Source organism: Lacibacter sp. H407 (assembly GCF_037892605.1).
Lineage (GTDB): Bacteria > Bacteroidota > Bacteroidia > Chitinophagales > Chitinophagaceae > Lacibacter.
Genome location: NZ_JBBKTU010000001.1, coordinates 3,921,265 through 3,978,935, shown reverse-complemented (window position 1 = coordinate 3,978,935; position 57,671 = coordinate 3,921,265). Strand labels below are relative to the sequence as shown.

The 57,671-nt window shown below is 40.5% G+C and carries 51 protein-coding genes (2 of these 51 only partly in view); 28 read left to right on the top strand and 23 right to left on the bottom strand.

Going from position 1 to position 57,671, the window contains the following annotated elements; translation table 11 throughout:
* Window positions 1–338, top strand: partial view of an alpha-amylase family glycosyl hydrolase gene (locus WG989_RS17145; RefSeq protein ID WP_340431272.1) — the 3' portion only. It extends 1,021 nt beyond the left edge of the window; only the last 338 of its 1,359 coding nucleotides appear in the window; the start codon falls outside the window, past its left edge; the stop codon is at window positions 336–338.
* 202 nt (window positions 339–540) lie between these two features.
* On the opposite strand, the gene WG989_RS17140 is transcribed toward WG989_RS17145, so the two are convergent.
* Both WG989_RS17140 and WG989_RS17135 read right to left on the bottom strand, forming a co-directional pair.
* Window positions 541–2,004 carry a cryptochrome/deoxyribodipyrimidine photo-lyase family protein gene (locus WG989_RS17140; RefSeq protein WP_340431271.1) on the bottom strand — a complete coding sequence of 488 codons (1,464 nt, stop codon included), beginning with the start codon at window positions 2,002–2,004 and terminating at the stop codon, window positions 541–543.
* Window positions 2,005–2,114: 110 nt separating this feature from the next.
* The gene (locus WG989_RS17135) at window positions 2,115–3,170 is read right to left on the bottom strand and encodes a tryptophan 2,3-dioxygenase family protein (protein WP_340431270.1); all 1,056 of its coding nucleotides are present in this window, start codon (window positions 3,168–3,170) and stop codon (window positions 2,115–2,117) included.
* 171 nt (window positions 3,171–3,341) lie between these two features.
* On the opposite strand from WG989_RS17135, the gene WG989_RS17130 reads away from it, so the two are divergent.
* The 4 genes from WG989_RS17130 to WG989_RS17115 all read left to right on the top strand — a co-directional run bounded on the left by WG989_RS17130 (window position 3,342) and on the right by WG989_RS17115 (window position 8,970).
* The gene (locus WG989_RS17130) at window positions 3,342–4,229 is read left to right on the top strand and encodes a DUF6089 family protein (RefSeq protein WP_340431269.1); all 888 of its coding nucleotides are present in this window, start codon (window positions 3,342–3,344) and stop codon (window positions 4,227–4,229) included.
* Between the two features lie 152 nt (window positions 4,230–4,381).
* A complete protein-coding gene (gene gyrA, locus WG989_RS17125; RefSeq protein ID WP_340431268.1) occupies window positions 4,382–6,919 on the top strand; it encodes a DNA gyrase subunit A in 2,538 nt (845 codons plus the stop codon).
* Window positions 6,920–7,019: 100 nt separating this feature from the next.
* A complete protein-coding gene (locus WG989_RS17120; RefSeq protein ID WP_340431267.1) occupies window positions 7,020–8,285 on the top strand; it encodes a hypothetical protein in 1,266 nt (421 codons plus the stop codon).
* A gap of 85 nt (window positions 8,286–8,370) precedes the next feature.
* On the top strand, window positions 8,371–8,970 hold the full coding sequence (locus WG989_RS17115; protein WP_340431266.1) for an HD domain-containing protein: 600 nt from the start codon (window positions 8,371–8,373) through the stop codon (window positions 8,968–8,970).
* A gap of 421 nt (window positions 8,971–9,391) precedes the next feature.
* Here WG989_RS17115 and WG989_RS17110 read toward each other — a convergent pair whose 3' ends face one another.
* From WG989_RS17110 to WG989_RS17095, 4 genes are all read right to left on the bottom strand, one after another.
* Entirely contained in the window at window positions 9,392–9,949 is a 558-nt protein-coding gene (locus tag WG989_RS17110) for a hypothetical protein (protein WP_340431265.1), read from the bottom strand.
* Between the two features lie 103 nt (window positions 9,950–10,052).
* Entirely contained in the window at window positions 10,053–11,045 is a 993-nt protein-coding gene (locus WG989_RS17105; protein ID WP_340431264.1) for a GSCFA domain-containing protein, read from the bottom strand.
* Window positions 11,042–11,908 (bottom strand): hydroxymethylglutaryl-CoA lyase, encoded by an 867-nt coding sequence (locus tag WG989_RS17100; protein WP_340431263.1) that lies wholly within the window; start codon window positions 11,906–11,908, stop codon window positions 11,042–11,044. Before WG989_RS17100 ends, WG989_RS17105 begins: the two co-directional genes overlap by 4 nt.
* Window positions 11,909–11,938: 30 nt before the next feature.
* A complete protein-coding gene (locus WG989_RS17095) occupies window positions 11,939–12,976 on the bottom strand; it encodes a helix-turn-helix domain-containing protein (RefSeq protein ID WP_340431262.1) in 1,038 nt (345 codons plus the stop codon).
* A gap of 200 nt (window positions 12,977–13,176) precedes the next feature.
* On the opposite strand from WG989_RS17095, the gene WG989_RS17090 reads away from it, so the two are divergent.
* The 3 genes from WG989_RS17090 (at window position 13,177) to WG989_RS17080 (ending at window position 17,732) form a co-directional block, all read left to right on the top strand.
* Entirely contained in the window at window positions 13,177–13,827 is a 651-nt protein-coding gene (locus tag WG989_RS17090; RefSeq protein ID WP_340431261.1) for a porin family protein, read from the top strand.
* A 485-nt stretch (window positions 13,828–14,312) separates the two neighbouring features.
* Entirely contained in the window at window positions 14,313–16,661 is a 2,349-nt protein-coding gene (locus WG989_RS17085; RefSeq protein WP_340431260.1) for a TonB-dependent receptor, read from the top strand.
* 69 nt (window positions 16,662–16,730) lie between these two features.
* Entirely contained in the window at window positions 16,731–17,732 is a 1,002-nt protein-coding gene (locus WG989_RS17080) for an NAD-dependent epimerase/dehydratase family protein (protein ID WP_340431259.1), read from the top strand.
* Between the two features lie 36 nt (window positions 17,733–17,768).
* Here WG989_RS17080 and rlmB read toward each other — a convergent pair whose 3' ends face one another.
* The 7 genes from rlmB to WG989_RS17045 all read right to left on the bottom strand — a co-directional run bounded on the left by rlmB (window position 17,769) and on the right by WG989_RS17045 (window position 24,958).
* A complete protein-coding gene (gene rlmB / locus WG989_RS17075) occupies window positions 17,769–18,533 on the bottom strand; it encodes a 23S rRNA (guanosine(2251)-2'-O)-methyltransferase RlmB (protein WP_340431258.1) in 765 nt (254 codons plus the stop codon).
* A 43-nt stretch (window positions 18,534–18,576) separates the two neighbouring features.
* Complete coding sequence (locus WG989_RS17070; protein WP_340431257.1) at window positions 18,577–19,392, bottom strand: SDR family NAD(P)-dependent oxidoreductase; 816 nt, start codon at window positions 19,390–19,392, stop codon at window positions 18,577–18,579.
* Window positions 19,389–20,108, bottom strand: a complete 720-nt coding sequence (locus tag WG989_RS17065) for a CPBP family intramembrane glutamic endopeptidase (RefSeq protein WP_340431256.1) — start codon at window positions 20,106–20,108, stop codon at window positions 19,389–19,391. Before WG989_RS17065 ends, WG989_RS17070 begins: the two co-directional genes overlap by 4 nt.
* A 39-nt stretch (window positions 20,109–20,147) precedes the next feature.
* On the bottom strand, window positions 20,148–21,044 hold the full coding sequence (locus tag WG989_RS17060) for a cupin-like domain-containing protein (protein ID WP_340431255.1): 897 nt from the start codon (window positions 21,042–21,044) through the stop codon (window positions 20,148–20,150).
* Window positions 21,045–21,309: 265 nt separating this feature from the next.
* Entirely contained in the window at window positions 21,310–22,566 is a 1,257-nt protein-coding gene (metK, locus tag WG989_RS17055; RefSeq protein WP_340431254.1) for a methionine adenosyltransferase, read from the bottom strand.
* Between the two features lie 73 nt (window positions 22,567–22,639).
* Entirely contained in the window at window positions 22,640–24,124 is a 1,485-nt protein-coding gene (locus WG989_RS17050) for a DUF4270 family protein (protein WP_340431253.1), read from the bottom strand.
* Between the two features lie 15 nt (window positions 24,125–24,139).
* A complete protein-coding gene (locus WG989_RS17045; RefSeq protein WP_340431252.1) occupies window positions 24,140–24,958 on the bottom strand; it encodes a glycogen/starch synthase in 819 nt (272 codons plus the stop codon).
* Window positions 24,959–25,066: 108 nt separating this feature from the next.
* Here WG989_RS17045 and panC point away from each other — a divergent pair, with 108 nt between their 5' ends.
* From panC to panB, 7 genes are all read left to right on the top strand, one after another.
* Window positions 25,067–25,921, top strand: coding sequence for a pantoate--beta-alanine ligase (gene panC, locus WG989_RS17040; protein WP_340431251.1), 855 nt, complete (start codon window positions 25,067–25,069; stop codon window positions 25,919–25,921).
* A gap of 125 nt (window positions 25,922–26,046) precedes the next feature.
* The gene (gene panD, locus WG989_RS17035) at window positions 26,047–26,391 is read left to right on the top strand and encodes an aspartate 1-decarboxylase (protein ID WP_340431250.1); all 345 of its coding nucleotides are present in this window, start codon (window positions 26,047–26,049) and stop codon (window positions 26,389–26,391) included.
* A 15-nt stretch (window positions 26,392–26,406) separates the two neighbouring features.
* The gene (locus WG989_RS17030) at window positions 26,407–27,444 is read left to right on the top strand and encodes a lysylphosphatidylglycerol synthase transmembrane domain-containing protein (RefSeq protein WP_340431249.1); all 1,038 of its coding nucleotides are present in this window, start codon (window positions 26,407–26,409) and stop codon (window positions 27,442–27,444) included.
* Window positions 27,407–27,898, top strand: coding sequence for a D-glycero-beta-D-manno-heptose 1-phosphate adenylyltransferase (gene rfaE2 / locus WG989_RS17025; protein WP_340431248.1), 492 nt, complete (start codon window positions 27,407–27,409; stop codon window positions 27,896–27,898). Before WG989_RS17030 ends, rfaE2 begins: the two co-directional genes overlap by 38 nt.
* 70 nt (window positions 27,899–27,968) lie before the next feature.
* A complete protein-coding gene (gene ppk1 / locus WG989_RS17020; RefSeq protein ID WP_340431247.1) occupies window positions 27,969–30,068 on the top strand; it encodes a polyphosphate kinase 1 in 2,100 nt (699 codons plus the stop codon).
* Window positions 30,049–30,960 carry a Ppx/GppA phosphatase family protein gene (locus WG989_RS17015; RefSeq protein WP_340431246.1) on the top strand — a complete coding sequence of 304 codons (912 nt, stop codon included), beginning with the start codon at window positions 30,049–30,051 and terminating at the stop codon, window positions 30,958–30,960. The genes ppk1 and WG989_RS17015 overlap by 20 nt, the downstream gene beginning before the upstream one ends.
* Window positions 30,961–30,996: 36 nt before the next feature.
* Window positions 30,997–31,812: a 3-methyl-2-oxobutanoate hydroxymethyltransferase gene (panB, locus tag WG989_RS17010; protein WP_340431245.1), complete on the top strand. Its 816-nt coding sequence runs from the start codon at window positions 30,997–30,999 to the stop codon at window positions 31,810–31,812.
* Between the two features lie 59 nt (window positions 31,813–31,871).
* On the opposite strand, the gene WG989_RS17005 is transcribed toward panB, so the two are convergent.
* The 3 genes from WG989_RS17005 to WG989_RS16995 form a co-directional block, all read right to left on the bottom strand.
* The gene (locus tag WG989_RS17005; protein WP_340431244.1) at window positions 31,872–33,062 is read right to left on the bottom strand and encodes a pyridoxal phosphate-dependent aminotransferase; all 1,191 of its coding nucleotides are present in this window, start codon (window positions 33,060–33,062) and stop codon (window positions 31,872–31,874) included.
* 62 nt (window positions 33,063–33,124) lie between these two features.
* The gene (locus WG989_RS17000; RefSeq protein WP_340431243.1) at window positions 33,125–33,838 is read right to left on the bottom strand and encodes a DUF4397 domain-containing protein; all 714 of its coding nucleotides are present in this window, start codon (window positions 33,836–33,838) and stop codon (window positions 33,125–33,127) included.
* Between the two features lie 2 nt (window positions 33,839–33,840).
* Window positions 33,841–35,025: a serine hydrolase gene (locus WG989_RS16995; protein WP_340431242.1), complete on the bottom strand. Its 1,185-nt coding sequence runs from the start codon at window positions 35,023–35,025 to the stop codon at window positions 33,841–33,843.
* A 216-nt stretch (window positions 35,026–35,241) separates the two neighbouring features.
* Here WG989_RS16995 and secDF point away from each other — a divergent pair, with 216 nt between their 5' ends.
* The 9 genes from secDF to WG989_RS16950 all read left to right on the top strand — a co-directional run bounded on the left by secDF (window position 35,242) and on the right by WG989_RS16950 (window position 47,412).
* Window positions 35,242–38,241 carry a protein translocase subunit SecDF gene (gene secDF, locus WG989_RS16990; protein ID WP_340431241.1) on the top strand — a complete coding sequence of 1,000 codons (3,000 nt, stop codon included), beginning with the start codon at window positions 35,242–35,244 and terminating at the stop codon, window positions 38,239–38,241.
* Between the two features lie 259 nt (window positions 38,242–38,500).
* Window positions 38,501–40,744, top strand: a complete 2,244-nt coding sequence (locus WG989_RS16985; RefSeq protein WP_340431240.1) for a monovalent cation:proton antiporter family protein — start codon at window positions 38,501–38,503, stop codon at window positions 40,742–40,744.
* A gap of 849 nt (window positions 40,745–41,593) precedes the next feature.
* Entirely contained in the window at window positions 41,594–42,415 is an 822-nt protein-coding gene (locus WG989_RS16980) for an ABC transporter substrate-binding protein (protein ID WP_340431239.1), read from the top strand.
* Window positions 42,399–43,937 carry a hypothetical protein gene (locus tag WG989_RS16975; RefSeq protein ID WP_340431238.1) on the top strand — a complete coding sequence of 513 codons (1,539 nt, stop codon included), beginning with the start codon at window positions 42,399–42,401 and terminating at the stop codon, window positions 43,935–43,937. Before WG989_RS16980 ends, WG989_RS16975 begins: the two co-directional genes overlap by 17 nt.
* A 97-nt stretch (window positions 43,938–44,034) precedes the next feature.
* Window positions 44,035–45,102, top strand: a complete 1,068-nt coding sequence (fbaA, locus tag WG989_RS16970) for a class II fructose-bisphosphate aldolase (RefSeq protein WP_340431237.1) — start codon at window positions 44,035–44,037, stop codon at window positions 45,100–45,102.
* A 40-nt stretch (window positions 45,103–45,142) separates the two neighbouring features.
* Window positions 45,143–46,060 carry an acetyl-CoA carboxylase, carboxyltransferase subunit beta gene (gene accD, locus WG989_RS16965; protein ID WP_340431236.1) on the top strand — a complete coding sequence of 306 codons (918 nt, stop codon included), beginning with the start codon at window positions 45,143–45,145 and terminating at the stop codon, window positions 46,058–46,060.
* Window positions 46,061–46,092: 32 nt separating this feature from the next.
* On the top strand, window positions 46,093–46,569 hold the full coding sequence (gene smpB, locus WG989_RS16960; protein ID WP_340431235.1) for an SsrA-binding protein SmpB: 477 nt from the start codon (window positions 46,093–46,095) through the stop codon (window positions 46,567–46,569).
* A 32-nt stretch (window positions 46,570–46,601) separates the two neighbouring features.
* On the top strand, window positions 46,602–46,973 hold the full coding sequence (locus tag WG989_RS16955; RefSeq protein WP_340431234.1) for a VOC family protein: 372 nt from the start codon (window positions 46,602–46,604) through the stop codon (window positions 46,971–46,973).
* Between the two features lie 28 nt (window positions 46,974–47,001).
* Entirely contained in the window at window positions 47,002–47,412 is a 411-nt protein-coding gene (locus WG989_RS16950; RefSeq protein ID WP_340431233.1) for an SET domain-containing protein, read from the top strand.
* Window positions 47,413–47,567: 155 nt separating this feature from the next.
* On the opposite strand, the gene WG989_RS16945 is transcribed toward WG989_RS16950, so the two are convergent.
* The 6 genes from WG989_RS16945 to WG989_RS16920 form a co-directional block, all read right to left on the bottom strand.
* Entirely contained in the window at window positions 47,568–48,236 is a 669-nt protein-coding gene (locus tag WG989_RS16945) for a porin family protein (protein ID WP_340431232.1), read from the bottom strand.
* A 199-nt stretch (window positions 48,237–48,435) separates the two neighbouring features.
* Window positions 48,436–50,949, bottom strand: coding sequence for a DNA gyrase/topoisomerase IV subunit A (locus WG989_RS16940; protein ID WP_340431231.1), 2,514 nt, complete (start codon window positions 50,947–50,949; stop codon window positions 48,436–48,438).
* 3 nt (window positions 50,950–50,952) lie between these two features.
* Window positions 50,953–51,306: a DUF4260 domain-containing protein gene (locus tag WG989_RS16935; RefSeq protein WP_340431229.1), complete on the bottom strand. Its 354-nt coding sequence runs from the start codon at window positions 51,304–51,306 to the stop codon at window positions 50,953–50,955.
* 65 nt (window positions 51,307–51,371) lie between these two features.
* Window positions 51,372–52,199 (bottom strand): DUF1835 domain-containing protein, encoded by an 828-nt coding sequence (locus tag WG989_RS16930; protein ID WP_340431227.1) that lies wholly within the window; start codon window positions 52,197–52,199, stop codon window positions 51,372–51,374.
* A complete protein-coding gene (locus WG989_RS16925) occupies window positions 52,196–52,990 on the bottom strand; it encodes a class I SAM-dependent methyltransferase (RefSeq protein WP_340431225.1) in 795 nt (264 codons plus the stop codon). Before WG989_RS16925 ends, WG989_RS16930 begins: the two co-directional genes overlap by 4 nt.
* 22 nt (window positions 52,991–53,012) lie before the next feature.
* Entirely contained in the window at window positions 53,013–54,923 is a 1,911-nt protein-coding gene (locus tag WG989_RS16920; protein ID WP_340431223.1) for a DNA topoisomerase IV subunit B, read from the bottom strand.
* 274 nt (window positions 54,924–55,197) lie between these two features.
* Between WG989_RS16920 and WG989_RS16915 the strand changes: the two genes are divergently transcribed.
* The 4 genes from WG989_RS16915 (at window position 55,198) to WG989_RS16900 (ending at window position 57,013) form a co-directional block, all read left to right on the top strand.
* A complete protein-coding gene (locus WG989_RS16915; RefSeq protein WP_340431221.1) occupies window positions 55,198–55,380 on the top strand; it encodes a hypothetical protein in 183 nt (60 codons plus the stop codon).
* Window positions 55,381–55,389: 9 nt separating this feature from the next.
* Window positions 55,390–55,998 carry a YdeI/OmpD-associated family protein gene (locus tag WG989_RS16910; RefSeq protein ID WP_340431219.1) on the top strand — a complete coding sequence of 203 codons (609 nt, stop codon included), beginning with the start codon at window positions 55,390–55,392 and terminating at the stop codon, window positions 55,996–55,998.
* Window positions 55,999–56,098: 100 nt separating this feature from the next.
* Window positions 56,099–56,542, top strand: a complete 444-nt coding sequence (locus WG989_RS16905; protein WP_340431217.1) for a hypothetical protein — start codon at window positions 56,099–56,101, stop codon at window positions 56,540–56,542.
* 204 nt (window positions 56,543–56,746) lie between these two features.
* Window positions 56,747–57,013 carry a hypothetical protein gene (locus tag WG989_RS16900; protein ID WP_340431215.1) on the top strand — a complete coding sequence of 89 codons (267 nt, stop codon included), beginning with the start codon at window positions 56,747–56,749 and terminating at the stop codon, window positions 57,011–57,013.
* A gap of 93 nt (window positions 57,014–57,106) precedes the next feature.
* On the opposite strand, the gene WG989_RS16895 is transcribed toward WG989_RS16900, so the two are convergent.
* Window positions 57,107–57,671 carry the 3' portion of a phospholipase A gene (locus WG989_RS16895; RefSeq protein WP_340431213.1) on the bottom strand. It continues 338 nt past the right edge of the window, so the window shows 565 of its 903 coding nt (coding positions 339–903); the start codon falls outside the window, past its right edge; the stop codon is at window positions 57,107–57,109.

Below are 57,671 nucleotides of genomic sequence, written 5' to 3'. Positions count from 1 at the left end.
TTTTCTACAAAGACACCATTTCATTCGGCAAATTTCAACGTGCACCGTTTTATAAAACATTATTGGCACTGCGTAAAAACACACCTGCGTTGGCAGTAGATGCAGCGTATACCAAGTTGCAATCTTCCAATGATGATGCAGTATTTGCTTACACAAGAGAGAAAGGTGGAAAGAAAGTGTTGGTGTTACTCAACCTTTCAAACAAACCACAAACATTTACAGTGCAGGGCACAATTGCCGGTGAAGCACAAAATGTATTTGTTGATAAAAAAGAACAGCTCACCGACGGACAAAGTTTTGCATTAGCGCCGTGGGGGTATTTGGTTTATAGCTACTAAAATGGGAGATAAACCAATTGCATATTTAATTCCAATGATGACTGGAGGGTTTGCATTTTGGCTGCTGTCCGGTTTTCGTGGAAAGTATAGTGATCATTTGATTGATGAAAAGAAGAATAGAAATTTTTGGACTGGTTATTTTCTTTTAATTCTTTTTGTTTCACTTGTAGTGGTACAACTCATTTTTTAAAGTGTGTATAGTTCACTTTCGTTTCGTATGTTTTTCCAACACACGTTTATTATCATGAATAACAGGTTTCGACTTTTTCGTATCCCATAAATGTTTCCTTGCAAAAGCCGCAGCTGCATGCACATCAATAATCGGGAGGGGATAGTCAACACCTAATTGCAGCTTATGTAATTGTTGTTCCATACTGCTCATCAACCAAGGTTCATGGATAAACTCAACAGGCACTTCTATTAATTCGGGTATCCATTTTCTTATGAAGAAACCTTCAGGGTCATGATCTTTCCCTTGCTTCACCGGATTGTAAATGCGAATGGTATTCACACCCATGGTTCCCGCCTGCATTTGAAATTGCGGATAATGAATGCCCGGCTCGTAATCTAAAAACTGCCTGGCTAAATGGGCCGCACCCGCTTGCCAGGGTTGCCACAAATGATGTGTTAGAAATGAAGCCAGCATACTGCGCATACGAAAGTTAAGATAGCCGGTTTGCGTAACGCAACGCATACAGGCATCAATCAACGGAACACCGGTTACGCCGTTTTTCCATGCCTTCAGATATTCTTCATTGACTTCTGTACGAATCACATCAAAACCTCTGTTCAGGTTTTCAAATTCCATGCGGCATTCGCTTTCAAATTTTTGAATGAAATGGCAATGCCAGTGAAGACGGGCGGTAAAAAAATGCAGCGGTCGTTTATACGATGTTTCTTGTGCCGCTTTTACTGTTGCCTGATATACCTGTTTCATACTCACATTGCCGTATGTTAAATAAGGCGAAATGCGGCTGCAGCTTTTTCTGCTTTCTTCCGGTTTTGATATATGCCTGCTGTAAGTAACGTAGCGTTCGTTTAGAAACGAATGCAGATAACGCCAGGCTGCGGTTTCTCCACCTGGCTGAAACAACGGATTCCTTTTTGTCAGATTTTTTGGGAGTGTTTCACAAGCATCATGCACATCAAACGATGCTGGTAGTTGCACTGCTTGAATTGCAGAGAGCTCCACCGTGTGCTCTGCTGACGTCATGGTTTCCGTCCATCGTTCACTCCAGTTTTTACGATTTGTTAAACCGCGTATGATGCCGTTGGTTGGATGCTCTATCCATTGTATGTTGTGTTGCTTACAAAAAACAGCAACTGCTTTATCCCGTTCGTAGCTGATGGCATTTCCGGTTTCTTCATGTGAAAAAACAGCTTTGATATTGTAAATGCTTTTTAATTCCTGAAGTACAGGTATTACTTCGGCATGGAGCGAATAGAAGTGAATTTGATTGTAATGAAGCTTTGCTTTTATTTCTTCAATTGATTCATAAATGAAACGCCAGTGCCGTTCATCACTGTCGGCAGCACCCATCAAGCCAGGTTCAAAGAAATGAAGCAACAATACAGGTAAACCGTTTTTCACAGCAGCGGCCAATGGAGCATGATCAGTAAGTCTAAGATCCTTTTTAAACCAAACAATATTGATCAATTCCTGCATCCATCAAGCAACAAAACAGAATGTATTTTGTTTACAAACTTTTCCCAGAGTAAATACTTGCATCATCCCATCAGGTGGTTTGATTCCAATTTTTATTTTATGAATCAGTATCAACTCAGAAACCCCAACGCCTTAATCAATTCATCCGGCAACTTTGGTAATCGTTTCCGTTCAATCAAATAGGTTGACAAAGCAGCGAGGTCTTTAAATATATAATGCTGTTGAACCGCACCTTCCAGGTAACCTGCACCGGTTGTGTTACCTGTGCCCACACGCATGCCGATCATACGCCGCACCATTACATAATGTTTATGTCGCCAGCCTGCCAGCCAATGATCAATTTCAATTAAGGTATCAAGTATTTGAAACGAAGTTTGAAAAACCGGAAAGTCACGATACAGCATAATGAACAATGCACTTCGCATCGCTGCATCACTGAACGATCCATCAGCTTGTTTTTCTGCAATGAACTGTGCATCAAAATCGGACAGCTTGTGTTGTTCCCTTTCGGTCAGGCTGTTTTGATAAATCGAACGGTAATCATTCCAGAATGGATGCATTTGCGTAGCAGGATATACGTTGTTATAACTCTGCCAGAATTTGTCATCAAAAAAAGGCATCCGCTCCAGCCATTGATTCACCAGTTGAAGAATGGTAGAAGAGGTTTCAATGGAATTGATCTCATCAAAATCTTTTTGTGCAAAGCCTCCTTCGTTGGTGCGTTTGTAATAATCCTGTTGATGACGCTTTTCCATCTTCAACCCGAGCGTTGCTTCAATTAAACGAAACTGCTTGCTTTGAAAACCGGAGGCAGGAGTAAGCAGGTTCCTGAATTCAAGAAAGTCGAGTGGCGTCATTGTATCCAATACCGTTACCTGCTGGTTCAGCAAGGCAAGTATGCGTGTTACCCGTTGCAGACGATGGCGGCAAAGGTTCAGGTCTTCACTGTTATCATCCACCTTTTCCTTACTGAATACCTTTTTTACAAAGTCCAGTTCAAACAAGATCTGTTTAAACCAAAGTTCATACGCCTGATGAATAATGATGAACAGCATTTCATCATGCGCCGGTTCCTGTCCTTCTGCAAAACTTAAGGGATGCTGACTATCGAGTATACTTTCGAGCCGCAAATAAGAAGGGTAGTATTGGCCGTTATCGGGTTTCATAATGCAATCAATTTAATATGCGGCAAGGTTAAAGATTTTTCAGTGAACTTCTGCCAATTACAAAAAACAACAGCAATCTGCTAACTTGCATACGATTTAAGTAAGTCCGTTCGTTTCATTTATCTCCGACCTCATGTAAGACTGGCTCTATTTTTGCAAAACAAAACAATCATGCAAAAGAAACTGATCTTATCAATTTTCGCCGTTACAGTTAGTGTTTTCTCAATTGCCCAGGACTTGCGTTTGAATCTGTTTGGTGGGCTCGCAAATTATAGCGGCGATCTGCAAGACAAAGCACTTACGTTTCAACAAGCCCGTTATTCAATTGGCTTATGGGCCAGTTATGATATCAATCCTTTTGTGATGTTACGTGGCGGATTGCATGTGGCTAAAGTGGGAGCCGAAGATCGCTTTCAAGCCAATCCGGCCAACCAGTTGCGTAATCTCAGTTTCCAAACCAATATTATTGAACTCCATGCCGGAGCCGAATATCATTTCCTTGGTATGGATAACCGGGTTTTTTCGCCATATGTCTTTGGCGGGCTGGGAGGGTTTTATAACAATCCATATGCATTTGATCAGGGAGGGAACAAAGTATTTCTGAAACCACTTTCAACTGAAGGACAAGGTGTGGCTGGTTATCCCGACAGGCAGCCTTACAGTCTCACTCAATTTGCCGTTCCTTTTGGAGTGGGTGTGCGTATGGTTTTAACCGACAGGGTTGATGTGGGGCTTGAATTTGGATATCGCAAAACGTTTACAGATTACATGGATGATGTAAGCCGTTCCTATATCGATCAAAATGCATTGTTACTGGCACGTGGTCCAAAAGCAGTTGAAATGGCGTTCCGCACACCCGAGTTACCAACACATTCAAACGATCCCTATCCGGTAGATCTTGAAAAAAGAGGCAGTCCGCAATACAAAGACAACTACTATTTTCTTGGTCTTACACTCACGTACCGCTTAACAGGAGGCGATCGATCAGGTGCAGGAAGTGGCAGTCGTTTTGGTGGAAAACGCCGCTCCGGATTAGGTTGCCCAACCAATGTTTTCTAACCCCATTTTTTACTTATTTTCTATCTCGTTTTTCTTATCCACAAACGGCAGTAAATTGTTGAAAAACAGTCAAAATAAAGGCTGGGTTTCTGCTTTGTTCCCCTTGCTTTTCGGTATCTTTGGCCGCCTCATTTTAAGGCACAAAATAAGCTATGGATCAAATTGAAAATGCAATGGAAAACGGCCCGGATAGAAATGGCCGCATAATTCCCGTTAATATCGAAGAGCAAATGAAAACGGCCTACATCGATTATTCGATGTCGGTAATCGTTGGTCGTGCTTTACCTGATGTAAGAGATGGATTAAAACCCGTTCACCGTCGTATTCTTTTTGCGATGAAAGAACTGGGATTGAACTACAACAAAGCCTACAAAAAGAGTGCAAGAGTTGTGGGTGAAGTGTTAGGTAAATACCATCCGCATGGTGACAGTTCCGTGTACGATGCAATGGTGCGTATGGCACAGGAGTGGAGTATGCGTTACAGATTGGTTGACGGACAAGGTAACTTTGGTAACCAGGATGGTGATGGCCCGGCGGCCATGCGTTATACGGAGGTGCGTATGCAACGTATGACGGAAAGCATGCTGGATGATATTGATAAAGAAACAGTCGATTTCCAGAACAACTTTGATGATTCAGAATCGGAACCATCTGTACTTCCATCACGTATTCCTCAATTATTGGTGAATGGCTCCAGCGGTATTGCTGTTGGTATGGCCACGAACATGATGCCGCACAATCTTGGTGAAGTAATTGATGGTTGTATTGCGTATATCGATAACCGTGAGATCACCATCGATGAATTGATGCAGTTTGTAAAAGCACCCGATTTTCCAACAGCAGGTACCATCTTTGGAATGGAAGGTATCAAAGCAGGTTTTCATTTTGGACGTGGACGGGTAGTGTTGCGTGGTAAGTTAACGGTTGAAACAAAAACAAGTGGTCGTGAACAGATCATTATTACCGAAGTTCCTTACCAGGTAAACCGGGATGCGTTGACGGATAAGATCGGTCAGCTTGTAAATACAAAAGTGATCGAAGGTATTGTTCATGTAAACAATGAAAGTAACCAGAAAGAAGGTACACGTATTGTTGTTGATCTGAAACGTGATGCAGTTGCAAACGTCATCATCAATCAACTGTTTAAATACACTGAACTCCAGACATCGTACGGTATCAACAACGTGGCATTGGTAAAAGGACGGCCACGTACACTCAATTTAAAAGATCTTATTTCTGAGTTTGTTGAATTCCGTCATGAAGTGGTGGTTCGCCGTGCGAAATACGAATTACGCAAAGCACAGGAACGGGCACATATTTTATTGGGCTATCTCATTGCACTGGATCATCTTGATGAAGTGATCGCACTCATCCGCAGTTCTGCAACTCCTGATGTGGCAAAAGAAAATCTGATCAATGCAGGTTGGGGCCTCGATGAAATACAGGCCAAAGCAATTCTTGAATTGCGTTTGCAACGTTTAACCGGCATGGAGCGTGATAAGATCAAGAATGAATATGATGAACTGATGAAGTTGATCAATCATTTGAATGAACTCTTATCAAATGAACCTATGCGTTATGAATTAATTAAAACAGAATTATTAGAGATCAAAGATAAGTTTGGCGACGAGCGCAGAACAGAAATTACGTACCTGGATAATGAAGTGCGTATTGAAGATCTCATCAAAGAAGAAGATGTGGTGATCACCATTTCACATCATGGATATATCAAGCGTACTTCTGCAACTGAATATCGTCAGCAACGCAGAGGCGGACGTGGAGCCATCGGCAGTAAAACAAGAGAAGAAGATTATGTAGAACATCTCTTTGTTGCATCTACCCATCATACATTATTATTCTTTACTGAAAAGGGAAGATGTTACTGGATGAAGAGTTATGAAATTCCGGAAGGTGATAAAACAAGTAAAGGACGTGCTATCCAGAATATGATGCAATTGCCACCGGATGATAAGGTGCGTGCAATTATTGACGTGGCCAACCTGGATGATGAAGAATTTGTGAAGAATCATTACATTGTACTTTGTACAAAGAAGGGTATCATCAAGAAAACATTGTTGGAAGACTTCAGCAGACGTCGTGCAACCGGTGTAAATGCAATTACCATTAATGAAGGTGATCAATTACTGGAAGCAAAAATGACCGATGGCAACAGTGAGATCATGATGGCAGTGAAGAGTGGTCGTGCTATTCGTTTCCCTGAAGCAAAAGTGCGACCAACGGGCCGTGGAGCCATTGGTGTAGCCGGTATTGAAGTGGATGATGATAACGATGAAGTGGTTGGTATGATTTGTGTAAATAAGGATGATACTTCCAGAACCGTTTTAGTTGTGAGTGAAAAAGGATACGGTAAGCGTACGCCGATCGATGAATACCGCATGACCAACAGGGGAGGGAAAGGAGTGAAGACGATCAATGTAACCGACAAAACCGGTCCGTTGGTTGGGATGCTCGAAGTAACGGAGAAAGAAGATCTGATGATCAGTTGTAAAAGTGGCATCACCATTCGTATGAAGGTAAACCAGATCAGCGAACAAGGCAGGGCTACACAAGGTGTGAAACTGATCAGGGTAGATGAAGGCGATGAAATTGCAGCCATTACCCGTATGGATGAGCCGGACGAAGAGGATGCAACGGAAGTACCGGTTGAACCATCTGATGTACAGGACTAATTAAAAATAGTAAAAGCGAAACCTGGAATGAGCCATAAATTAAAAACGATCAGTTTATGGTGTTCAACATCTTACAATAAAAACAACAAAAAATAAGGAGATGAAAAAATTTCTTTTCGCAGCGATTGCTGTAATGTTTTGCCTCGGTTTATCCGCACAGGATATTAAGAAGGTGCGTAATTTTTTCGACAAGAAAGACTGGCCAAAGGCCAAAGAATCGGTTGACCTTGCATTGGCCAATGAAAAAGAACAGAAGAATTGGGAGGCTTGGTATTATAAAGGATTGATCTATGGACAAATCGCAAAAGATGCCAATTTAAAAGCAACTGTGCCGGATGCATGGATGCAATCATTCCAGGCATATGAAAAAGCAATGGAACTCGATCCAAAACAATCGGAAGTGTTTATGATGACACGTCAGTATCCGGTTTTTGAAAACTACCTTGAAATGCAAAAGGAAGCTAACCAATCGTATAACAGCGGTAACTACCAGGCTGCATTGGATGGTTATAAGAATGCTGATAAAGTGGGACGTTTCATTTTCAAAAACAAATGGGCACTCAGCGAAGTAGATACCATTCTTTATTATTATGCAGGTGCTGCTGCCATGCAGTTGGAAAACAAAGAAGAAGTTGTATCGTTCTTTACAAAAATTTGTGATGCAAATATTGGTGGCGAAGGCTATGATGTTTGCTACCGTTACTTAACGTATCACCACAACACAAATAAGAACGAAGCACTGGCAAAGAAATACGCAGATATGGGTCGTGCTCTCTATCCAAAAGATACTTATTACGACAGACTGGATCTTGATAAAATGCGTAAAGAAGATGCAGATCCCGTTACCATTTTCAATAAGTATGAGCAGATCGTAGCAATTGATCCAAAAGATTATGATGTACGTTACGATTATGCTGCAGAAATTTTCAACTGGCTCTACATGGATACAAAAGCAACGCCTGAGCAGAAAACAGTTTACTTTGAAAAATTGATCTCAAGTCTGAATACAGCCATTGAAATTGATCCTAAAAAACCGGAAGCACATTTGTTGATGGGTAAAACACATTTCAACGAAGCTGCCTTTATTCAGGAAGAAATCAAGAAAGTGAAGGGTTCTGCACCGGCCGATGTACAGAAGCGCAACGATATGAAAAAGAAAATGGAAGATCGTATGAAAGAAGCGATTGCTCCGCTTGATCGTACCAACGCAATCTATTCTGCTATGACGGCTGATCAAATGAAAGACAAGCGTACAAAAAATGAATACAAGTCAACCTTGTATCTGTTAACAGAAGTTCATCGCTTTCTTGGTAACAAAGACAAAGAAAAAGAATACGATACAAAATACCAGGCATTGAATCAATAAGCCCGGTTGTATAGAATTACCTGAAAGGCTGTCCGTACGGACAGCCTTTTTCATTACATTTAATTCAAACAAAGAAGAATTGGCTATGTCGTTATTATTGAACAGAACAATATTTGGAGATTCGAAAAATGCAGGCAATGTTATGAGTCGGGAAGATGCATACGATCTGCTTGCAGATTGGGTAAAGAATGAACGACTACAGCTCCATATGAAACAGGTGGCGCATTTAATGAAATGTTGGGCGGCTGAAAAAGAACAGCTTCCGGAAGCCGATCAATGGCGCTGGGAAATGGCCGGCTTGCTGCATGACGCCGATTGGGATCAATGGCCCGAGCAGCATTGTAAAAAGATCATTGAAGAGTTGGAAGCACGGCAAACGGATCCGGAAATTATCAGAGCCATTGCCAGCCATGGACCGAATCATTTTGGAGTAGAACCTGTAACAAGAATGGATCAAATTCTGTATGCCTTCGATGAACTCAGCGGACTGATCCATGCATACAGTCTGATGCGTCCCGAAGGTTATGCCGGCATGGAACTGAAAGGAGTGAAAAAAAGATTGAAAGAAAAAAGCTTTGCAGCCAACGTAAACAGGGCTGAAATAATGGATGCTATGAACAGGGCCGGGGTTGAACTGGATAGCATTATATTGTTCATTATCGAGAAGCAGCAAATGTGCTCGTGAAAGTTCTCGGCCAGCTGTTTAACATAAAAATTTGTTATAAGATTGTCGCTCTTAGTGGGCGACTTTTTGTTTTTATGTAGCTTATGACTTCCCACGGCGGGTTGGAATAAGCGGTACGACAATCTGATAACTCAATATTATGTCTAAGCGGTTGAATTTGTGGAAACGGATTTGTAAGTTGAATAAAACAAAGACGTTTCGGATGGCGAACACGTAAGACAAAAGACGTTAGGGAAATAGGGCGTAGCCCTTGTGTATTTCTAGGCCTCAAAACTTTGGGGTGGATGAAAATCTAAATAATACTGATATTAAGAACGAGGCATCGAACGATGCCTCTAACGGAGTTTCTGAACTTGACAAATTAGAGAATGAATTTGTTAGGCAACTGTTTGATGATTTTCAAACCTATTACAATAAAGAGTTATTTCTTGGCATTAAAGGCGACCTCCGCCAGTTTCTTGTAAAGGCCAAATCTCTTATCTGATAATATTATCTCGTAAACTCTTTCATAGGATTTTACAATATGCCGATTGATGTAAATAAAGTGGTCGCCAAAAACAGCCGCTATATCATCATCATATTTACAATGCTGCAATTCAATCGGGGCGCTTTCATTTCCTTTTGTAACGAAAACGAATGAAAATAGTTTGTCGTTTTTTGTGATTCTGTAATCCGAATCTGTATGACATGCTACGTTTCTCATGAATCTTATTAGACTTACAGCATCGTTGTATGAGTTCTTATCTTTCTTAGTAGTAAAAACTGGAATATCTTCATTAAAAAAGCCACTCAATTCAAATCCGTTTTCTTCATGTCGGCAGAATTGAAGTATGTGGTTGAGATTAACAAGAACCTCGATAAAAACGGATGTATAGAAAGGGGATTTGATATTTTCCCTTTTTTGCAAGAAATCTAAATCAATAAGTTTTTTAGTCCTCAGCAACGATGCGCCTAAGCCGAACTTTGCATGTTCCTTCATAAAGTAGTTTTAGTTTCGCCTTAAATATAGTGCAGAGTAGTTGTAGTTCCCACGAGTGCGTGGGTCTTTTGGATTGCGTGTGACGTGGGCGCTTAACATAATATTAATTATACGATAAAAGTTGCTGCCGGAAATTGCTAACTTCTTCAGATAGATGCAGATATGAATGCTCGGCTTGCAGCCGTACGGCCAGTTCAAGGTGCTGTTGGAGGAATTGTTGGTGCTGTTTTGAGCCCGGATGAAATGGTTTGTGATTGCGTGCTGTTACGATCTGGCGGATCTCTTTGATCAGTTGGTTGGTTGGTTCACGGAAAGCATAGTCAGAAAATTTTTCCATCACAAATTGCGTGGCTGTATAGTTTGGATGTGCCAGATCAATGTCGTAAAACCGGTAATCCCGTAGCACATCGATCACGAGTTCGTACGCCGGGAAATAAAACAAACGGTCGAATTTATTCACCAAATGGTGCACCGTTTCCAGCAGCCGGGCCTTGCTGCGGTTGTTGTCGACAACGCCATCCCGTAAATGCCTTACCGGACTAATGGTGAATATGATCTTCAGCTTTGGATTTGCATGAAATAGCTGGTGAATACAGTTGTCCAGCAATGCGATCTGCTCATCGATCGGCATCAGGTATTTATCGAACCATTGACCGGGTGCTTTGTGACAGTTGGTCACAAAACGGTTTTCTTCCTGCATTCTATAAACAAAAGAAGAGCCAAGCGTTATGATCAGCCAATCGGCTTTTTTCACAAACACATGCGCTTGTTGTTGCGATGCATTGATGTTTGCAAGTGCAGTTTCCTTGTCCGGATTTGAGAACCGGCCATGGTGATCCCAGCTTTGCCAAAGCTCATTATAAAGGAACAGATCATCGGCTTCGTATTGCTTATTTTGCAGATAAGATACCAAACTCCTGCACACACTCACAGGCTCAAACAAAATACCATTTGGATTCTGCAGTATATTGAATTTCAAATCATTCAAATTATTTCCGATATGCTCCGTGAAGCAACTTCCGACTAATAAAATTGAGTGTTGATGCGTTATGGGCGCCGGCAAGGGCTTAATATCAATATGCGTTAAGAAGTTCATGTATGAAAGATTTCAGCTGCCAACACCAGGCTTTTTTGCAACGCTTCCTGGTTGAGCTGTAAGCCGTTTTGGTTTTCAAAATAATGGATCATCAGCTCACTGTCCATATTGCCTACCAGTTCATCGTTGGCCATGGGACAACCGCCAATTCCTTTCAACGCTCCGTCGAACCTACGGCAACCTGCCGTGTAAGCTGCTTCCAGTTTTTCCTTCCACTTAAAGCTTGTTGAATGCAGATGAACACCGATTTCAGTTGTTGGCAATTGTTGAACTAAGTAACCCGTTATCCGTTTCACCTGTTCGGCAGTTGCTAATCCAACGGTATCAGCCAGAGAAAGAGTTTCAATTCCCAGCTCAACCAGTTCGTTTGCATACCGGAACACAATTTCTTCGTTCCATTCATCACCATACGGATTTCCAAAACCCATAGACAAATACACAACAAGTTGTTTCTTGTTTTTGATACAGAGTTCCTGTATGGCCTCTACCCTTTTGAACGATTCGCTGATGGAGCTGTTGGTGTTTCGCTGCTGAAATGTTTCTGAAACAGAAAAAGGAAAACCGAGATAGCTGATCTCATCAAACAAAACCGCATCTTCTGCGCCACGCTCATTAGCAATAATGGCAAGCAGTTTGGATTTGCTGCTTCCCAAATCTAAATTTTTGATCACATCTTTTGTATCGGCCATTTGCGGAATGGCTTTGGGCGATACAAAACTGCCAAAATCGATGGTATCAAAACCCACCTGCAGCAATGCATTGATGTATTCTGTTTTTTTTGCAGTTGGAAGAAATGTCTTCCAGCCTTGCATGGCATCACGGGGACATTCAATTAATTTGATGGGTTGCTGCTGCATGATCATTGGCAGCAAAATTAAGTGAACCTGCCGGTATTAAGTTCGGAGCGCATTCACCTTCTCCCGCATGGCGTTAAAAAAGCGGTTTCGGTCTTTTTCGCCGGTTCCGCTGATTTGGGAAGAACGACTTACCAGTGTAAAGAAATTTGCAAATGCTTTTTCATTAAAGCGTGGGTCTTTGGTGATGATATAACTCAGTACATTATATGTAACAAAAGAGAGTTTGGTTTCATCCAGCTCCATCAAAATGGTATTGCTCCCAATGATCACTTCGTTTACGTAAAACTGTATCGGAGCCCGGTAAACGATCTCCGGATCGCCGGGCATAAACTTGATTCCCTTTTCTACTTCCAGTTCAATATGGTCGAGGCATTTCTGAAATGAATCGAGTACAATGTTGAGATCGTCGGCGTGCCTGAAATAACCACCGTCTTTATAATAACGGAGCTGGCTAAGCGTACTGTTAATGCTTTCGGCATTCCACAGTTCAAGGGAGGGTATCTTATTATATTCTTTAATGATATCCTGTCCTAACTTGAAGCAATCGAGCAATGGAAATTCTTCCAGTGAAAAAAGTTTGCCCTTGTACTCGGGCAAATCCTTAATGGTCTTACTCCAGAAAAATGTTTTGAATGCGGCAATTTCAGGATACAGGTAGAAATGATAAAAGGTGATGTCCTTACAGAAATACAACATCTTTTTATTGCTGAACGTATTGAAATGTTTCATGTATTGCAGCATCGCCTCCAGATATTCCTGAAACGTTACCCGCTCTGCATTGATCTCCGGAGCACGAAATACCACCAGTTCGTTTTGTAATTGCAGCACCTGATCAATAGAAATTTTAAAATGTTCACTTAAGATTTTTAGTTCCGAGAGGGAGATCTCTTTTTCACCACGGATACGTCGATAAGCACTGTCGTTGCTGATATGAAGGAGGTCAGCAATTTCATCAACCATTGAGACATGAGTGGGCAAAGATTGCTTGATGTGCTGGAACAACAGCACCTGAATGTTCGATGTGTCCATCGGCTTTGGTTTTGGTTTTGGGTTTTCTGCAAATAAGTGCTTCATGTTTTGCAGAAATTAATTACTAACAGTAAGGTAGGTAGAATTTTTGCAAATGTCAATACCCTGTCGTACTTACAAATAACCGGTTTGTAGTACGTTCTGCATTTAATCAACTATCGGCAGCGAATACCAATTATGTATGGCCTCTTTGTAATTGTAGGTTTGATCTGAAATCATCATTACCAACAATTAAAACGAAAACAATGAAAAAGAATTTTACATCAACAGCTGTGTTGCTTCTGCTAACCAGTATCACTTATGCACAAAATTCGTCATATGGATTTCATGCCGGTACTTCAATTGGTAAAATAGAAGGAAAACAGGATAACCGGAGCTATACGTTTAGAAATTTAATAAATGTGCAAGCCGGTTTTTTGGCTGAGTTTAAAGCGAGTAAAAATATAAGTTTTCAATCAGGTGTGAACTATGTGCAAAAAGGAGGAACATTAGAAGAGGATTTTTTTGGTACAGATATCGAAGCATCAATCCGTTTACATACAATTGAAATTCCAGTATATGCCCTTTACAGAACTGGAGGCAACAAAGGGAATTTCTTCATTGGAGCAGGTCCTGCGGTTTCATTTTCTATCGCAGGAAATACTGTAATGAAGAATAACGGAGAGGAAGAAAGTGAAAAAATGGAAATTGGAAATGATGAAGAAAATGATAATATAAGAGCCATTGATTTTGGAATAAATGTTTTAGCGGGTTATCAGTTTAAATCCGGAGTTTTCATAGGGGCTACGCACAATTTCGGTCTTCGCAATATGGTGCCTGGTAACGATCCTGAGATGGGTACAGCCATAACGAGCTACTATGGTTTCAGGATCGGTTACATGTTTGGTAAACGGTAGTTCTTACTCAGAAATAGTTTTCATGAACACCATTTATTATATCAGCAGCAAAAGAACTTCAACAAAAAAGATTATAAACATGTAATTGAAAACTACAATGTGACCAAAGTAATGGCAATGCATGAAACGCAAAAAATGCAAAAGAAGTAAGTTGTTTTACTCGTTTCCGAAAACACATTCGATTATTTTAGTTACAACATTGTAAGATTCAACTTCCCAAAACCTACAACACATGGAACACAACTTCAACCCAAACAAGGGAGATTACAAGTATATCCTCGAAGAAGAACGCCGTAAAGAAAACGGAGAAACTGTCCCTGAAAAAAAGCAAGAGCAACCAAGCTGGCTGGCCCGTTTCCGGAGTTATCTTTTTTTGCTTTTTTTTCGAAGATCAAGTAACCCTCGAAAAGTAAAGGCAGCAGTACCACTTTTTATTCAATTGTTCTGTTGATCCATCATCTTCATCACCAACTAAACCAAGTGTTATGCGACTCCAACATTTATTCCTGCTTTCAATCTTATATTTTAAAGCTGAAGTTAAAGCACAGGTGCAAACTCCTACTCAAACTATTCGTGGCCGTGTAGTAGATGCTGAATCACAATCACCTGTTAAGGCAGCTACAGTTACGGTTGAAGGCACCGCATTTTCAGGCATCACGGATACTGCCGGGTATTTTGTACTGCCATCTATTCCTGTTGGACGGCAACGTGTACAGGTAAGTTATGTCGGCTTTCAAACCTACGTATCTGATTATTTTATTCTGAATTCGGCGAAAGAAACTGATTTGCAGATCACTTTAGTAGAAGAAAAGAAAAGCCTGGGGCAGATAACGGTTACGGGTACCCGCAATCCGAAACAACCGGTCAATAAATATGCATTGGTCAGCGGACGTTCCTTCTCCGCCGAAGAAACACAACGCATTCCGGCAAGTGCCAATGATCCGGGTCGTATGGCGATGACGTTCCCGGGTGTACAGCCAAGCAGAGACAGCCGCAACGATATTATCATTCGTGGTAACAACCCCGTTGGTATGAACTGGCGATTGGAAGGACTGGATATTCCTAATCCGAATCACTTTGCCCGAAGAGGCAGCAGCGGCGGTGGTATTACGATTTTCAGTTTAAGTGTATTGGATAATTCAGATTTTTATTCTGGTGCATTGGCGGCTGAATATGGTGATGTATTAAGCGGTGCATTTGATGTACACTTCCGCAAAGGCAACCAGCAAAAAGCAGAACACACCTTTAAAGCCGGGATGATCGGATTGGAGTTTTCAACTGAAGGGCCTATTCAAAAAGGTAGAAGCTCCTACCTGGTAAATTATCGCTATTCATTTCTTGATATCTTAAATGCCTTTGGTATAAATCTCGTTGATGAACGTGAGCGGAATAAGTTTCAGGATATTTCGTTCAACCTTGCTTTCAACAATAAGAAGAATACGGTGCAAACAAATATCTGGGGAATCGGTGGTTACAGTAAAGAAAATTTTCTTGCGGTAGAAGATACTGCTGATTGGAAGCAGTATGATGATTATGCAGTGTACCAAAACAGTACATTGATGGGTGCGTTTGGTATTGCACAAACGATCAAGCTCAATACAAAATCGTTTGTCAAAACATCCATAGCCGTAATGGGTCAGCAGATCAAGTGGGTGGATGATACACTTACCAAACAACGTGTGGCAACGAAAGTAAATGATGAGTTGTATAATAACAACCGGGTTTCAGCAACTGTTTCATTCAATCACAAAGTAAATACCGTTGTAAATTTTAAAGCAGGTATGTATGCAAGTCTGCTGGATTATAAGTTTAATAAAGGAGAATGGAATTATTCAAACAATTCGTTTAAGCCGAATGTGATCATGGGTGAAGGAAATAGCTGGTTGCTGCAACCATACTTGCAGTTTGGAATAAAACCCAACAGCCGTATTTTGATCAACCCCGGTGTACACACCATGTACTTTGCATTGAATAAACAGTTTGTTGTTGACCCCCGGCTTTCAATGCAATATCGATTCTCTGCAAAAACAAATCTTACTGCAGCCTATGGCCTGCATAGTAAACTGTTGCCACTGGGCTCCTATTTTTATCAGTCAGGTACGTCATTCCCAAACAAGGACCTGAAGATGATGCGATCACATCACTACATTCTGGCATTTGATCAATTACTTGGAAAAAGATGGCGCTTTCATGTAGAAGCCTATCGTCAGCAATTATTCCAGATACCTGTTGTTGACAATGTGAACCGGACATACTGGATACTGAATGAAATGGAAGGTTATGCCAATGAAGCCTTGGTGAGTAAAGGAAAAGGAACCAACACAGGTGTTGATGTATCGTTGGAAAAATTCTTTTCGAAAGGTTTGTTCATGATCGCATCATTCTCTGTGTTTGATTCAAAATTTATTCCGTTGGATGGAAAATCCTATAATACCAGATTTAATTCACGTACAAGTGCATCGTGGGTGGGCACAAAAGAATGGAGATTAAAAAAGAATAAAGTGTTGCAGGTTGGTTGGAAGATGCTCTACAATGGAGGTGTGCCCCTCTCTCCTCTTGCTGCTGTGCAAAATGGAAGTACAAGACAACCATTGTTGGATGAATCAAGGCCGTTCACAGAGTTTGTCCGTCCCTACTGGCGCAGCGATGGACGTATTTCGTTGCGGAAAGATAAAAAGAACATCAGTTGGCAACTGGCGTTGGATGTGCAGAATTTATTTGCGCAGGAAAATGTTGACGGGCTAAGCAGAAGGTATGATCCTACAACCAATCAATGGACATTTAAACAGCAATCAGGTATTGTTCCGATACTCAGTTATCAGATCGATTTTTAAACTCAACACAAGAATACAAAGAAAGTTTATAGTCAACCCTCGTTATGTATCACCCAAAATCTACATTTTATGCGAATACTTATTACCGGTGCAACAGGTTTGCTTGGAAGTAACCTTGTTCGTTTATTACTTCATCGTGGCTATTCCGTTGGTGTTTTTATTCAAACAAGGTCGTACACAAAAACATTGACAGACTTGCCGATAAAAAAACATTTTGGTGATGTACTCGATAAAGAATCACTCGAAGCAGCCGTGCAGGAATACGACGTTGTGATACATGCTGCAGCAATAACCGACTACTGGCCTTCACGTTCTAAGAAAATCTGGGAGGTAAATATTGAAGGAACCAGAAATGTAGTAAGTGCCGTGAAAAAATTTAATTTAAAACGACTTATCTATGTTGGTTCAGGTAGTTCACTTAACGCACCGGGTACCGACCAGTATAAAAAGTATAAACTACCTTTTACTGGCGCAAAATACGGACTGGATTATATTGATTCAAAGTATATTGCTTTGCAACTTGTACTGAATGAAGCGAAGCAAGAAGGATTACCGGCATTGGCCATTTTGCCCACCTTTATGATTGGACCATATGATTCATTGCCAAGTTCCGGAAAACTGATTCTTGCATTGGCAAAACGAAAGTTGAAATTTTACACGGGGGGTGGCCGCAATTTTGTTCATGTAAGAGATGTTGCAACGGCTATTGCTAACAGTATTGAAATGGGACGCACCGGGAAATATTATGTAACCGGCAACGAAAACCTTACTTATCAGGATTTTTTTGAAAAAGTAACAACCGTCATTGGTGTGTCTGCACCTCCTTATAAAGTACCTGACAATATTATCAAATTCGTAGGATTGATTGGAAGTATGCGAGGAGAATTGTTCGGTAAAAAACCGATCATAACATACCCAACCTCAAAAATAGCTTGTGATAAACTTTACATCAGCAGTAAAGAAGCAGTTGAAGAACTGGATATGCCGCAAACATCGGTTGAAACGGCTATCAAAGAATGCTTTGACTGGATGAGTAATAATCCGCATCTTATACAATCTACAGCGATATGAAGAAGATAGTATTCATTTTTTTCAACCATAAGAAAATTAACCTCGTTGCTTCATTGCTTCGTACAAGATCATGGCCGTTGCTATACCTACATTCAAACTTTCAAAATCTCCTTTCATCGGGATTTTGAAAGTTTCATCACATATCTTCATCAAGCCGGGAAAAACGCCTTTCTCTTCGCCTCCCATTACAATGGCACAAGGTTCTTTAAAATCGCAATCATAAATATTTTTTGCCGCTGTCATTTCACTCGCAAACACACGAATGCCATTCAGGTGCAGATCATCCACGGCTTTCATTAAACTGTTTACTCTGCAAACAGCAATTAATTCCAATGCGCCTGCGCTCGCAAGAATGGCATCTTCGTTCAATGCCCCTACTCCTTTATCGGGAATGATGAGGGCTTGTGCACCACAGCATAAAGCAGTACGGGCGATGCCCCCAATATTCCGGATATCAGTTACTCCATCAAGGATAACAAACATTGGCACATCACCTTTCTCTACAACCCAATCAATCACTTGTTGTAAATCCTGATAACGGATCTTCGAAAGTTGTGCAATAAATCCCTGATGATCGCCTACGTTAAAGCTGTTTAGTTTTTCAACAGGCACTTTATTCACCGGCACCTGCTGTTTAAACGCAAGCTTCAGGATCTCCTCTGCTACATCGCCATGCTGGTTATTCTGCATGTAAATACGATCGAGTTGCTTTCCTTCCTGCAAGGCTTCCAGTATAGGAATACGACCAACTACTAAGGAAGATTTTTTGGGACGTTGTTGTTTTTGTCGGAATTGTTTCACAGTGTAAAGAAACAATAAAAAGAAATTCTACAAGACGAATAATTTAACTGTAGAGCTGTTTTTGTTTTTTGTACGTTTTTCGTGTTAGCAAGTCTGCTAAGGTTGGGAATAAACGAACCAGCGTGTAATAGATTTTTCCAGACAAGCCGATGATAGTTTTGTTTTTCCGTGACACAATGTTTTGGGCTATTTTTTTTGCAACATGTTCAAGGCTGGCAACATGCCATCCCTTTCTTTCATCCAGCGGAATAAATTCACCATTTGGCCCTATGGTTGTTTTGCCGTTTTCTACTGCTGTAATTCCTACATATACCAGCCCCACATGAATTTTATCTTCCCGATGCTCTATTCGCAAAGCATCTGCAATTGCGGTAAGCCCCATTTTTGCAGAGCAGTAAATGGATATAAATGGTAAGCCTTTTAACCCGGCAAGGCTTGAAATAAAAACAATACTTCCTTTTTGTTTTTTTATGTACGGGATGGCCATTTGAGTAAGCATGATCGGCGCAATGGTATTGATCTCATAAATACGTTTCAAAACATCTGCTGATACCGATTCTATTCTTCCCCGCATGGATGTACCTGCATTGTTGACTAAAATATCTATCACTCCAAATTGCTTTAATGCAAACTGAATAAGAGCTTCGGCTATTGGTACTTGTGTGATGTCTCCGGCAAACGAGTAAACTTCTATTTGTAAAGCTTTCAATTCCGCTTCAGCTTCTTTAAGGCGTGTTTCATTACGTGCATTGATAATAATTTTTGCACCACACTTGCCCAACCAAATAGCAAGGGCTTTGCCTATTCCCATAGAAGAGCCGGTAATAATTACAATTTTGCCCGCAACGCTTTCGCTCATACAAATTTCATTTTCGGATTATACTTTACAGAAAAGAAATCGCTTGAAAGAGACATGATCCAATGCGTGAAAAAAGATACAAAAAGACTGTTTGTAGCAATGGTAATATAGCAAAGTAGAATGCCATACGGAAAAGCGCCAATTGTTTCATTCATCCCTTTAGGTATGTGAGTGCAACAATATAAAGCAATATTGATAGCGACAGCCGGCCAAAAACCAAAAGCGTTGTAACACATAATGAGCAAAATACCTCTGAACAAAAATTCGTAAGCAAAGAGGTAAGCCCCCCATCCTAACGCATTTATCAGAAATCTTTTCTTTGTCCAGGTTGCAATGCGCATCTGTGGGTATGTTTCGAGGCTTTCAGGTTTCCTTGCAGCAAAGAAATTCATAATAATTATCAAAGGAGTCATTACAGCCGTATAAATCAAAGACACGTTTATATCTCCTAATTGTACGCCAAGTTCATATAGCGAATACGGCGTAAACATCAATGTCAAAACACCTGGTATGATCCCAAAAAGGAAGGCGCCGGCCAGTTTTTGAAATAACACATAGTTGATCCAGCGTTGTTCATTTGGTGATTCGGTTAGAAAAGATAGCTTGATGTTTTTATTGATTGAAAGAAACCAATAAACAGAAAAAAATATCGTAACACAAAGGATCGCAAAAACAGGACTTGTAAATTCTGGTTTCCATGCATAAAGATCATCCATAGTCAATGCCTTAATTTTTGATAATAGGAAATATGGTTTCTATTGTAAAGTCTGTGTTTTGAATTTTTCAATAGCTCTTACTGCATTTTTATTTGCTACTCTTGTTTTATAATCAAACCAACCGTCGTTGAAAGTTTTGGTCAGCAATTTGTCAATGGGCATTAGTATACCCATGCTGATGATGCCGGATATATTTTTAAGTGGATTGTGATGTAATTTCCGATAGCTTACTGCAATGCCGCCACTTTTATAAACATTGTAATGCCAATATCTGGCAGGCATAAAAAGACTATCGCCTTCTTCCTGTAAAATGGTATAACCTTTTACATAAGCAAGCCCTTCGTGTTTCTCATAGTCCGGATGGTCGAGGTTTACGTTGGAGTGAGTATTAAATGGTAGTTTGTATAGCAAAGCTGAATATTTAGGTTCGATCAGAACTATCTTTTTTTTACCATAAAATTGCGTGAGTAAAACGTTATTGTAGTCTACATCAAAATGAAGTCTTACTTCGGTATCTTTTCCTCCCATGAAAAAGAAACCGAGTTTATCTAATAAACCTTTAAAGATCCTTGGACATGAGAAATCATCTTTTAACCAAGGGCATAGCTTATAGAGATCAAAGACAAACATTCTGTAAGGACTGTACTCATCTTTCTCAATTATGTTCAGAAAATCAATCAGTTTCATTTTTACATCACCGGAATAGCTGGTTGATTTTTCGTGCGCTTTATTCCTGTTGTCAAACACTTCAATAATATTATCGCCACATTTTTCTTTGAAAAAGTCGATTGTCCATTTATTGCCTGCAGGCTGCTCCTTTGCAAGACCCTTGATCAATAACGGCTTTTGGGGAATAAAGTATTTTTTATTGAAATCTTCAGTTGATAAATCTTTTGCATCAATTATATCAACCTGCAAAGAAAGATCTAATGCCATACTGATAAAATTGGGTTTACTAAATGTGGAAGGTCACTAACAAAATACGACAGATATTTAAGAATCGCAACCCCAGTCATCATTCCAAAACCGCATTAAAAAAGCATTATTTGGTACTAAACAGCCGGTAGCAAGTATTCGGCTCTATCCTGCTGAGATATCAAATGTTTAAGTATGCCAAAAAAATATAACCTGAAGAAACATAAAAAAGAAACCCACAAGCTTTTCAGCTTATGGGTTTACTACATTGATGGTTTGTAGTGGGTTATTTTAAACCGAAAGCCTTTTTCACTTTCGATACATAATCTAATTTTTCCCAGGTAAACAGTTCCACTTTTACTTTCTTCACTTTACCATCGGGGCTCTTGAACGTTTTTTCAACCACTTCAGGTACACGACCCATGTGACCGTAAGCAGCAGTTTCGCTGTAGATCGGGTTACGTAATTTCAAACGTTGCTCAATGAAGTAAGGACGCATATCGAAGATACCTTCTACGATCTTTGCAATTGCGCCATCGCTCAAATCAACCTTTGCAGTACCGTAAGTATTTACGTTAATTGAAGTTGGTTTAGCAACACCAATTGCGTAAGAAACCTGTACCAACACTTCGCTACACAAACCGGCAGCAACCAAGTTTTTTGCAATATGACGGGTAGCATAAGCAGCTGAACGATCTACTTTAGAAGGATCTTTACCGCTGAATGCACCGCCACCATGAGCACCTTTTCCGCCATAGGTATCAACAATGATCTTACGACCGGTTAAACCAGTATCACCATGAGGTCCGCCAATTACGAACTTACCTGTTGGGTTGATGTGGTATTTAATATCGCTGTTGAACAACTTAGCGTATTTCTTATATTTTGATTTGATACGTGGGATCAGGATGTTGATCACATCCGATTTGATCTTGGCAAGCATTTTTGCTTCAGCATCAAAATCATCATGCTGTGTAGAGATAACGATCGCATCGATACGAACCGGTTGGTTGTTATCATCATATTCCAATGTTACCTGGCTCTTTGCATCAGGACGCAGGTAAGGCATTTTTGAATTCTTCTCACGACGGATAGCTGCTAATTCGATCAACAGATTATGTGCAAGATCCAATGCCAATGGCATGTAATGCTCTGTTTCGTTGGTTGCATAACCAAACATCATCCCTTGGTCGCCGGCGCCTTGCTCTTCTTTTTTCTTACGGTCAACACCTTGGTTAATGTCGGAGCTTTGTTCATGAATGGCACTCAACACACCACATGAATTTGCTTCGAACATGTACTCGCTTTTTGTATAGCCGATCTTCTTAATTACACCACGGGCAATTTCCTGTACATCAAGATAAGCTTTAGACTTTACCTCACCTGCCAATACAACCTGTCCGGTAGTAACAAGTGTTTCACAAGCTACTTTACTTTGAGAGTCGAACGCAAGAAAATTGTCGATTAATGCATCACTGATCTGGTCTGCAACTTTATCAGGATGTCCTTCAGAAACTGATTCAGATGTAAATAAATAAGACATAAATAATGAGTTTAGATGTTCCGTTGTTTTAGCTCGGAAAGGCGCAAAGATAAGCTGTGAAACAATTCAAAACTTATTGCTTGGAGTAATAGATACGCACATACATTTTTTGAGTTGGATGCGAGCCGCCACCTAACTGAACCCGGCCATAAGCCAGCGGGTTAATGTAGACTGTGCTTGATTTTCTCCCGGTAAAATCAGCAAAATAAGGTGCTGAAAGTTTGAAGTCTCTCCGGGTTGCCCGTCCATTTACAATGTTCTGTAAATAACTGGTCATGTTCATCCTATATTCTGTGATCAGATTGTTGGATGCGTCACGAATAAAATTGGTACCACCGCCTGTATAACTGTTATCGATAGTGTAGAGTGTATCACTGCGCAAATTCAATGAGAACGAATTGGCATAATAATATTGCTGGTCAAACGGAATCGGTTCTACGCCATTCGATGCATTGTAGCTGAACATATGGAGAAACGGAGGAACAAATATGTTTTCAATACTCAATGGGCCTTGGTACACCTGTTGGGCAACCAATTCCGCACGGTGAATGATGTAAGGTTTATTGCCAAGCGTATCTAATCCGGGAACTGATATCCGAACTGCTGTGCCGGGGCCACTCTGTACATACACCAAACTCGAAGGCTGGTTGGCTGTAAGAATTGGTTGCGCCGTGCTGCCTGCATAATTCCGGTAAACTTTATTGGCATTCGCACTGCGTATTGTATCAGCTACAAACGTGAAACGGGCAACTGTATTGGTATCCTTTCCTTCTCTCGTTTTTAAACGGTAGTATAAATTGATACGTGAAGTTTCACTGTTTAATACAAAGTAGTTGATCACATTTCCGCTGCTTGTGGAGTCGGGAACTACTGCAAATCCATTCAGGAAATTCTTAAATGTGGTGTCGTTCTTAAAGGCGCCATTGATATTATCCTGATCGAGCAACAAACGGCCAAACGCATCATCTAAGCGAATACGCAGTTGATTAAAGATCGTATCAGGTTTGTAATCGGCTCTGTATCCTCTTCTGATATCCGGAATTGTAACCGCTGCAGATCCAAGAAAATCAGCCGTTGAAAAATTAGGGGCTTGTGTTAACCTGTATAAAGTGGATGATTTAAATGTAGGATCAGTGATCTTGTAAACATTCACTTTCGATACTGCATTCGTGTCACCATAACCACCCGAAAAAGCAAGTGATAATACACAGGAATCAAGAAATAAACTGTCTTTGGCTACCGGAAAACTGAATGGGTACAAGGTAGGCAGCATTTGGAAATACATCGCTGCGGTTGTGGTACCAAACATCGGGTCGTTGATATAACCCAAAATATGTTGATCGCCTTTTGCAATATAAGACGAATCGATCTCTATGAAATTAGTGGTTACAACGGGTAACAGCATGGTATCTGTTATCAACCGATCGCCACCTGGTAATAAATCGCCACCTAACGTTGTACGCTCTAATTTGGTACAACTGCTGATCAATATCACAATAAAAAGAGGGATAAACAAAAACGAACTTCTTCTGCGCATCTCCGGTGTGAGAAAATTCATAGAATGATGACAATATTATTTCGACGAAAGGTCGGTATATAGTTGTAAATAGTCTGTTAAATCACCATCTGGTTTAAATGGTAAAACCTTTTTGCCACGCACTTTGCCAAACTCTTCCAGCAGTTTCTTATCTACTTTTTCAGCACCAAATGTAATGGCGTCTGCATATGTAGCACCACCACGGAACATGGCTGTGTTGTTGACATCTTTGTATGGTTCCAGGTCTTTGTCTTTAATACTTGCATGAATATTCGCAAGTTTTAAAAACTTTGCCCCCAGCTTTTCTTTAAATGTATTTTGACCAACAGTATAAATGAGTTTACTGTTTCCAAAAACAGGCTCTTTTTTATACGCTGTTTGCAGATACATTGGAATAAGCCCCGTCATCCAGCCACTGCAATGAATAATATCCGGAGGCCATCCGAATTTCTTTACAGTTTCCAATGCGCCTTTGCAAAAGAAGATGGAACGGAGATCGTTGTCATCAAACCATTTTTCATTTTCATCATGATAGATGAATTTGCGTTTGAAGAAATCTTCATTTTCCAGGAAGTACACCTGCAAACGGGCATTCGGGAGAGAAGCAACTTTGATCTGGAGTGGATAATCATCGTTGTCAATTGACACGTTGATACCACTTAAACGTACTACTTCGTGCAAACGGTGACGGCGTTCATTGATCACACCAAAACGGGGCATGATACATCTGATCTCGAATCCACCATCATTTGCTTTAATTGCCAGCTGATTAACGATCGAAGAAAAATCGGTTTCTTCCAGATACGGAGACATTTCACTGGCAATAAATAAAATTCTTTTCTTTGCTGCTACCATTACTGATTGTTAAAGAATCATTACCTATTTAATAAGGTGTGCAAAGGTAATGGATTTTAGCCAAAAGGCTTGTTTTTCCAAAGCCGCACCATTAAAAATCAACCATTCATGCTCATTTTTCATACGATTCAGCAGTTAAAACAGCATCTCGGGTTACAGCAGGCAAAGGGGAGGCAGGTTGGTTTTGTACCAACCATGGGTGCCCTCCATGCCGGGCATTTATCATTGATTGCACAAAGCAAGCAGGAAGCCGGTTTTACAGTATGCAGCATTTTTGTAAACCCCACCCAGTTTAATGACCCGAAGGATTTTGAAAAATATCCGGTCACGATCAAAGCTGATATTGAGTTGTTGCTGACAGCGGAAACGGACGTGCTCTTTCTTCCTTCCGTTCAGGAGATTTACCCGAATGAATCCGCAGAAGCTGAACAATATGAATTAGGCTTTTTGGAAACGGTACTTGAAGGCAAATACCGGCCGGGCCATTTTCAGGGTGTTTGCCGGGTAATGCATCGGTTGTTGACGATCGTGAATGCCGATCATTTATATATGGGGCAAAAAGATTATCAGCAGTGCATGGTGGTGTCGCATTTGATCCAAACAAAAAACATCGCCACAAAAATGCACATCGCTCCTACCCTTCGTGAAGCAGATGGGTTGGCGATGAGCAGCCGGAACATGCGATTAAATGAGGAACAACGAACTACTGCCGCGGCCATTTTTCAAACCCTTTCTCAAATGAAAGTTGAATTGAAACAAGGCCCTCTGTCGGATGTGAAAAAACGAGCCACAGCCTTTCTTGAATTAAAAGGATTTCGGGTTGATTATACCGAACTGGCGCATGCTGATACATTGGCGTTACTTGATCATTGGAACGGCACCGATCCCGTGGTAGCAGTAATTGCAGCGTATTTAGGCGAGGTTCGCCTGATCGATAATATGGTTTTGACTGCTGCTGATTAAATTAATCTAAACTTTCAGTGTAACATTCAGCGATTTCAAGTACGAGATACGAAGTGAGAAGTACGCAATCGTACCTCTAACTTTGCACTTCGCATTTTTGACAACTTTCCTTATAAATTTGCCAAATGGAAATTGAAGTATTAAAGTCGAAAATTCATCGGCTTACGATTACAGAAGCCAACCTGCACTATGTTGGCAGCCTTACATTGGATGAAGACCTGATGGACGCCGCCAATATGATCGAGTATGAAAAAATTCAGGTGGTGAATGTAAATAACGGGAATCGTCTTGAAACCTACCTCATAAAAGGAAAACGTGGAAGTGGTGTTTGTTGTTTGAACGGACCGGCTGCCCGTCAAGGTTCTGTGGGAGATGTGGTAATTATCATATCTTACGCAACCATGGATTTTGAAAAAGCGAAAAGCTTTACACCATGGGTTGTGTTTCCGAAAGAATCAAATAAACTTTAGACAGGCTCATACATTATGCTGAAGAAACGAATCATCCTCGCTGTACAGTTCTTATTTTTCCTCGGGCTTGGATTGTTTCTGGTATGGTGGATGGCCCGTGGTATTGATGACAAAGGTTGGGCACAAATAAAAGTTTCGTTACAACAAGCCAACTACTGGCTTTTCGTTCCTGTATTTGCGATGCTTCTGCTCAGTCATTATGTACGTGCTCTGCGTTGGAAAATATTAATGGAACCATTGGGTTATAAACCCGGCACTTTTAATGTATTCAATGCCGTTATGATCGGTTATCTCGCCAACCTTGCATTTCCCCGTTTGGGTGAGGTGCTGAAATGTACATTGCTTGCACGTTACGAAAAAGTGGCTCCCGATAAATTAGTTGGTACTATCGTAGCTGAACGTGCCATTGATCTGGTTTGTTTGATCACTGCATTTGTGATTACGATTCTTTTGCAGATCGATACTGTTGGAACCTATGCACTGGATCTGCTGAAAGGAATTTTCAAGGGCAAAGGAGATGGCTTTTCGTGGTTGCGACTTGGTATGATATTGGGCATTACTGCTTCTTTCATCCTTGTTTGTTATTGGCTCCTCTCCCGTTTTGCACACATCCGTATTATTCAACGTATCAAGAATGTGATCAAAGGCATCTGGCATGGCCTAAACAGTGTGCGGTATATTAAACAACGTCGTTTATTCCTTGTTCATACTGTGCTTATCTGGACATTATATTTCTTAAGCAGTCGGGTTGGTTTTTATGCGATGGAAGAAGTATCGCACCTTGGTACACGTGAAGCATTTTCCATTTTATCGTTTGGCAGCATTGGGATGATCGCTACGCAAGGCGGTATTGGTGCGTATCAATTTATTGTACAGGAGATATTGATGCTCTATGGCCTCTCACAAATTACAGGCTTTACTTTCGGATGGATCTTGTGGATCGCTCAAACATTGGTGATCTTATTGGGTGGCCTGGTTTGCTTTATTCTTTTGCCCGTTCTAAATCGTAAACGCAATGAAAGCAACGAAACACATTTTCCAGAAAATACTTAATGCACATCAGCTTCAACAGGAACTGATGCGCTGGCGCAAATTCAGTAAGAAGATCGCCTTTACAAATGGCTGTTTCGACATACTTCATGCCGGTCATATTCATTCGCTGGTGCAGGCAGCATCGTTTGCGGATGTGTTGATCGTTGGACTCAACAGCGATGCTTCCACCAAGCGATTAAAAGGCGATAACCGTCCGGTGAATAATGAACAAAACCGTGCGTTGTTGCTGGCTTCGCTGGTAATGGTTGATGCGGTAGTTTTGTTTGATGAAGACACTCCTTTTGAATTGATCTCCTCGGTTATGCCCGATGTAATGGTAAAAGGTGGCGATTACACAATTGATACAATTGTTGGCGCAAAAGAGGTAATTGCTAATGGTGGTACGGTGGAAATAATTCAACTGGTGGAAGGTTTATCAACCACATCACTCATTCAAAAAATTGAACGGCTTTAAGTTTTTGCAAAAACTTAATCTTACAACTGTACAGCCCTTCTTAATTTTAAGGTAGTTATTCCCGATAGTTATGGCATCAGAAAAACGCAAGACGATTGTTCGAGATATTAGTTGGTTATCTTTTAATGCAAGGGTATTGCAGGAAGCCAATGATCCTTCTGTTCCGCTTCGTGAACGGGTTCGTTTTCTTGGTATTTTTTCCAACAACTTAGATGAGTTTTTCCGTGTTCGTGTAGCCACGCTTAAGCGCATGGCTGAGTTTGGCGAAAAAGCCAAAGACAAAATGCACATGGAAAAAAATCCACAGCAAATTCTGGAGCAGATTCAAGACATTGTATTGCAGCAGCAAAACGAGTTCAACCGCATTTGGGCACAAATGCAACAGGAGTTGAAGAAAGAAAAAATATTTCTCGTTACAGAGAAGCAATTGAACCGGGATCAAAAAAAGTTTGTTGAAACTTTTTTTGATGAAGAAGTGCGGCAGGAAGTGATTCCATTGATGATCGAGGGCAATCCGCAAACGCCCTATCTCCGTGAACGTTCGTTGTACTTGGCAGTAGCCATGACCACAAAATCGAATGCTTACAAAAAAAAGTATGCATTAATTGAAATACCGGCCAAGTTCAAACGCCGTTTTGTAAAACTCCCCTCGCCTGCCGGTCAGCACTATATCATTTTGATGGAAGACGTTATTCGTCATTGTTTGCCAAAGATATTTTCCTTCATGGGCTTTGACGATTACAGTGCGCATATCATCAAAGTAACAAAAGATGCGGAGCTGGATATGGATGCTGATGTAAGTACATCACTCATTCAAAAAATTGAAAAAGGACTAAAGAACCGTCGGAAAGCAAAACCGGTACGCTTCATATATGATAAAGAAATTGATGCAGGTTTGTTGGAGTATTTGATCCGCCGCTTGCATCTTACACGACGAGACAATATCATCCCGGGAGGCCGTATTCATAATTTCCGTCATTTTATGGATTTCCCCGGCGATGTATTTAAAGTAAAGCACGAACGGAAAAAACCATTCCCCCACCCTGTTCTTCGAAAAACGATCCGTGTAACGGACGAAATTATACGCCAGGATTTGTTGATGCATTTCCCGTATCATTCATTTGATGTGGTGATCGAATTGTTACGAGAGGCTGCGATGGATCCCGATGTAAACGAGATCAAGATAACGGCATATCGACTGGCAGAAAATTCCAAAGTGATCAATGCATTGGTAAACGCTGCACGTAATGGAAAGAAAGTAACGGTGATGCTTGAATTACGTGCCCGTTTTGATGAAGAAGCAAATCTTGAATGGAAAGAAAAACTGGAGGAAGAAGGTGTACGTGTATTGCTGGGTGTACCCAATATTAAAGTGCATGCTAAGCTTTGTGTGATCAAGAAAAGATTCAATAACAAAACGGTACAATATGGATTTGTGAGCACAGGAAATTTGAACGAGAGTACGTCCAGAGTATATGGCGATCATTGTTTGCTTACTTCCAACCGGAAGATCATGGCCGATATCAACCGCATCTTTACATACCTCGAGTATCCTGTATTAAGCAGGGTCAAATATTTGCGTCAATGTAAAACATTGTTGGTTTGTCCGACCAGCATGCGTCGCCAGTTGCTGGTGCTCATTGATAACGAAATTAAAAATGCACGGAAAGGATTGAATGCTTTGATCATTCTTAAAATGAATAGCCTGAGCGATGAACAATTGATCGATAAATTATCGGAAGCTGCAAAGGCAGGTGTAGAGATCAAGCTCATAGTGCGTGGTATTTTTTGTATGCTTACCGAAAGCAGTAAGTTTAAAGTACAGCCGGTTGCCATCAGTATTGTTGATCAATACCTGGAGCATAGCCGTGTGTTGATATTTCACAACAATGGCAAAGAGAAAGTTTATCTATCTTCGGCAGACTGGATGATTCGTAATCTTGATCACCGGATTGAAGCTGCTGTTGAAATAACCAACAAAGGCATTCAGGAGGAGTTGAAAGAATGCATCAACATTCAGTTAAAAGATAATGTAAAAGCGAGGATACTGGATAACAACCTGTTGAATGCATATGTAAAACGGAAAGGAAAGACGGTGCGTTCACAGGTGGAGATCTATAATTTCCTCCACCAAAAAATTCTGAAACAACTTGAAACTGGCCGCCATTGATATAGGAAGTAACGCCGCCCGACTGCTCATTACCGAAGTGGATGAAAATGAGAAAGGGCCTCCTCAGTTTAATAAACTCAATTTGATACGTGTTCCACTGCGTTTGGGATTTGATGTATTTGAAACCGGTGCTATTCCAAAAGGAAAGATCAATAAGGTAATTGAAACTATCAAGGCTTACAAACATCTGCTCAGTATTTATGATGTACAATATTTAAAAGCCTGCGCCACTTCTGCCATGCGTGATGCAACCAATGCAGATGATATTATCCGCAAAGTAAAAATGGAAACAGGTATTGAAATACGTGTGATCAGCGGAGATGAAGAGGCTTCTTATATTTACGAAAACCATATTGCCGAAAACTTAAATAAAGATCACTCCTATTTATACATCGATGTAGGTGGTGGAAGTACCGAACTTACATTTTTCAATGCAGGTAAACTTGTTTTTAAAGAATCCTTTAATATCGGTACAATCCGTTTATTGAAAGGCCATGTAAAAGAACTGCAGTGGGATGAGTTGAAAGATTTTATTAAGCTGGGTGTAAAAGGCAAGAGCGATATTATTGCAATCGGCTCTGGTGGTAACATCAACAAAGTATTTTCATTATCGAAACGAAAGGAAGGTAAACCTCTCCCACTCGAATTACTGCGTGATTATTTTAAAGAGTTCAGCAGCGTATCGCTGGAAGAAAGAATGAAACTGTACAAACTTCGTGAAGACCGTGCTGACGTAATTCTTCCTGCACTGCAGATCTACATCAATGTAATGCGGTGGGCAGGCATTGAAGAGATCTATGTACCAAAAATTGGTTTGGCCGATGGGTTGGTGCATATGTTATACGATGAAGTAATAAGTAAGAAATTCAATACGTCAACTCTAGTTTTGTAATTTCAGCATTTCCCAATTTCAAAATTCCAAAATTGAATGTCTGTCAATAAAGAGATCAAACGTGTTACCACAAACACGCTGCAAAAAATGAAAGAGAACGGTGAAAAAATTTCAATGATCACCGCTTATGATTTTTCGTTTGCCAAACTGTTTGATGCAGCAGGGATTGATGTAATACTTGTGGGCGACAGTGCCAGCAATGTAATGGCCGGGCACGAAACAACTTTGCCGATCACGTTAGATCAAATGATCTATCATGCACAATCAGTTTTACGGGGTATTCATCGCTGTTTAGTGGTGGTTGATCTGCCGTTTGGTACGTATCAGTCCAACTCAGATATTGCATTGGCTTCTGCTATCCGCATTATGAAAGAAACAGGTGCACATGCCATCAAACTCGAAGGAGGTGAAGAAGCGGTTGAATCGATTAAACGCATAGTTGCGGCAGGTATTCCGGTAATGGGACATTTAGGATTAACACCACAATCGATCTATAAATTCGGCACGTACACAGTTCGTGCAAAGGAAGAAGACGAAGCGAATAAATTACGTAACGATGCATTGTTGTTACAGCAAGCCGGTTGCTTTGCCACGGTGTTGGAAAAAATTCCTGCTGCACTGGCCAAAGAAGTATCAGTAAACATACAGATCCCTACGATCGGAATTGGAGCCGGCAATGATTGCGACGGACAAGTATTGGTGATGCATGATATGCTCGGCATCAACACAGAATTTAAACCAAGATTTCTACGAAAATATTTAAACCTTCATGAGCAGATCACCACTGCAGTTCAACAATATATTGGTGATGTAAAGAGCGGTGATTTTCCAAATGAAAAAGAATCGTACTAAAAACGAAACGAAATAAAAAAGGGAGCAACTGCTCCCTTTTCATTTATACTTCTTTCAGTTTATTTCAAATTAGCCAGCGCAGCTTTGATCCGCTTATATGCTTCTTCAATTTTTTCCAAACTGTTGGCAAATGATAAACGAATACAATCCGGTGTTCCAAATGCACGACCTGTAACAGTTGACACATTTGCTACATTCAACAGGTACATACAAAGATCATCTGCATCGTTGATTTGATTGGTGCCATCTGATTTTCCAAAGTAATAACTCACTTGCGGAAACACATAAAATGCGCCATCGGGTTCCGCAACTTTCCAGCCCGGTACTTCGCTGATCAGTTCCATTACACGTTTTTTTCTGCGCTCAAATTCTTTGGTCATCGCTACTGTTGGTGCCTGATCGCCTACTAAAGCATCGATCGCTGCCCGTTGTGTAACAGCATTGGTACCGCTTGTAAACTGACCTTGTAATTTTTCGCAGGCTTTTGCTACATCCACATTAGCAGCAATATAGCCTAAACGGTAACCCGTCATGGCATAACCTTTACTCAGGCCGTTTACGATGATCACTTGATCTTTAATAGCATCAAACTGTGCAATGCTTTCGTGTTTTCCTACGAAGTTGATGTACTCATAGATCTCATCAGAAATAATGAAGATGTCTGGATGATTGGCAAATACATCCGCCAGGCTTTTCAACTCTTCTTTTGTATAAACCGATCCTGAGGGATTGCATGGCGATGAAAACAAAAACACTTTGCTTTTTGCAGTGATCGATGCTTCCAGTTCAGCAGCAGTGATCTTGTATTTGTTTTCCATTTTGGTTGGAAGAATAACCGGAACACCTCCGGCAATTTTTACCAATTCAGAATAAGTAACCCAGAATGGTGCAGGAATAATTACTTCTTCGCCAACATCAACTGTTGCTAAAATAATGTTTGCCAAACTTTGCTTTGCACCTGTTGAAACAACAATGTTCTCCGGTTTATAATCAAGTCCGTTATCACGTTTTAATTTTACACAAACTGCCTCACGTAAATCAACATAGCCCGGTACCGGGGTATAATGACTATAGTTATCATCTACCGCTTTTTTTGCAGAATCTTTAATATGTGTTGGTGTATCAAAATCGGGTTCACCTAAACTAAGGTCAATCACATCCACACCCTTTGCTCTTAATTCACGGCCGAGCTTTGCCATTTTCAACGTTTCCGGTTCACTGAACCTGCTTAACAGAGAAGAAAGTTTCATTTGTTGATTAGATTATAAATTATTTGTGTGCCGCAAGTTACCTGATCTGTTCCTATTGATTGTTAGTTATGCCGAATAATTGAAAGCGATAACGAATCTGCTCCGCCACGTGCCAGGTATCCCTTCAGCAACAGCGAATACACGCCCCCCTTTTCAAAATTGAATTGATAAAGTTTTACAATGTTGTTGTTGCTGCGTTTCCTGATTTTTACATACACAATCGAATCTGCATAAAAATTTTGAAACGCAGCTGTTGAAAGAATCTCTGATTGGTTGTAGGTGCCTGCATAAATTTTGGAAGCCATCACTACAGAATCTTCTGCAGGGTTGATAGGACGGGTTGTTACAATGTCAACTGTATCAGCATCCGGACTAAGGTGTACCAATCTTATTTTTGATCTCTTCCCCAACCCGACAGTATCAAGGTTATCTGTGAGAAAAAAATACTTAAGAGATGATTGTGCAGTCGAATCACTCACAAAAAAAGATAGTTTTCTACCTGTATTGGTAAACAACCAACTTGCAAGTTCGGCGGTACCTTTTTTCAGTTTATAATTATTGAAACCACTGTCGAGTGTTGTGTAACTAACTGTGGGCTGAAGACCTGTTACATAATTGAGTTGTCCGATCGACCGCTGGTTTTGCAACAGTTCAAGAGCGCCCGAATTGGGCGAAGCATTGATCAGCAATACATCGGTTGTTGTACCGGGCACCTGATCTTTTTTGCAGGACGCAAATATGATCATCAACACAATACATAAAAGCAATTTATTCATCCTCATTTTTCGTAGGTCATTTTAAATTTCGACAGATCAGGCTGGTGTTTTCGCTCACGCTGTAATTCATATTCGTAAACCGTTTTTCCTAACTTCTCCAAAAACGGTAAGCCGATCGTATCATAATCGTACTTGTTATCATTCAAAATACCATCACTGTTACAATAAATGGTGGCACTCAGCATAAATTCAATGTTCTTTTCAAAATCAACAATGTAAGCTACATCAGTTAAGAATCCATACGACCACCCCACTTTGTTAAAAATGCGGATATGCTTCGGTATCGAAGATTTCTTTTGTGTGCCAAACATCAGGAATTTGCAATAAGCATCAAAAAAATGTGTGGTATCGTATTCCGGAAACTTCGTTTCTCCGGGCAGCTGACTCATGTATTGATAGAGAAACCTGTAATCATCCTCCGAAATATTAAATCGCTGTTTTTCCGGAACTGTTTCGGGGAACAAAACTGTTCGCAACATGTTGTGCAGATCGGCCAGGTAAACCCTGTTCTTTTCACTAAAGTCCATCGGTTTGTTTACCAGCTCATCTTTCTCATTCAAATAACCTTTTCCTAAAAAAGCAGTTCGTTTGATGTATGGATAAGCGCTTGTGATCAATGGTTGCTGATGTAAAATAGTTCCGGCACTATCTCTCAAACTCACCGGGTTGGTGGTTCGGTGCAGTTGTTCCGGCATCGTAATCGCAAGGCGACGAATGATCTGAGCATCGGTATATCCCTTGGCTGTGAGTTGATCGTGCAGGTATTGTTGGCCGAGGAATTCATACAACCTGTTATTGGCATCGTTATCACTCACCACAAAAATCTTTTTGATATAGTGTTCGATGGTTGGCCGGCCATCGGGCGATGTTGGATCATTATAAACAGCGGATAAACCTTCGGTTCCTTTTTCTGTGATCAGCGTTGTTGAACGATGAATACCCAACCGGTTCAGCTTTTCCAATGCAAGAAAAGCCACAGGCATTTTAACGGTAGATGCCGGGTAGAAATAGTCATCGGGCTTGAGGTTCAACGGAAAATCGGTAAACCGGGGCCTGTTCTTTTTATCCCGATCGATACGGGTATAGATCACCTGCACCCGAAATGAATCACGGTTTTTGAGCACTTGCGAAAACGCATCCGGCTGTTGCGCCAGCAGATTTTCGAGAAAATTTTCGTTGGCAACCACAGTTTTACCGGTTTTGCAGGCTTGGAAAATGAAGAGAAAAGCGAACCCAAAACATGAAAAAAACACCCATTTGAACATGGCCAAAAATAAGACATAAACAGCAACCACAAACAGGCTTAGGATAGTGGAAAACAGTGAATTGGGGCCTGTTCGCTTTCGATATGAAACCCCTATCTTTGCCCTCCTTAAAAAAAGAACCCAAATTACAATTTTATTATGGCACTGAAAGGTTTGGTCAGGTTTTTTGCGATTGCGTTGATCCTTATCTCTGTTTACCAACTGAGTTTTACATGGATCGTCAATAGTTTTGAAAGCAAACAAAAAGCCAGCGCTGAGAAATTTGTCAAGAACAATTTTGCTACTGCTTCTAAAGAAACAAAAGACTCTGCAGTGAATGCAGTTTACCGCAGGTATGTTGACAGTTTGAAGGAAAAGGAACTGATGAATGTTCCTGTACTTTATCCGAAGTTAACTTATCAAAAAGCAACTGAACAAGAGTTGAATCTTGGTTTGGATCTGCAAGGTGGTATGAACGTTACACTTGAAGTTGGTTTAGATGGTTTGATACGCTCTATGAGTAACAACCAGAAAGATACTCTGTTGAATAAAGCCATCGAACGTGCAAATCAATTAAAGAGAAACAGCGACGCTGATTTTGTTACATTGTTTGGACAAGCTTATACCGAAACAAATGCAGGTGGCAAATTGGCTCCGTTGTTTGCAGGTGGTAAAAATAAAACCATTAAGATCGATGCCGGGAATGGTGCTGTGTTAGATGCCATACGTGTTGAAGCAAGAGATGCCATCAAACGTACCTACGATCGTTTGACTGCAAGGATCGATCAGTTTGGTGTTGCACAGCCGAATATCAGTTACGATGAAAATAAAGGTATCATTACTGTTGAGTTAGCAGGTGTGGACGATCCTGAGCGTGTACGTAAATTTTTACAGGCAACGGCGAATCTTGAATTCTGGGAAACATATACTAGTAATGATCCTGCAGTAACACAAAGCCTGCAACAGATCGATCAAAAAGTAAAGGCCTATTTAACTGGTGCTGTTGATACAGCAAGCATTGCTGCAAAGGATACAGCAAACCCTGTTACTGCTGCTGATCAACCTGTAACATCATTGATGTTTCAACAGTTGGATGGTCCTGCACAAGGCTTCAGCAGTGCTACTGTTGGGTTGATCCGTATTTCAGATACAGCAACATTTTCAAAATATACCAACCTCGATGTGGTGAAATCATCCATCCCTTCTACCATGCGTTTCCTGTATGGTGCAAAGCCGGTTGGAAAAAATAAGAAAGGTGAAAGCTTGCTGGAAATTTTTGTGATCAAAACCGTTGCAGGTAGCGATCAACCAAAACTTACCGGTGAATTTATTACCGATGCACGTCAGGATTTTGACCAACGTACAAATGAAGTGCAGGTACAAATGGAAATGAATTCCAAGGGTGCCGGTATCTGGGAAAAAATGACGGGCGATGCGTTCAATGGTAAATATGCCATTGCCATTGCATTAGATAATTATGTGTACTCTGCTCCTGGTGTAAACAATGGCGCTATCAGCGGAGGTATTTCGCAGATCAGTGGAAACTTTACCATTCAGGAAGCCGGTGACCTTGCCAGTGTATTACGTACAGGTAAATTACCTGCTCCTGCAAAAATTGTTCAGGAACAAGTTGTAGGTCCTACACTTGGTGAAGAAGCGATCAGAGGTGGTTCACTGTCATTCATCATTTCGTTTGTAATTATTTTTATCCTCATGTTGTTGTATTACAACACTGGTGGATGGATCGCTAATATTGCCCTTATTCTTAACCTGTTGTTTACAGTGGGTGTATTAAGTGCATTTGGGGCAACGTTAACAGCAGCAGGTATAGCAGGTTTGGTATTGACCATTGGTATGGCTGTTGATACGAACGTAATTATTTTCGAGCGTATCAAAGAAGAATTGACCAAAGGCAAAAGTTACCAGATGGCTGTGCAGGATGGTTACAGTCGCTCTTTGGCACCTGTACTTGACGGACATATTACAACCTTGCTCACTTCATTTATTCTCCTTTACTTCGGCTTAGGCCCTGTAAAAGGGTTTGCTACCACACAGATCATTGGTTTGTTGTTGAGTTTGTTCTGCGGTATCCTTGTATCAAGATTGATCACTGATGCATGGACAAACAAAAAGCGTCACTTCGAATATTTCACAAGCATCTCCCGCCGCATTTTTAAACATGCTGCATATAAATTCGTTGAATACCGCAAAGTAGCTTACGGCATTTCATTGGTTGTAGTATTGCTTGGTGTTGGTTCGATCTTTAACGGATTTGATTATGGTGTTGAATTCCGTGGCGGACGTAGCTACACTGTGAAGTTTGACCGTGAAATGAAAAACGAAGATGTTGCGAACGAACTGAACAAAGTATTTGGTAAATATCCGATCATTAAAACTGTTGGTAATAACAAGCAGTTGAATATTACTACCGATTACATGATCGAACAGCCGGGACAGGAAGTAGATGCGGTGGTTGAAAATAAATTATATGAAGGATTGAAATCATTTATACCTGCAGGTACAACGTACGAGCAGTTTATAACTAATTTCAAGCAAAGTTCACAAACAGTACAACCTACTATTTCTGATGACTTGAAAAAAGGTGCATTATGGGCAACTATTCTTGGCTTGCTTGTGATCACACTTTATATCTTCATCCGTTTCCGTGACTGGCGTTATTCAGTAGGTACAATTGTTGCCTTGCTGCATGATGTATTGGTAACGTTGATCGTATTCTCCTTCTTCAAAAATATTGTTCCGTTCCCGTTAGAAATTGATCAGCACTTTATTGCGGCCATCTTAACAGTAATTGGTTTCTCTATGAACGATACAGTGGTTGTATTTGACCGTGTACGTGAATACAGTGCCAAAATGTTTGGACAGGATAAAGGTGTGATTCTGAATAAAGCGATCAACGATACATTGGCACGTACCATCATGACTTCTCTGACGGTGTTCTTAACCTTGTTAGCGCTCTTCATCTTTGGTGGTGAGGTTACCAGAGGTTTTGCGTTTGCAATGTTGGTGGGTGTTATTACAGGTTGTTATTCATCCATATTTGTAGCAGCTCCTATCCTGATGGATGTTGCAAAAGACAAACCATTGGGTGAACCTGAAAAAGATAAAACACTGGCAAAAGCAAGACATTCGATCAGTTAATTCAATCGACTGAATAAATGAAAGCCCGACTAATTTAGTCGGGCTTTTTGTTTCATATGCCGCATGTTCTTCATGCGCAGGGTTGTCGATTTTTTTTGATATTTTTGAACGTATCTGAAATGCAGGATATAGCGTATCAATACCGGTTTTTTAATATGGCTGTATCAGGAAAGCCCGTCATTTGATCCTGCACACTTTTTATTTTCACAGTACCAGATTTTCAGTTTGGAGTTTACAATAACAGAAACGGAATTGTAGTATGAATCATTTACCTCATTTAATTACAGATCTTGCTTTAATACTCGGCGTGGCAGCTGTTGCAACACTTCTGTTTAAGAAGCTGAAACAACCGCTTGTACTTGGTTATATATTGGCCGGTATATTGGTCAGTAAAAATTTTGAATTTTTTCCTTCAGTTATCGAAATTCATAATGTGCAGGTGTGGGCTGAAATTGGAGTGATCTTTTTATTATTCAGTCTGGGGCTTGAGTTCAGTTTTAAAAAACTTGTAGAAGTAGGCGGTTCTGCTTCTGTTGCGGCTTCTATTGAAGCGGTTGGAATGTCGGCATTAGGATTTGGTACAGGATGGATACTGGGTTGGTCCACGATCGACAGTATTTTTCTTGGAGCAGCATTGGCTATTTCATCAACTACTATTATTATTAAAGCGGTTGATGAACTGGGATTGAAAAAGAAAAAATTTGCAACACTTGTATTTGGTATACTCATCGTAGAAGATATTATTGCCATTGCACTGCTTGTATTGCTATCAACATTTGCTGTTAGTAAGCAGTTCATGAGTCTTGATACAGCACTGTCGATCGGTAAACTTGCTATCTACCTGGTGCTTTGGTTTGTTGCAGGTATCTTTTTTATCCCAACGCTGTTAAAAAAAGCAAAGCACCTGATGAACGATGAAACACTTCTTGTAGTGTCGATCGCTATGTGTTTGCTCATGGTTTATCTTGCTTCATCTGCAGGCTTCTCTCCTGCATTGGGTGCTTTCGTAATGGGATCATTGTTGGCTGAAACAACAAAGGCTGAACGTATTGAACATCTCATTACTCCGGTAAAAGATCTGTTTGGTGCAATCTTCTTTGTTTCGGTTGGTATGTTGGTGAATTTGTCGCAGCTGGTAGAGTATGCAGGTCCAATTGCTCTGATTACGGTGGTTTGTATTTTCGGAAAGATTTTTACAACGGGACTGGGTGCACTTATTTCAGGTAATGCATTGAAGGTGTCTTTACAAACCGGTATGAGCCTTGCTCAAATTGGTGAGTTCTCGTTTATTATTGCTGCTTTGGGTACAAGCCTTAAGCTCACCAGTGAGTTTCTGTACCCCACCATCATCGCTGTTTCGGCGGTTACAACTTTTACCACTCCTTATTTGATCAAAGCCAGCACACCAGTGTACAACTGGATCGATCGCAAGCTGCCTGATCGTTGGCGCAGATCATTGCTGCGTTACAGTTCAGAAGCACAGATCATCACTTCCGTAAGCGACTGGGAATCGCTGCTTCGTTCATTTGTATTGAATGTGATTCTTTTTTCAGCGATCAATGGAGCCATCATTTACCTGTCAGCTTCCTATCTCCCACCCTGGATCGCAGCGAATACTAATTACGCATTCGGTGGAATTACTGCAGCAAGCATCACCTTAATGATCATGGCACCGTTTCTATGGGGTTTAATTGTACGCAACGAACAGAACGAATCGTTTGCAAGGATCTTTGCCCAACAAAAATACCGTGGCCCAATATGGGTGATGCGGTTTATCAAACTTTCGTTGGCATTATTCTTTATCATTTTTCTGCTCAATCGATTTTTCTCTTTTCATATTGCTATATATGCTGCCGCTTTGATCATTACAGTCTTTGTTATTTTCAGAAAAAAAATACAACTCTTATATGATAAGATCGAAAATCGTTTCATTCGGAATCTGAACGATCGGGAGTTACAGGAAGAAATAAAACAATTGAATTTACTCGCCAGTAAACGTGATGTAACGATGGCTCCCTGGGATGCACATATGGTCACATTTGAAATTGAACCCGAGATCAATTCATTCATCCTTGGTAAAACACTTGAAGAATTGCAATGGCGTGAAAAAATCGGTATCAATATTGCTATGATCAGGCGTGGGCAACTATCGATTCCCTCACCTCAGCGTACGGAGCGGATTTTTCCGGGTGATAAGCTGTTTATTATTTGTACGGATGCACAGGAAATAAAAATGAATGCGGTTCTCCGGCCAGATAAAAGACAATTGGAAAAACAACAGGAAGTTGAAATGGAGCTTGATAAGTTTACATTGAACAGTGATTCTCCGTTTATTCATCACACCATCCGTGAATCAGGAATACGTGCTGCAACAAACGGACTGGTAGTAGGTGTTGAACGAAATGGGGAACGTTTGCTGAATCCTGCTTCAGATTTTGTATTTGAGCAAGGTGATGTTGTTTGGATTGTAGGTGAAAAGAAATTGATCAATACGATCGGATAAAATTGTTACCGGCGCTGCTAAGATATAGTGCTGCGTAAAACACGCAATTTGTGTTCTGCTTTTTGCGTTTCGTCTTATTTTTTTAAGTTTCAGCGCAACCTCAGCGCCGAATACGTAACTACACGGCATATAGTTGCGTAGTTCTACGTTATGCGGGGTAAATACCGTTGTTGCAAAAAAGAGAAATACTGCTCTTGTTAAGTCTTAACAGTCCTTTTACTTTTGTATTGTAAGTTGATTGAATAACAAAACGCTGTTGACTTAAGAAAAACACTTAGACTAAATATTCAAATCCATTAAAAAACCAAACAAAAAATCCAATACCGATCAACTTAAGTTATTTAGAAGTAGTTTTAATCCAACAACCTAAAAGAGAACCAAAGACCGTTGAAGAATCCAATTTATCCTGACTAACGAAAAAACCGAAACCAACATCCTAACGAAGAACCAAAATTGAAATCCAAACGTCCGAAGAAGAACCAAAGTTAAAGTCCAAACGTCCGAAGAAAAACCAAAGAAAAATCCAAACATCCTAACCGAAAGACCCTAGTCCAAACATCCTGAAGAACCAAAAAGCCAACCGACCCAGAGAAATCTGTTGCGGAAACCAAGAGACCAAAAAAGGCTTTATTAAAAAGATCTGGATCCTAAGAAAACAAATTGAAATCCAAACCAATTATCCTCTGAAATCCAGATCTTTTTTTCTTTTTATTCGCCCGAAAGGGGGATATTTTGAAAGAAAGAAGAAACTCGGTTCCAAAATCCTCTGAATTAAAATTTCGTACCAAAGGAAAACCATCAAACACCAAGGAACCGCTTAATTTAATTAAATTGCCTGTCTGAAATGAAATGAAACAAGTTCACCACCAGACAGGCAATCTTTTTTCTCCCCCTTCCCTTCCCCGGCGAATTATTTCCATCGTACCATCTCAAACAGAATTTCTTTATGATCTTGGACTTACGGATGAAGTGATCGGCATCACCAAATTTTGCGTGCATCCAGCACAATGGTTTCAATCGAAAACAAGAATTGGAGGAACCAAGCAATTGAACCTGCCGTTGATCGAGTCGTTAAAGCCCGATCTTGTAATTGGAAGTAAAGAAGAAAATGTAAAAGAACAGGTTGAGGCTATTGCAGCATTTTGCCCCGTTTGGTGCAGTGATATTGCAACGCTTGCAGATGCATATGAAATGATGGCCACGATTGGCTCTCTTACCGGAAAGAAAGGCAGTGCCGCAGAAATTATTCAAACGATACAGAACGAATTTGCATCTCTTCCAAAAACCAATATTTCGGTGAAAGCGGCTTACCTCATCTGGCAAAAGCCGTACATGACAGTTGGCGGCGATACATTTATCCATACAATGATGGAAGCTGCAGGTTTTGAAAATGTATTTGCTCACCATGCCCGTTATCCTGTTATCAGTATGCAGGAATTGATCAATGCACAGGCAGACGTTGTTCTCTTTTCATCAGAACCATTTCCGTTCAAAGAAAAACATCTTCATTTGTTTGCAAACGAGTGGCAAACAGTAAATCCTTCAATGCCTCATTTAAAAATAGTTGATGGCGAACTGTTTAGTTGGTATGGCAGCCGGTTGATCCATGCAGCAAACTATTTCAGAAAACTAAAGGAAAGCTTATTTTTAAACGATGAATTTACTGTATAACCAACGTCTGCCTTTTTCCGCTCTGTTGTTTATTGTTTTGTTTGTGGTAACCTGGCCACTTTATCAATACGTATCAGACCTTGATGCAATTGGTTACATGGAAGTGGCACATCATTACATTGACGGCGATTTAAAACTTGCAGTAAATGGTTTCTGGAATCCATTGCATTCATGGTTGGTGATTCCTTTGATCAAAGCCGGATTAAATGATTGGGCCGCATTTAAAGTAAGCAATCTTATTTTTTCCATAGGCTCATTGATCGTGTTACATTCCCTGCTCAATAAATTTTCTCTGGAGTTATGGTTGAAGGCAGCTATTCAATACGCATCAGTCATTATTCTTTTGTCGTATTGTCATTTTGAATTGGCAGCAGATGTACTGCTTGTTTTTCTGCTGCTTATCTATTTTAACCTGATCAAAGAAGAAGATTTTTTTTCAAGCATTCCTAAAAATTTATTAGCCGGAACAATTGGTTCAACACTTTACCTCGCAAAGTCGTACGGGTTCCCATTTTTTATCTTTCACTTCTTTGTCATTCATTTATTTCTCAATCCCAATAAGCGGAATGCTATAAAACAATTAGCTGCTGGTTATTTCATGTTCTTTTTGTTTACGTTTCCGTGGCTGATGGCGTTACATTGGAAGTATGGAGAATGGATGATCGCTTTTGGAAAGTTTAATGCCCATTGGAATTTTGCTGATGGTCCGCCCCCCGGCCCCATCATTCATCCACCACCACATGAAGGTTCATCATCTGTATGGGAAGATCCCTGGCATATGCGGGTTGATAATATCGGCTCTGCTCCTTTCATCACCGTTGCGTTACATCAACTACGTGTGATATTATTCAACTTTCAGCAATGGTTGAAATGCATTCATGATCTTTCATTTTTATCGCCGGCAATTTTATTACTGAGTGGATTTATGTACTTCAAAGAAAAAAGCAAAGAATGGTTATACCTCATTATTGGAGTGCTTGTACTGCCATCAGGTTATATTTTATTACATCTTGAAACAAGATTTATATGGGCAACCAGTTTTATATTTTTTGTTGCCGGTGGATGGTTACTGCAATTGTTGTTTCAACGCTTTCCGTTGCTCAAATGGCAACGGGTGATCATTTGGTTACTGTTTTTTGGAAGTTTCTTGCTGGAGCCGATCAATTTATTAAAAGATAAAATATACGATCACAAAGAAATATTTGATACGGCCGATAACATGAAAGCCAGGGGAATTGATGGAAGGTTTACATCAAACATTAAAGCAGATTTTTGCCAGGTAATTGCTTACCGGACAGGCAGTCCCTTTTATACGATCGTGAAACCGATCTATCCTATGGAGGAATTGGTAAAAGAGTTGAAACAGTACCGGGTGAAGTATTATTTTTTCTACTATCAGGCACAGCAGGAAAAAGATGAATTCTTAAAAGGAAATATTGCAGCAATGGGCAAAAACTTCATCGAACTGCAGCCCGGCCTGCTGGTTGTGGAGCTGAACGAACAACAGTTTGTTGAACCTTAAAAAAACACCCTTTGAAAGCTGCTAATGAGTATTTAACTATCTTAGCGGCTCAAAAAAATCGGGTACCTGCCCGCAACCATTTATAATAACTACGAATATGAGCAAATACAAAGCCGGTGTACTTTTTGGCGAAGAGTTGGAAGCTTTATTGAATGATGCAAAAGAAAATCAGTTTGCACTTCCTGCTGTAAATACCATTGGTACCAATACCATCAACGCAACACTAGAAACAGCTGCAAAAGTAAATTCTCCAGTGATCATCCAGTTCTCAAACGGAGGTGCACAATTTATTGCAGGTAAAGGAATGCCCAACGATCAATTGCAGGGAAATATCCGTGGCGCCATTTCAGGTGCATTACATATTCATAATGTGGCAAAGTATTACGGCGTGCCTGTTGTATTGCATACCGACCATGCTGCAAAAAAATGGCTGCCCTGGATCAGTGGGTTGATTGATGCAGGTGTTGAATTCAATAAAGAAAAAGGACAACCTCTTTTCAGTTCACACATGCTTGATCTCAGCGAAGAGCCATTGGAAGAAAATATTCATACCTCAGTTGAGTTTTTCAAACGTATGGCTCCGTTAGGAATGGGAATTGAGATTGAACTGGGTGTAACCGGCGGCGAAGAAGATGGTGTAGATAACAGTGATGTAGATAATGAAAAACTCTATACGCAACCGGCGCATGTTGCATACGCTTATACTGAGTTGAGCAAAGTAGGTAAATTATTTACTGTTGCTGCTGCTTTTGGAAATGTACATGGTGTTTATAAATCCGGTAACGTTCAGTTGACTCCGATTATTTTGCATAACAGTCAGGTCTATATTGAAAAGAATCTTGGTACTGGCCCTAAGCCGGTTTACTTTGTATTCCATGGCGGTAGCGGTTCTCCTCAACACCAGATCCGTGAAGCGATCAGTTATGGTGCAATTAAAATGAACATCGATACCGATCTGCAATGGGCGTTCTGGGAAGGTATTCTCAACAACTATAAAAAGAACGAAGGGTATTTACAAGGACAATTAGGAAATCCGGAAGGCCCTGATAGTCCTAACAAAAAACACTACGATCCACGTGTATGGTTACGCAAAGGAGAAGAGAGCTTTATCAAGCGTCTTGAAGTAGCCTTTGACGATCTGAACTGTATCAACAGGAATGCATAATTGTTACTACTTTTAATTGGCGTCATATAAATTAGAAACGATGGCAAAAAAAGAAGAGGATATAGAGAAGAACCTAACGGGTGACGATCTTCCACAGGAAGATGCGTTACGTTCGTCGTGGTTCAAGCGGGTGCAGAAGGGTATTCTCACTTCTACATCTGAGAAAAAAGAAATACAGGAAGGTTTATGGACCAAATGCCCGGAATGCAAGTACACCACTACATCCGGCGAATTGGCTGAAAATAAATTCGTATGCCCCAAGTGTAATTATCATCACCGTATCGGCAGTTCTGAATATTATGACTTGTTGTTTGATGGTGATGAATACACTGAATTATTTGATAACATCCGTTCCAAAGATCATCTCGGATTTACTGATCTGAAGCCGTATCAAAAACGATTGGAAGATATCTGGAAAAAATCTGACCTGCATGATTCGATCCGTGTGGCTGTCGGGAAAATTGATGGACATCCTGCGCTTGTGTGTTGTATGGACTTTGATTTTATTGGTGGATCATTGGGTAGTGTGATGGGTGAAAAAATTGCACGTGGTGCCGATTATTGCATAGAACATAAGCTCCCTATGCTCATGATCTGTAAAAGCGGTGGTGCCCGGATGATGGAGAGTGCATTTTCATTGATGCAGCTGGCAAAAATTTCCGGTAAACTTTCGCAGTTGAGCGATGCAAAACTCCCTTACATTACGCTGTTGACCGATCCTACGTTTGGCGGTGTTACTGCTTCGTTTGGTATGCTGGGCGATCTGAATATTGGTGAACCGGGCGCACTGATCGGCTTTGCCGGTCCACGTGTGATTAAAGAAACCATTAAGAAAGATTTGCCTGAAGGTTTTCAACGCAGCGAATTTTTATTGGAACACGGATTTCTCGATCTCATTGTAGACCGTAAGGAAATGAAACAGAAATTCGGGGTATTGTTTACACTGTTTAAGAACTGATTGAACAAGTTTATATTTGCAATCAATATAAGTTGATTCAACTTTTATTGATTGCTTTTTTGTTTGTAAAAATGATTGAATTAAAAAACCGCTCGGCCTTTCATGAATACTACTTTGAAGATAAGTTGGTAGCGGGAATGGTATTAGTTGGAACAGAAGTAAAATCGATCCGTGAAGGAAAAGTGAGTTTCAGTGATTCCTATTGTTTCTTTCACAAGCACGAACTTTGGATCAAAGGTTTGCACATTGCTGAATATAAATTCGGCACTACCAATAATCACCTTGCTGTACACGATCGAAAGCTCTTGCTCAATAAAAAGGAAATTAAGAAGTGGGAAAATAAGATGAAAGAGAAAGGCTTTACCGTGGTTCCACTCCGCATTTTTTTTACTGAAAATAATTTAGCCAAAATAGAAGTAGGCTTGGGCAAAGGAAAAAAACTGCACGATAAACGGGAAACCATCCGTAACCGTGATGTGGAACGTGACATGAAGAAGTATTTGAAGTAAGAGTATTCATTATACATGTTCATTTGAAATCTATGACAGAGTGTATTGCTTTTATTAAAGTAAAAGATCTGCAGAATACAATAGATTGGTATAAAGAGATTGGATTCCAGTGCAGCGCCACAAATCTTTTATGGGAACCCGAATGCGAAATCAATTGGGCTAAACTGGATTTCGGCAATGCTGGTTTTATGATTGGCCCTGATGAGAGACCCAACATCCCCGACGAGAAAGATGTTCATTTGTGGTTTAACATCGATTCAATAGATGCAATGGTTGAACGCCTTACCAATTTTGGGATAAGCATAGACATTGAGCATGCTACTTTCTACGGGCGAAAAAATGTTTCGTTTAGAGATCTGAACGGGTTTAAAGTTTCATTTTCCTGCAAACTGCAAACTGTATAAACTCTACTCATCAATAACAAAAGATTTAATGACCAAAGAACAACTGCTCCACGAATTGAAACACGATACCTGGGTAATGATGAAGCCCTCTCCCATTCATGGGAATGGTGTATTTGCGTTGCGGGATATTCCGAAAGGTCAGCGTGGATTGTTCTCTAAAAATATTGGTGAGTGGATCAAAATTGAACGAAGTGAAATTGATGCATTGCCTGATTACAGTAGAGAGCTGGTTGAAACCTATTGTTTGTTTGATGAAGATCATTATTATGTTCCTGATTATGGCTTTAAGGTGATGGACATTGTAAACTTTTTGAATCACGACGAATCTCCAAATATTATCTCCATTAATGACGGTGAAGATTTTGAAACACTGCGTGACATAAACGCCGGCGAAGAATTATTCATCGACTACGGCAAAATTGTTGACAGTGAAGAATAGCCGTGTCTAAAGTCTTGCAGAGCGTCTGACACATATTTAAGTACGAGGTGCGAAGTCGGAAGTACTTCTCTCCTATTTGCAGCCAGACATAAAAAAGCTGATGTTGCCGGGTACTGCAACATCAGCCGAGGTTTTCACAGTTGATATCTGATCGTTTAGAAACGATACGTCAGTCCTGCTTTGTATCCTTCGTTAAATGCTTTGAAGTTTTGATTTTTGTCTAAGCGTTGAAATCCTCTTTCATACGACGCAGCAATACCAATTCCGTTTTCAAACTCATAACCAACACCACCGGTAACACCCACATCCCAACGATTGAATTGCTCTGTGATATCGATATCACGATTCAATAACGAGAAACCGAATACAGATACATCAGCCCGTAAATTATTCTTTACCAAGTAGGAAACCTGTGGACCGGCAAAGATCTGCAATCCTGCTGCAGGCTTGATTTTCAGCAACACCGGCATATCGATGTAATGCATCTGTGAGGTTGCTCTGGCGTTTAATGCATCGATCTTTAATTCGTTAATGGTAAGATTCCCTTTGAGACCATAACCACGTTGTGTGTAAATTAACGAAGGCTCAACAGAAACCATATCGCCCAAAGGAATATCAACACCGGCACCAACATAGAACGCTGTGCGGTTACGGCTGCTGATGTAGCCATCTGTTGCGTCGATCAATTGTGTAAAGGATTCTCTTGCTTCGCCTTTCCAGGTTGATTGAACAACACCTGCTTTGATGACCGGTTTTATTTGTGCAGTTGTAGTGAGTACTGTTCCGAAGGTGAACAATAGCAGGAAAGAGTAAATAGTATTCATGTGAATGGTTGCAGGATTTTACAGCCTGTTGCCATTACACATTAGAAAAGTGAGCCAGATTTTTGTTGCTGTATCTAATCTTTTGTTAATGGATTCCGTTAACAAACCATTGTGCAACCAAAAACGAAAGTGATTGCTTCTTGTGCAATCATTTTCGTTTTTGGCAGGGTTGCCAACTTTTCAAAAGTTGGCAACCCTTTTATCCAAACAACTCCGGTTGTGCATTCGGATCTTCTTTCACCCATTCCATTTCAATACTCTTGTTGAAGTCTGTAAGCTTTGCTCCCACTGCTTTCCAGCCCATCACCTCTGCAACCTTCGCCAGTTTTATTTTGGCTTTACGAACCTGTGCACCTCTTCCACTTTGCATGGCAAGTACCGGTTCAGCGTCAGTTGTAACAGCTTCCAGATAATTTTTACTGCCTTCTTTAATAAAGAAAAATTTATTGCGGAGTGTAGTGGTTTCAATTTTGAAACGTTTTACATTGAACTGGAGTTTATCATTGTCAAGATAAACGGCCGTAATAATTTTTTCAGGATTAAATAACTCAATCAACAAAACAGCCTCCGGGTCAAACTTTTGTGTTAACTCCTGGTCGGTAATTTCATAATTACCATCACGGTAAATCACCAGCACTTTATCATCTGGTTCAAACTTGCCAAGGTATTGTCCTTTCTCCTCTGTAGTTAAGCGACCAAACTTATCATCAAACCACATTTTCTTTCCGCTTAATGTAGAACGGCCTTTCTCTTTAAACTTCACCGATTTTATTGGGTACTTCGTTACCTGGTTACCCATACTGCTGCGGCCTTTAATATCGAGTTCTTCAAAATAAAAATCAAACTCTTTGTTGCGTGCTGAAGAACCGGGTGTCAACATTACTTTCACTACTTCAGCTTCGCCATTCAGGTTCACACTGAAATAATGCACTTTGCTTTTGTCATCACCACGGGTAAGATCATATTCTTTGTCTCTAGTTACACCGGTTACATTAAAACGTTTGGCATAGCTTATTCCGGCTTTTCCATCAGCATAGATCATATTATACGTCGTGCGTTCATCATTCTTTTGAAATACCGCCGCATGTATAATGTCTTTACCGATGTAGGCTTTGTCGCTCACCTTCACCACTTTCATCAATCCACGTTTGGTGAATACGATGATGTCATCAAAATCGGAGCACTCACAGATAAACTCGTCTTTCTTTAACGATGTGCCAATGAACCCGTCCTCACGGTTCATGTATATTTTGGTATTGGCAATTGCTACCTGTTTTACCTGGATGGTTTCAAATGGCTTGATCTCCGTTTTACGCTCACGACCTTTGCCATATTTTTTCAGTAGATTTTCATAGTAAGCAACAGCGAAATCAGTCAGGTTTTCCAGATCATGTTTCACCTGTTTAATATCTGCTTCCAGACCTTTGATCTGCTCATTCAATTCGTCAATATCCAGCCGGTAAATTCTACGTACAGGCTTTTCCGTTAGTTTAACGATGTCTTCTTTGGTAATATCTCTCCGCAGTTGTTTTTTGAACGGAACAAACGCAGTGTCAATTGCTGCAATTACTTTCTCCCATGTTTCATGTTTCTTCTCCAGTTCTTTGTAAATCTTTTCTTCAAAGAAGATTTTTTCCAACGATGTGTAATGCCATTTCTCCTGCAACTCACCCAACCTGATCTCCAGCTCTTTCTTCAAGAGCTCTTTCGTTTGATCAGCAGAATATTTTAAGAGATCAGTTACTGCAAGAAACTGTGGTTTGTTATCAACGATTACACAGGCATTGGGCGAAATGGAAATTTCACAATCGGTAAATGCATACAATGCATCAATCGTAATATCCGGAGAAATACCCGGTGCCAGATCGATCTGCACTTCTACTTCAGCAGCTGTATTATCCGTTACTTTTTTGATCTTGATCTTTCCCTGGTCATTTGCTTTAACAATACTGTCCATCAATTGTGTGGTAGTAACACTGTACGGAACATCTTTAATGAGCAAGGTTTTTTTATCCAGCTCTTCAATATGTGCACGAACTCTTACTTTACCACCACGTTTCCCATCATTGTAATTGGCTACATCAACCATACCGCCTGTTTGGAAATCAGGAAGCAGTTCAAAACGTCTGCCTCGTAAATATTTTATGGAAGCATCGATCAGTTCGCAAAAGTTATGCGGTAAAATTTTTGTTGATAGACCAACAGCAATACCATCTGCACCTTGCGCCAGCAATAATGGAAATTTCATGGGCAACACAACGGGTTCGTTTTTACGACCGTCGTAACTCAGTTGCCATTCCGTTGTTTTATTGTTGAAAGCAACTTCCAATGCAAATTTCGAAAGTCGTGCTTCAATATAACGTGCTGCCGCTGCATCATCACCTGTACGTACATCGCCCCAGTTTCCCTGGGTATCAACCAGCAAATCTTTCTGACCAATATTGACCAATGCATCGCCAATACTTGCATCACCATGCGGATGATACTGCATGGCCTGACCAATGATGTTCGCCACTTTATTGAAACGTCCATCGTCCATTTCTTTCATGGCGTGAAGAATACGTCGTTGCACGGGTTTCATCCCATCTTCAATGGCGGGTACTGCACGCTCCAGAATTACATAAGATGCATAATCAAGGAACCAGTTCTTATACTGACCCTGTACGCCACTCTCATTTTCGAAAACATTTTCTTTCTTTTTCGCTGCGCTCATAATTTATTTCTTTCCGATTTCACCTAAATGCGTAAACTTAAATCCGTTTTCATATTTCAAACCATACCCTGCTACACGATCCATTGATGCATGGCCTAACAATATCACACCAATAAAAAACAAGGCATCAATATTTGCATACACACCTGTTATCAACAACATTACGGCAATCCCTTTGTGATGAAAGAGATTATAACTCCACGCCCCGACTTTATTTCCTGCAAAATAGCCAAGCATACTGATGTCGGGCCCGAGTAATAAAACAGGATACATCCACCATGCGGCATCAAAAATGTAGAGTGTATAGATACACGCTAAAAACATTCCTAATTCTTCCAGCTTCAGTATTTTGGTCATATGTATGCGGTTAAGTGAACTTCTTATATTCTTTTATAAATTTCATCAACCTCCAAAAGAATTGTTCAGACAGTTTCTGCGGCACCTGCTTTTTTCTTCACTTCAAAATCTTTCATATTCTTCAGCTCACCTTGCGCATCAAATTGTCCTTCACTAATCATCAATTTCAAACGCCACAACAAATACATATCACCTGTTGTGTTTTTGCTTTTGCTCAAAAACTGGTGTATGATCTTACTTGCCTTTTGCCAATCGGCACTTATGTAACTTTTCAATTCGGCATCATAAAAGTCATACTCTTTTTGTCCCAACTTTTTACCGCCTTCCAGCAAGCGAACGCCTTTTTCTTCAGCACATAATTTCGCCCATTCATCAGGATCCACTTCAAATTCACTGGTGGTAATTAATCTCGACAGTTTCTTTGCTTTGGTCATTTCTTTCGGCTGAATATGACTGATCCATTCCGGATAAAATAATTGTCCCTTCTCATTTATAAACGGCAGATTGTTGAGGTACAGAATATAAACCCTTCCCTGAAAATCTTTCAATTGACTCATCAACCAATAATAACCGCTCACATCATGTTTATTCTGTGCAGCCCATATCCAGATCTTTTCTTCATCATTTACCTGCATACGTTCAAGGATGAAAGCAACCGTGCGGTTATCATCAACTTCGCCATCATCTACTTTGCCATCTGCATTACCGCCAGCTAACACTTCACGCCACCAGTTTTTCCTTGCTTCAATACCTTCATTCGTATAAATATCTTTCAACGGACCTACTGCATAATCATCTTTTATCTGCAATACTTCGCCTTGCAGACTTTCATCTAATTCAATTGCCTGTTCCAGTATCGCCACATCGGCTTCATTAAAAACAATATGTATCATAGTTTCTCTTTATTCACTTGTATTAAATAGTAAACACAGCTTGTAAAAAAATTTCGAACGAATGGAATGGCTTTGATCAATTCAAACTGCTCTTTCGGTTTCCAGCCAAACTTGTATTCATAGATCGGGTTGATGAGGAAATGTGTTTGGTTGATTAGGTTATAACCTTTCTCTTTACAGATTCGTTCAAACCGTTCAATGGATATACCGGTTTCTTTGATCTCCAGCATCTCTTCCCAATTTTCACCATTTGATTGTAATATCCATTTGTAAATGGGTGTTGGCAATAAATGGTAATAGGGCAACTTGCTTAGCCATTTACCTTTGTTGATCTGTTGATGACCGCCAAACGGCATATACCAGGGCGGAAAACCAAAAAAGATCACACCATCCTTTGTCAAAAAACTTTTCATCCATTCGATCAGCTTTGGTTGATCGTGGATGTGCTCAATTACATCTTTCAGCAGTATAATATCAAACACACCACCAAACTCTGCTTCGGTTGTTTTATAAATATCTTTTGAATGAAAGGTCACTTTGTTTTGCTCCAGTTCCTCTTTCATCCACACTCTTGCATTTACCAAACGGCTTTCGTCCAACTCCACTCCTACACCTGTACAACCTTTATCGATAAATGCTTTTAACACACCGCCTTCACCACAACCAATTTCCAATACACGCATCCCCTGTTTGATCGAGAATGCTTTCTCAATAAACGGGATCACATACTTTTCTGTATTCAGTATCTGTATCTCGAAGTAACGTTTCCTGTCGGCGTGAAATTCAAACATTTATTAATTCTTTTGGCAAGAGTTATTTGTTTTCAGGTACCGCAAACAATTCTTCTACTTTATCCAGCTCTACTTTCAGATTGTCAATAATAAACTCTTGTCTGTCGGGAGTGTTCTTACCCATATAATATTCCAGCACTTGCTGAATATGTGTTTCAGGCAATAACATTACCGGTTCTTTGCGCATTTCTGCACCAATGAAACGACCGAACTCTTCCGGCGAAATTTCACCCAAACCTTTAAATCGTGTGATCTCCGGTTTGCTGCCGAGTTTTTTTACAGCTGCCTGCTTTTCCGTTTCATCGTAACAATAAATGGTTTCCTGTTTATTACGCACACGGAACAACGGTGTTTCCAGAATAAACACGTGCCCGTTCTTCACCAGGTCAGGAAAAAATTGAAGGAAGAAGGTCATCAACAGCAAACGAATGTGCATACCATCCACGTCAGCATCGGTTGCAATTACAATATTGTTGTAACGCAGATCTTCATAGTTGTCTTCAATGTTTAAGGCATGTTGCAACAGGTTGAACTCTTCATTTTCATACACCACTTTCTTGGTGAGTCCATAACAGTTCAACGGTTTACCACGCAAACTAAACACCGCTTGTGTTTCAACGTTTCTTGATTTGGTAATGCTTCCACTGGCACTGTCACCTTCGGTAATAAAAATGGTAGTTTCTTTTTGCTTTTCAAGAATCTTATCCTTGTCTTTCCCTGTTGCTTCATCGTTGTAATGAAAGCGACAGTCTCTTAATTTCTTATTGTGAAGATTGGCTTTTTTTGCACGCTCATTCGCCAGCTTTTTAATGCCCGCCAGTTCTTTTCGTTCACGTTCGTTTTGCTCAATACGTTTTTTTAACGCTTCTGCAACAGCCGGATTTTTATGTAAGTAGAGATCAAGATCACGGGCCAAAAAATCACCAATAAAATTCTTCATGCTTGGCCCACCTTCAAACACCACACTGGAACCAAGTTTTGTTTTCGTTTGACTTTCAAATACAGGCTCCTGTACACGCACACTCACCGCCGCACAGATGCTTCCTCGTATATCAGCGGCATCATAATCTTTCTTATAAAAATCACGGATCGTTTTTACATACCCTTCACGGAAAGCAGCAAGATGTGTACCGCCTTGTGTAGTAAATTGTCCGTTTACAAATGAATAATATTCTTCGCCGTATTGATTTTCGTGTGTAATGGCAACTTCAATATCCTCTCCTTTTAAATGGATGATGGGATAACGCAACTCATCTTCATTCGTCTTTCGTTGCAACAGATCCAGCAAACCATTTTTTGAAACATACTTCTTGCCGTTGAAGTTGATTACCAATCCTGCATTGAGATAGCAATAATTCCAGAACTGGTTATCCATGTACTCATGGATATAGTGATAGTTTTTAAACACACTATCGTCCGGAATAAACGTTACCAATGTTCCGTTCTCTTCTGTTGTTTTTTGTTCTTTATGATCTTTAACGAGGATGCCTTTTTCAAACTCCGCTGTTTTTTCTTTTCCCTCACGAAAAGCGGTTACTTTAAAATAACTGCTTAATGCATTCACAGCTTTGGTACCAACGCCGTTCAACCCAACCGATTTCTGAAACACTTTACTATCGTACTTGGCACCGGTGTTGATCTTACTCACCACATCCACCACTTTACCCAATGGAATACCACGACCATAGTCACGAACCGTCACCACACCTTTTTCCATGGTAATATCTACATGTTTTCCATAACCCATTGTGTGTTCATCAATACAGTTGTCGATCACCTCCTTCATCAACACATAAATACCATCATCGGGACTGCTGCCATCGCCCAGTTTTCCAATGTACATGCCCGGTCGTAAACGGATATGTTCCTGCCAGTCGAGGGTTTTGATCGAGTCCTCATCGTAATCAAACAAGTTCTTTTTTTCTTCAGCCATTACTTCGTTTGTAGTTTTCAGTTTTTAGTTGTCAGCAGCAGGTTTTTTCATCGGCTGCATTGGCGTCGCACTCTTGTGCAACATCAACTTCTTCAGCAGAACAGCTCCTTTATATCGTACTTCGTACATCATACATCGTACCTCTCCTGCCGTGAACGGGCAAATATAACAAAACCACTTTCCTTAGCTCACTTACTATTTGTTCACAGTCCTGTGAATAATTTTTGGGCTGTAACTGATTATTCCTCAATTTCGCATCTACAAATTGAAACGCATGGACAAAAAGATTTACACCCTCCTCACCATCTTTATCGTGTACCTGGTAGTTGCTTTATCAATGGTATTATCGGTTGGTGCGCAACAAGTGTTGACAGCGATCATTTTTGGCGGTGCCGGTATTGCGGTGTTCCTCATTGCTTTCTTTATCTGGATGCTTAACCGCAAGCACGAAAGTTAATTTCTTCCAATGGCAAGGGCTATTGACAGCCTGGAAATGTTTTATCCCAAAGACAGGAATGCCTGGCGTAACTGGCTGCAAAAAAATTATCAACGATCGGTTGGTATATGGCTCGTTTATTACAAGGTTGGAAAAAGTAAGCCACGCCTCCCATACAACGATATAGTGGAAGAATGTTTGTGTTTTGGCTGGATCGATGGACTTGCCCGTAAACTGGATGATGAACGGGCGATGATCCTCATTACACCCCGCAAGCCTAAAAGTGTGTGGAGCGATGCAAATAAAGAACGGGTGAAGCTATTACTCAGCAATGGTTTAATGACGCCCGCCGGTCTTGAAAAGATCGAGATCGCTAAAAAGAACGGAAGTTGGGATGCATTGACCGCTTCGGACGAAGCCGCTAAAAACAATCAAATTCCGAACGACCTGCAAAAAGCATTCAAGGGAAAAAATGCTGCACTTGCGAATTTCAAAGCCTTTTCTCCTTCTGCACGCAAGCAGTTTTTATCGTGGATCGACAGTGCAAAAACGGCCGAAACCAGAAACAAACGTCTGCTCCAAACAGTATTGATGAGTGAGGCCAATAAAAAGCCCGGGGCAAATGGATTTAAGTTGTGAAAAAGCTGCGAGCTTTTAGCTGTGAGCTATGAGCGAAAGGCAGCACGCTTTGTTTTGGCTCACGTCTCGAAGCTCATAGCTTCTTTCTTATCTTTACGTTATGAAAACATTCTTATCCTTTATCCTTTTACTCGCAACGTACGCCGCATCGGCACAACAGCAACAGGAAATTATCCGCCTCGATAGTTGCCTCCAATTCGGATCAAAACCGTTTGACGATCTCTATATCCGTGTGCAGCAAACAGCACAGTGGAAAAGCAAGCCAAGTCTTGAATCGCATATCGAAACATTCTTCAAGAATTACGTACAGAAAAAAGCCGGCGGCAAGATCACCATCAGTATTCTGGTGGACAGCGACGGTAAACCATGTACCTACGAGGCCCGTCCCAACAGCAATGTGCGACCCAATTTTGCCCAACTCAAGGCATGGATGGACCAAAACGACTGGACACCCGCCCGCCAAAACAACCAGCCCGTACGTTCGGTAAAAATCCTGCAGATCAGCTTTGAAGGCAAGAAAATCTCCGTTACCGAACTGGAATAAGCTCCCAATCAACTGGTTCTCAATTGGCCGGATTAATTTTTTGTAAAAGAACCGTCCCGGCCTGTTTTCTGTCCGTCTGGTACAGGAAATGATGCTACATTTGTGTTGCTACTAACCCCGTACAAACAAGCCCGATTCCATCTCCAACTGCCCATTAAAATTCGCTTACTGGCCTTATTGTTTGATGTTTAAAATTTGAAAAGCATGTACACGTATGATTTGTTGGAAGCAGGCTGTTGTTATCTGATCCAGGAAAAAGAAGACAAGGGACTTTTGTTGATCAAAGTTCACTTTAAGAGTGATCACGCCCTTTGTATGTCCACATTTGCCGAAGGCGAAGAAGTAGTTTGGAAACGTAAAGCCGATCCTATTCACGACATTATTGAATGCCTCGATGATAAAGCAATTGCCAGTTGGGAAAAAGTATTCTATGGCGAAGATGCTTATTATGAAGAGGACGATGAGGAGTAAATTGTTAATAGGCAATATGCAATTGGCAATGAGCAAACGTCAGCAAATTTAATTTGCCTGTTGTTTATTGCATATTGCTTATTCAATGCTGCACTACCATTCGATCAGCGAAATTCCCAAACCAAAGGTTGTTTGGTTATGGTTGTAATCGATCATTGTTTCACCATATCCCACTGAATATTGTAAGTGACCTTTCATGTTCCAAAGCAATGGATAAACAGCATCAAACTGTATGCGACCCCGATTGATATTACTTTGTTTAAATGTTAATGGATGACTGTTGGTGAGTGCCAATTGTAATTTTTTCCAGTTGTAGATCACATTCATTTCATACCGGCCAATGTAATTTACGATCTCGGGATTTTCATCGTCATCATCCGGTATACGGAACCATGGACGCAGGTAAATAGAAAAATTATTTTTTTCAAAGCCAGCCATTAAAATAACCCTGTTCCAACTTCTTGATAGCGGTAATGCCCGTCCGTTACTTTGGTGGTTGAAGATGATCCCCAGCATACGTGTATTCAGGCCGAGCAGTTTGAAATTTGTAGCAAAATTGAGAATCACTTCCGGTTCATAATTCGTTTCACGAAATGGGCGTGACAATTTTGAGTTGTACAATTGCCAATGTGATTTCTGTGTATAAGCGATCCAGAGA

Excerpts from the sequence above, each read along its gene's own strand:
- WG989_RS16925 (WP_340431225.1), bottom strand. The coding sequence starts at position 52,990 with ATGTTTGAATTTCACGCCGACAGGAAACGTTACTTCGAGATACAGATA.
- WG989_RS17100 (WP_340431263.1), bottom strand. The coding sequence starts at position 11,908 with ATGATCATGCAGCAGCAACCCATCAAATTAATTGAATGTCCCCGTGAT.
- WG989_RS17120 (WP_340431267.1), top strand. The coding sequence starts at position 7,020 with ATGAAAAAATTTCTTTTCGCAGCGATTGCTGTAATGTTTTGCCTCGGT.
- WG989_RS16930 (WP_340431227.1), bottom strand. The coding sequence starts at position 52,199 with ATGATACATATTGTTTTTAATGAAGCCGATGTGGCGATACTGGAACAG.
- WG989_RS16985 (WP_340431240.1), top strand. The coding sequence starts at position 38,501 with ATGAATCATTTACCTCATTTAATTACAGATCTTGCTTTAATACTCGGC.
- WG989_RS17050 (WP_340431253.1), bottom strand. The coding sequence starts at position 24,124 with ATGAATTTTCTCACACCGGAGATGCGCAGAAGAAGTTCGTTTTTGTTT.
- WG989_RS17140 (WP_340431271.1), bottom strand. The coding sequence starts at position 2,004 with ATGCAGGAATTGATCAATATTGTTTGGTTTAAAAAGGATCTTAGACTT.
- panB (WP_340431245.1), top strand. The coding sequence starts at position 30,997 with ATGTCTGTCAATAAAGAGATCAAACGTGTTACCACAAACACGCTGCAA.
- WG989_RS17110 (WP_340431265.1), bottom strand. The coding sequence starts at position 9,949 with ATGAAGGAACATGCAAAGTTCGGCTTAGGCGCATCGTTGCTGAGGACT.
- WG989_RS17005 (WP_340431244.1), bottom strand. The coding sequence starts at position 33,062 with ATGAAACTTTCTTCTCTGTTAAGCAGGTTCAGTGAACCGGAAACGTTG.
- panC (WP_340431251.1), top strand. The coding sequence starts at position 25,067 with ATGCTCATTTTTCATACGATTCAGCAGTTAAAACAGCATCTCGGGTTA.
- WG989_RS17070 (WP_340431257.1), bottom strand. The coding sequence starts at position 19,392 with ATGAGCGAAAGCGTTGCGGGCAAAATTGTAATTATTACCGGCTCTTCT.
- WG989_RS17115 (WP_340431266.1), top strand. The coding sequence starts at position 8,371 with ATGTCGTTATTATTGAACAGAACAATATTTGGAGATTCGAAAAATGCA.
- WG989_RS17095 (WP_340431262.1), bottom strand. The coding sequence starts at position 12,976 with ATGAAGCACTTATTTGCAGAAAACCCAAAACCAAAACCAAAGCCGATG.
- WG989_RS17060 (WP_340431255.1), bottom strand. The coding sequence starts at position 21,044 with ATGGCATTAGATCTTTCTTTGCAGGTTGATATAATTGATGCAAAAGAT.
- WG989_RS17105 (WP_340431264.1), bottom strand. The coding sequence starts at position 11,045 with ATGAACTTCTTAACGCATATTGATATTAAGCCCTTGCCGGCGCCCATA.
- ppk1 (WP_340431247.1), top strand. The coding sequence starts at position 27,969 with ATGGCATCAGAAAAACGCAAGACGATTGTTCGAGATATTAGTTGGTTA.
- WG989_RS16980 (WP_340431239.1), top strand. The coding sequence starts at position 41,594 with ATGAAACAAGTTCACCACCAGACAGGCAATCTTTTTTCTCCCCCTTCC.
- panD (WP_340431250.1), top strand. The coding sequence starts at position 26,047 with ATGGAAATTGAAGTATTAAAGTCGAAAATTCATCGGCTTACGATTACA.
- WG989_RS17045 (WP_340431252.1), bottom strand. The coding sequence starts at position 24,958 with ATGGTAGCAGCAAAGAAAAGAATTTTATTTATTGCCAGTGAAATGTCT.
- gyrA (WP_340431268.1), top strand. The coding sequence starts at position 4,382 with ATGGATCAAATTGAAAATGCAATGGAAAACGGCCCGGATAGAAATGGC.
- metK (WP_340431254.1), bottom strand. The coding sequence starts at position 22,566 with ATGTCTTATTTATTTACATCTGAATCAGTTTCTGAAGGACATCCTGAT.
- secDF (WP_340431241.1), top strand. The coding sequence starts at position 35,242 with ATGGCACTGAAAGGTTTGGTCAGGTTTTTTGCGATTGCGTTGATCCTT.
- WG989_RS16910 (WP_340431219.1), top strand. The coding sequence starts at position 55,390 with ATGGCAAGGGCTATTGACAGCCTGGAAATGTTTTATCCCAAAGACAGG.
- WG989_RS17130 (WP_340431269.1), top strand. The coding sequence starts at position 3,342 with ATGCAAAAGAAACTGATCTTATCAATTTTCGCCGTTACAGTTAGTGTT.
- WG989_RS17080 (WP_340431259.1), top strand. The coding sequence starts at position 16,731 with ATGCGAATACTTATTACCGGTGCAACAGGTTTGCTTGGAAGTAACCTT.
- WG989_RS17030 (WP_340431249.1), top strand. The coding sequence starts at position 26,407 with ATGCTGAAGAAACGAATCATCCTCGCTGTACAGTTCTTATTTTTCCTC.
- WG989_RS17000 (WP_340431243.1), bottom strand. The coding sequence starts at position 33,838 with ATGAATAAATTGCTTTTATGTATTGTGTTGATGATCATATTTGCGTCC.
- WG989_RS16975 (WP_340431238.1), top strand. The coding sequence starts at position 42,399 with ATGAATTTACTGTATAACCAACGTCTGCCTTTTTCCGCTCTGTTGTTT.
- accD (WP_340431236.1), top strand. The coding sequence starts at position 45,143 with ATGGCAAAAAAAGAAGAGGATATAGAGAAGAACCTAACGGGTGACGAT.
- WG989_RS16915 (WP_340431221.1), top strand. The coding sequence starts at position 55,198 with ATGGACAAAAAGATTTACACCCTCCTCACCATCTTTATCGTGTACCTG.
- WG989_RS17135 (WP_340431270.1), bottom strand. The coding sequence starts at position 3,170 with ATGAAACCCGATAACGGCCAATACTACCCTTCTTATTTGCGGCTCGAA.
- WG989_RS17065 (WP_340431256.1), bottom strand. The coding sequence starts at position 20,108 with ATGGATGATCTTTATGCATGGAAACCAGAATTTACAAGTCCTGTTTTT.
- WG989_RS17085 (WP_340431260.1), top strand. The coding sequence starts at position 14,313 with ATGCGACTCCAACATTTATTCCTGCTTTCAATCTTATATTTTAAAGCT.
- WG989_RS16950 (WP_340431233.1), top strand. The coding sequence starts at position 47,002 with ATGACCAAAGAACAACTGCTCCACGAATTGAAACACGATACCTGGGTA.
- WG989_RS16900 (WP_340431215.1), top strand. The coding sequence starts at position 56,747 with ATGTACACGTATGATTTGTTGGAAGCAGGCTGTTGTTATCTGATCCAG.
- WG989_RS16920 (WP_340431223.1), bottom strand. The coding sequence starts at position 54,923 with ATGGCTGAAGAAAAAAAGAACTTGTTTGATTACGATGAGGACTCGATC.
- rfaE2 (WP_340431248.1), top strand. The coding sequence starts at position 27,407 with ATGAAAGCAACGAAACACATTTTCCAGAAAATACTTAATGCACATCAG.
- WG989_RS16935 (WP_340431229.1), bottom strand. The coding sequence starts at position 51,306 with ATGACCAAAATACTGAAGCTGGAAGAATTAGGAATGTTTTTAGCGTGT.
- WG989_RS16905 (WP_340431217.1), top strand. The coding sequence starts at position 56,099 with ATGAAAACATTCTTATCCTTTATCCTTTTACTCGCAACGTACGCCGCA.
- fbaA (WP_340431237.1), top strand. The coding sequence starts at position 44,035 with ATGAGCAAATACAAAGCCGGTGTACTTTTTGGCGAAGAGTTGGAAGCT.
- WG989_RS16940 (WP_340431231.1), bottom strand. The coding sequence starts at position 50,949 with ATGAGCGCAGCGAAAAAGAAAGAAAATGTTTTCGAAAATGAGAGTGGC.
- WG989_RS17090 (WP_340431261.1), top strand. The coding sequence starts at position 13,177 with ATGAAAAAGAATTTTACATCAACAGCTGTGTTGCTTCTGCTAACCAGT.
- WG989_RS16945 (WP_340431232.1), bottom strand. The coding sequence starts at position 48,236 with ATGAATACTATTTACTCTTTCCTGCTATTGTTCACCTTCGGAACAGTA.
- WG989_RS16955 (WP_340431234.1), top strand. The coding sequence starts at position 46,602 with ATGACAGAGTGTATTGCTTTTATTAAAGTAAAAGATCTGCAGAATACA.